Origin of the sequence: Streptosporangium sp. NPDC002524, assembly GCF_040295985.1 — a bacterium.
GTDB lineage: Bacteria > Actinomycetota > Actinomycetes > Streptosporangiales > Streptosporangiaceae > Streptosporangium.
This window is the reverse complement of sequence record NZ_JBEOWK010000024.1, coordinates 1-57,671: the sequence shown is the minus strand read 5'-3', so window position 1 is coordinate 57,671 and position 57,671 is coordinate 1. Positions and strand designations below refer to the sequence as shown.

General features: G+C 71.6%; 47 protein-coding genes (1 of these 47 running past the window's edge). 21 read left to right on the top strand and 26 right to left on the bottom strand.

Annotated features, from left to right (window positions below):
• The 6 genes from ABT053_RS32955 to rfbA all read right to left on the bottom strand — a co-directional run.
• Nucleotides 1-92, bottom strand: the beginning of a protein-coding gene (locus tag ABT053_RS32955; RefSeq protein ID WP_350974406.1) for an amino acid adenylation domain-containing protein. Its footprint begins 1,387 nt before the window's first position; 92 of the gene's 1,479 nt are visible here — the first part of the coding sequence; its start codon is at nt 90-92; its stop codon lies off the left edge, out of view.
• 173 nt (nt 93-265) lie between these two features.
• The gene (locus ABT053_RS32950; RefSeq protein WP_350974405.1) at nt 266-1,408 is read right to left on the bottom strand and encodes an acyl-CoA dehydrogenase family protein; all 1,143 of its coding nucleotides are present in this window, start codon (nt 1,406-1,408) and stop codon (nt 266-268) included.
• Nucleotides 1,409-1,437: 29 nt separating this feature from the next.
• Entirely contained in the window at nt 1,438-2,478 is a 1,041-nt protein-coding gene (locus tag ABT053_RS32945; protein WP_350974403.1) for a ketoacyl-ACP synthase III family protein, read from the bottom strand.
• Between the two features lie 40 nt (nt 2,479-2,518).
• Entirely contained in the window at nt 2,519-3,349 is an 831-nt protein-coding gene (locus tag ABT053_RS32940) for an NAD-dependent epimerase/dehydratase family protein (RefSeq protein ID WP_350974402.1), read from the bottom strand.
• Between the two features lie 323 nt (nt 3,350-3,672).
• A complete protein-coding gene (rfbB, locus tag ABT053_RS32935) occupies nt 3,673-4,677 on the bottom strand; it encodes a dTDP-glucose 4,6-dehydratase (protein ID WP_350974400.1) in 1,005 nt (334 codons plus the stop codon).
• Between the two features lie 22 nt (nt 4,678-4,699).
• Nucleotides 4,700-5,572 carry a glucose-1-phosphate thymidylyltransferase RfbA gene (gene rfbA / locus ABT053_RS32930; protein ID WP_350974399.1) on the bottom strand — a complete coding sequence of 291 codons (873 nt, stop codon included), beginning with the start codon at nt 5,570-5,572 and terminating at the stop codon, nt 4,700-4,702.
• 214 nt (nt 5,573-5,786) lie between these two features.
• Here rfbA and ABT053_RS32925 point away from each other — a divergent pair, with 214 nt between their 5' ends.
• Together ABT053_RS32925 and ABT053_RS32920 are read left to right on the top strand one after the other, a co-directional pair.
• On the top strand, nt 5,787-7,088 hold the full coding sequence (locus ABT053_RS32925) for an activator-dependent family glycosyltransferase (RefSeq protein ID WP_350974397.1): 1,302 nt from the start codon (nt 5,787-5,789) through the stop codon (nt 7,086-7,088).
• Nucleotides 7,089-7,101: 13 nt separating this feature from the next.
• Nucleotides 7,102-7,815, top strand: a complete 714-nt coding sequence (locus ABT053_RS32920) for a class I SAM-dependent DNA methyltransferase (RefSeq protein ID WP_350974396.1) — start codon at nt 7,102-7,104, stop codon at nt 7,813-7,815.
• Here ABT053_RS32920 and ABT053_RS32915 read toward each other — a convergent pair.
• The gene (locus tag ABT053_RS32915) at nt 7,761-9,920 is read right to left on the bottom strand and encodes an AfsR/SARP family transcriptional regulator (RefSeq protein WP_350974531.1); all 2,160 of its coding nucleotides are present in this window, start codon (nt 9,918-9,920) and stop codon (nt 7,761-7,763) included. The two genes, ABT053_RS32920 and ABT053_RS32915, sit on opposite strands and share 55 nt — an antisense overlap.
• A 528-nt stretch (nt 9,921-10,448) precedes the next feature.
• Here ABT053_RS32915 and ABT053_RS32910 point away from each other — a divergent pair.
• The 5 genes from ABT053_RS32910 (at nt 10,449) to ABT053_RS32890 (ending at nt 17,004) form a co-directional block, all read left to right on the top strand.
• Nucleotides 10,449-11,816 (top strand): beta-ketoacyl-[acyl-carrier-protein] synthase family protein, encoded by a 1,368-nt coding sequence (locus ABT053_RS32910; RefSeq protein ID WP_350974395.1) that lies wholly within the window; start codon nt 10,449-10,451, stop codon nt 11,814-11,816.
• A gap of 46 nt (nt 11,817-11,862) precedes the next feature.
• The gene (locus tag ABT053_RS32905; RefSeq protein ID WP_350974393.1) at nt 11,863-12,135 is read left to right on the top strand and encodes an acyl carrier protein; all 273 of its coding nucleotides are present in this window, start codon (nt 11,863-11,865) and stop codon (nt 12,133-12,135) included.
• Entirely contained in the window at nt 12,132-13,346 is a 1,215-nt protein-coding gene (locus tag ABT053_RS32900; RefSeq protein ID WP_350974392.1) for a class I adenylate-forming enzyme family protein, read from the top strand. The genes ABT053_RS32905 and ABT053_RS32900 overlap by 4 nt, the downstream gene beginning before the upstream one ends.
• Entirely contained in the window at nt 13,343-14,848 is a 1,506-nt protein-coding gene (locus ABT053_RS32895) for an aromatic amino acid lyase (protein WP_350974390.1), read from the top strand. The genes ABT053_RS32900 and ABT053_RS32895 overlap by 4 nt, the downstream gene beginning before the upstream one ends.
• A gap of 437 nt (nt 14,849-15,285) precedes the next feature.
• Nucleotides 15,286-17,004 (top strand): FAD-binding oxidoreductase, encoded by a 1,719-nt coding sequence (locus tag ABT053_RS32890; RefSeq protein ID WP_350974389.1) that lies wholly within the window; start codon nt 15,286-15,288, stop codon nt 17,002-17,004.
• 46 nt (nt 17,005-17,050) lie between these two features.
• On the opposite strand, the gene ABT053_RS32885 is transcribed toward ABT053_RS32890, so the two are convergent.
• Both ABT053_RS32885 and ABT053_RS32880 read right to left on the bottom strand, forming a co-directional pair.
• Complete coding sequence (locus tag ABT053_RS32885) at nt 17,051-17,491, bottom strand: nitroreductase/quinone reductase family protein (protein WP_350974530.1); 441 nt, start codon at nt 17,489-17,491, stop codon at nt 17,051-17,053.
• A 142-nt stretch (nt 17,492-17,633) separates the two neighbouring features.
• Complete coding sequence (locus ABT053_RS32880) at nt 17,634-18,752, bottom strand: amidohydrolase family protein (RefSeq protein ID WP_350974388.1); 1,119 nt, start codon at nt 18,750-18,752, stop codon at nt 17,634-17,636.
• Nucleotides 18,753-18,894: 142 nt separating this feature from the next.
• Between ABT053_RS32880 and ABT053_RS32875 the strand changes: the two genes are divergently transcribed.
• Nucleotides 18,895-20,994 (top strand): M6 family metalloprotease domain-containing protein, encoded by a 2,100-nt coding sequence (locus tag ABT053_RS32875; protein WP_350974387.1) that lies wholly within the window; start codon nt 18,895-18,897, stop codon nt 20,992-20,994.
• Nucleotides 20,995-21,324: 330 nt separating this feature from the next.
• A complete protein-coding gene (locus ABT053_RS32870) occupies nt 21,325-23,802 on the top strand; it encodes a tetratricopeptide repeat protein (protein WP_350974386.1) in 2,478 nt (825 codons plus the stop codon).
• 150 nt (nt 23,803-23,952) lie between these two features.
• Here ABT053_RS32870 and ABT053_RS32865 read toward each other — a convergent pair whose 3' ends face one another.
• Nucleotides 23,953-24,825 carry a hypothetical protein gene (locus ABT053_RS32865; protein WP_350974384.1) on the bottom strand — a complete coding sequence of 291 codons (873 nt, stop codon included), beginning with the start codon at nt 24,823-24,825 and terminating at the stop codon, nt 23,953-23,955.
• A 160-nt stretch (nt 24,826-24,985) separates the two neighbouring features.
• Here ABT053_RS32865 and ABT053_RS32860 point away from each other — a divergent pair, with 160 nt between their 5' ends.
• Entirely contained in the window at nt 24,986-25,783 is a 798-nt protein-coding gene (locus ABT053_RS32860; RefSeq protein WP_350974383.1) for a tyrosine-protein phosphatase, read from the top strand.
• Here ABT053_RS32860 and ABT053_RS32855 read toward each other — a convergent pair.
• Nucleotides 25,780-26,838 carry a Gfo/Idh/MocA family oxidoreductase gene (locus tag ABT053_RS32855; RefSeq protein ID WP_350974381.1) on the bottom strand — a complete coding sequence of 353 codons (1,059 nt, stop codon included), beginning with the start codon at nt 26,836-26,838 and terminating at the stop codon, nt 25,780-25,782. The genes ABT053_RS32860 and ABT053_RS32855 overlap by 4 nt on opposite strands.
• Before the next feature lie 42 nt (nt 26,839-26,880).
• Nucleotides 26,881-27,789, bottom strand: a complete 909-nt coding sequence (locus tag ABT053_RS32850; RefSeq protein WP_350974380.1) for a proteasome assembly chaperone family protein — start codon at nt 27,787-27,789, stop codon at nt 26,881-26,883.
• Nucleotides 27,790-27,891: 102 nt separating this feature from the next.
• Here ABT053_RS32850 and ABT053_RS32845 point away from each other — a divergent pair, with 102 nt between their 5' ends.
• Nucleotides 27,892-28,284: an ankyrin repeat domain-containing protein gene (locus tag ABT053_RS32845; RefSeq protein ID WP_350974379.1), complete on the top strand. Its 393-nt coding sequence runs from the start codon at nt 27,892-27,894 to the stop codon at nt 28,282-28,284.
• A gap of 71 nt (nt 28,285-28,355) precedes the next feature.
• The gene (locus tag ABT053_RS32840; RefSeq protein WP_350974377.1) at nt 28,356-29,351 is read left to right on the top strand and encodes a 4-epi-cubebol synthase; all 996 of its coding nucleotides are present in this window, start codon (nt 28,356-28,358) and stop codon (nt 29,349-29,351) included.
• Between the two features lies 1 nt (nt 29,352).
• Here ABT053_RS32840 and ABT053_RS32835 read toward each other — a convergent pair whose 3' ends face one another.
• The gene (locus ABT053_RS32835; RefSeq protein WP_350974375.1) at nt 29,353-31,467 is read right to left on the bottom strand and encodes an ATP-binding protein; all 2,115 of its coding nucleotides are present in this window, start codon (nt 31,465-31,467) and stop codon (nt 29,353-29,355) included.
• Between the two features lie 478 nt (nt 31,468-31,945).
• Here ABT053_RS32835 and ABT053_RS32830 point away from each other — a divergent pair, with 478 nt between their 5' ends.
• On the top strand, nt 31,946-32,113 hold the full coding sequence (locus tag ABT053_RS32830) for a hypothetical protein (protein ID WP_350974537.1): 168 nt from the start codon (nt 31,946-31,948) through the stop codon (nt 32,111-32,113).
• 346 nt (nt 32,114-32,459) lie between these two features.
• Here ABT053_RS32830 and ABT053_RS32825 read toward each other — a convergent pair whose 3' ends face one another.
• Nucleotides 32,460-33,416, bottom strand: coding sequence for an ABC transporter permease (locus tag ABT053_RS32825; protein WP_350974373.1), 957 nt, complete (start codon nt 33,414-33,416; stop codon nt 32,460-32,462).
• Entirely contained in the window at nt 33,413-36,094 is a 2,682-nt protein-coding gene (locus ABT053_RS32820; RefSeq protein WP_350974371.1) for an alpha/beta fold hydrolase, read from the bottom strand. Before ABT053_RS32820 ends, ABT053_RS32825 begins: the two co-directional genes overlap by 4 nt.
• Before the next feature lie 360 nt (nt 36,095-36,454).
• Between ABT053_RS32820 and ABT053_RS32815 the strand changes: the two genes are divergently transcribed.
• Complete coding sequence (locus ABT053_RS32815; RefSeq protein WP_350974370.1) at nt 36,455-37,483, top strand: hypothetical protein; 1,029 nt, start codon at nt 36,455-36,457, stop codon at nt 37,481-37,483.
• Here the strand turns inward: ABT053_RS32815 and ABT053_RS32810 are convergent.
• The 3 genes from ABT053_RS32810 to ABT053_RS32800 all read right to left on the bottom strand — a co-directional run bounded on the left by ABT053_RS32810 (nt 37,441) and on the right by ABT053_RS32800 (nt 40,022).
• Nucleotides 37,441-38,472 (bottom strand): CopD family protein, encoded by a 1,032-nt coding sequence (locus ABT053_RS32810; protein WP_350974367.1) that lies wholly within the window; start codon nt 38,470-38,472, stop codon nt 37,441-37,443. The two genes, ABT053_RS32815 and ABT053_RS32810, sit on opposite strands and share 43 nt — an antisense overlap.
• Entirely contained in the window at nt 38,469-39,047 is a 579-nt protein-coding gene (locus ABT053_RS32805) for a copper resistance CopC family protein (RefSeq protein WP_350974366.1), read from the bottom strand. The genes ABT053_RS32810 and ABT053_RS32805 overlap by 4 nt, the downstream gene beginning before the upstream one ends.
• 102 nt (nt 39,048-39,149) lie before the next feature.
• Nucleotides 39,150-40,022, bottom strand: coding sequence for a carbohydrate kinase family protein (locus ABT053_RS32800; protein ID WP_350974364.1), 873 nt, complete (start codon nt 40,020-40,022; stop codon nt 39,150-39,152).
• Nucleotides 40,023-40,206: 184 nt separating this feature from the next.
• On the opposite strand from ABT053_RS32800, the gene ABT053_RS32795 reads away from it, so the two are divergent.
• Together ABT053_RS32795 and ABT053_RS32790 are read left to right on the top strand one after the other, a co-directional pair.
• Nucleotides 40,207-40,965 (top strand): phosphoribosyltransferase, encoded by a 759-nt coding sequence (locus ABT053_RS32795; RefSeq protein WP_350974362.1) that lies wholly within the window; start codon nt 40,207-40,209, stop codon nt 40,963-40,965.
• A 1-nt stretch (nt 40,966) separates the two neighbouring features.
• Complete coding sequence (locus ABT053_RS32790; protein ID WP_350974360.1) at nt 40,967-42,025, top strand: thiamine-phosphate kinase; 1,059 nt, start codon at nt 40,967-40,969, stop codon at nt 42,023-42,025.
• On the opposite strand, the gene ABT053_RS32785 is transcribed toward ABT053_RS32790, so the two are convergent.
• Entirely contained in the window at nt 42,019-42,894 is an 876-nt protein-coding gene (locus ABT053_RS32785) for a viperin family antiviral radical SAM protein (RefSeq protein WP_350974358.1), read from the bottom strand. The genes ABT053_RS32790 and ABT053_RS32785 overlap by 7 nt on opposite strands.
• A 1,023-nt stretch (nt 42,895-43,917) precedes the next feature.
• Between ABT053_RS32785 and ABT053_RS32780 the strand changes: the two genes are divergently transcribed.
• The 4 genes from ABT053_RS32780 (at nt 43,918) to ABT053_RS32765 (ending at nt 48,429) form a co-directional block, all read left to right on the top strand.
• The gene (locus ABT053_RS32780) at nt 43,918-44,091 is read left to right on the top strand and encodes a hypothetical protein (protein WP_350974357.1); all 174 of its coding nucleotides are present in this window, start codon (nt 43,918-43,920) and stop codon (nt 44,089-44,091) included.
• Complete coding sequence (locus tag ABT053_RS32775) at nt 44,088-45,797, top strand: condensation domain-containing protein (protein WP_350974355.1); 1,710 nt, start codon at nt 44,088-44,090, stop codon at nt 45,795-45,797. Before ABT053_RS32780 ends, ABT053_RS32775 begins: the two co-directional genes overlap by 4 nt.
• Nucleotides 45,784-47,043: an MFS transporter gene (locus ABT053_RS32770; RefSeq protein WP_350974353.1), complete on the top strand. Its 1,260-nt coding sequence runs from the start codon at nt 45,784-45,786 to the stop codon at nt 47,041-47,043. The genes ABT053_RS32775 and ABT053_RS32770 overlap by 14 nt, the downstream gene beginning before the upstream one ends.
• A gap of 456 nt (nt 47,044-47,499) precedes the next feature.
• Nucleotides 47,500-48,429 carry a DMT family transporter gene (locus ABT053_RS32765; RefSeq protein WP_350974351.1) on the top strand — a complete coding sequence of 310 codons (930 nt, stop codon included), beginning with the start codon at nt 47,500-47,502 and terminating at the stop codon, nt 48,427-48,429.
• Here the strand turns inward: ABT053_RS32765 and ABT053_RS32760 are convergent.
• The 5 genes from ABT053_RS32760 to ABT053_RS32740 all read right to left on the bottom strand — a co-directional run bounded on the left by ABT053_RS32760 (nt 48,374) and on the right by ABT053_RS32740 (nt 53,882).
• On the bottom strand, nt 48,374-48,976 hold the full coding sequence (locus tag ABT053_RS32760; RefSeq protein WP_350974349.1) for a TetR/AcrR family transcriptional regulator: 603 nt from the start codon (nt 48,974-48,976) through the stop codon (nt 48,374-48,376). The genes ABT053_RS32765 and ABT053_RS32760 overlap by 56 nt on opposite strands.
• Nucleotides 48,977-48,993: 17 nt before the next feature.
• The gene (locus ABT053_RS32755; protein WP_350974347.1) at nt 48,994-49,944 is read right to left on the bottom strand and encodes a sensor histidine kinase; all 951 of its coding nucleotides are present in this window, start codon (nt 49,942-49,944) and stop codon (nt 48,994-48,996) included.
• 286 nt (nt 49,945-50,230) lie between these two features.
• Nucleotides 50,231-51,331: an o-succinylbenzoate synthase gene (gene menC, locus ABT053_RS32750; RefSeq protein WP_350974345.1), complete on the bottom strand. Its 1,101-nt coding sequence runs from the start codon at nt 51,329-51,331 to the stop codon at nt 50,231-50,233.
• Nucleotides 51,328-52,596, bottom strand: a complete 1,269-nt coding sequence (locus tag ABT053_RS32745; protein ID WP_350974343.1) for a hypothetical protein — start codon at nt 52,594-52,596, stop codon at nt 51,328-51,330. Before ABT053_RS32745 ends, menC begins: the two co-directional genes overlap by 4 nt.
• Nucleotides 52,597-52,850: 254 nt before the next feature.
• Nucleotides 52,851-53,882 (bottom strand): dipeptidase, encoded by a 1,032-nt coding sequence (locus ABT053_RS32740; protein ID WP_350974341.1) that lies wholly within the window; start codon nt 53,880-53,882, stop codon nt 52,851-52,853.
• A 191-nt stretch (nt 53,883-54,073) separates the two neighbouring features.
• Here ABT053_RS32740 and ABT053_RS32735 point away from each other — a divergent pair, with 191 nt between their 5' ends.
• Complete coding sequence (locus ABT053_RS32735; protein ID WP_350974340.1) at nt 54,074-54,652, top strand: pyridoxamine 5'-phosphate oxidase family protein; 579 nt, start codon at nt 54,074-54,076, stop codon at nt 54,650-54,652.
• 206 nt (nt 54,653-54,858) lie between these two features.
• Here ABT053_RS32735 and ABT053_RS32730 read toward each other — a convergent pair whose 3' ends face one another.
• Both ABT053_RS32730 and ABT053_RS32725 read right to left on the bottom strand, forming a co-directional pair.
• Nucleotides 54,859-56,298, bottom strand: coding sequence for a flavin-containing monooxygenase (locus ABT053_RS32730; protein WP_350974338.1), 1,440 nt, complete (start codon nt 56,296-56,298; stop codon nt 54,859-54,861).
• Nucleotides 56,299-56,419: 121 nt separating this feature from the next.
• Complete coding sequence (locus ABT053_RS32725; protein WP_350974335.1) at nt 56,420-57,493, bottom strand: serine/threonine protein phosphatase; 1,074 nt, start codon at nt 57,491-57,493, stop codon at nt 56,420-56,422.
• Nucleotides 57,494-57,671 lie beyond the last annotated feature (178 nt).

Genomic DNA, 57,671 nt, shown 5'->3' with positions numbered 1-57,671 from the left:
TCCCGGTAGGTCAGCTCGCCGGTCGGCCCGGCGAGGGCGAGGTTGTCCGGGAAGCGGGCGGCGGCGTCGATGAGGAGCCGGTGCAGGCTCACCGTTCTGTCTCCCTCGCGACGGGGCCCGGGTGTACGGGCCGGTGCGGGCTCACAGGCTCAGCCCCCTCGCGGCGAGGTCCAGATGGCGAGGAGACGTACCGAGTACCGGGCTCACAGGCCGAGCCCCCTCGCGACGAGGTCCAGATGGCGAGGAGACGTACCGAGTACCGGGCTCACAGGCCGAGCCCCCTCGCGACGAGCTCCCGCTGGATCTCCGTGGTGCCCGAGAAGATCGTGCTCGGCACCGCGTCGCGCAGTTGCCGCTCGACGCCCGCGGCGCCGAGGTAGCCGGTCGCGCCGAAGGTCTGGATCGCGTCCAGGCTGTTGGCGACGGCCGCCTCCGAGACGGCGATCTTCGACAGCGCGGCGTCGGCGGCGGCGTCGGCGTGCCCCTCGTCCAGTGACCAGCACGCGCGGTAGAGCAGCAGCCGCGCGCCCTCCAGCCGCTGCTTCATCGTGACCAGCCGGTGCGAGACCGCCTGGAAGTCGCCCAGGGCGCGGCCGAACTGGCGGCGGCGCCGCGCGTGCTCCACCGCGTGCCGCAGCTGCTCCTCCATCATCCCGAGGTAGACGGCGGGCAGGCAGGCCCGCTCCCACGCCATCGAGCCCTGGAAGACGGCGCTGCCCCGGCCCTCGGCGCCGAGCCTGAACCGGGCGGGGACCCGGCACCCGGAGAACTCCACCCGGCCGGCCGGGCAGCCGTCGAGGCCCATCTTCGCCATCGGCTCGCCCACGCTCACGCCCGGCAGGTCGCGGGGCACCGCGAAGGCGGTGACCCCGAGGAAGCCGAGGCCGGGGTCGGTGGTGGCGTAGGTGACCAGGAGGTCGGCCGCGGGCGCGTTGCTGGCGAACGACTTGACGCCGTCGAGCACGTAGCAGTCGCCGTCGGGCCGTGCGGTGGTGGCGAGCCTGCTCACGTCGGAGCCCGCCTCGTCCTCGGTCATCGCGTTGGCCGCGACCAGCGCCCCGGAGGCGAGGCCGGGCAGCAGCTCCCCGCGCGCGGCGTCGCCCGCGTTGTCGCGGACGGCGACGCAGCACGCCAGCAGGTGCGCCGAGACCGCGAACGCCAGGCCGGTGTCGCCGCAGCCCCGGGAGAACGCCTCCAGGCACAGCGCCGTGTCCAGGGCGCCGAGGCCGCCGCCGCCGTACTCGGCGGGCAGGCACAGGCCGGTGACGCCCAGGTCGGCCGCCGCCCGCCAGCGTTCGCGGGTGAACGGCTCCCGCGGCGGGCCCGGCTCCTCGTGGAGGCGCTTGCGCGCGCCGTCGAACACCGCGTCGCGCCGCTCGCTCCGCACGCCGCCGAGACCGAACTCCATGGGCCCGCGCCCCCTTTCGAAGTGGTGTCCTAGACCCAGGAGGGGGTTTCGAGGATCTTCAGGACCGCGCACGAGATGGTGATGCCGGGACCGATGCCGCCCAGGAGCACGTGGTCGCCGGGACCGAGCTCCCCGGTGGACAGCAGGTGGTCCAGGGAGACCAGGTGGTCGCTGGCGCCGAGGTGGCCGACGGTCCTGGCGTAGTCCCAGCTGGACTTCGACATGGGCATGCGCAGCACCGACATCCACCGGTGCTCGACGGCCTCGGGGGAGAGGCTGGTGAAGACGGTGCGGCTGAGGTCGCCCACCTTGATGTCCGCCTCCGCCAGGGTCCGGCTCAGGACCTGCATCATCCGCTGCTGCACGATGACCCAGGCGAGCGCGAGGTCGCTGTCGGCGGAGCACATCCGGCCGAACTCCTCGGCCCGCGCGGCGAAGTCGACGGCCTCCCCGGTGGTGGCGCTCGGCGGGAAGAGCGGGCTGCCCGCGCGGTGCAGCTCCTCGGCCTCGGGCACGGAGATCGAGCTCACCGAGAGCAGCCGGGCGAAGCCGGGCTCGCGGCTCAGCACCACGGCGCTTCCCGCGTCGCCGAGCACGAAGTCGGGGCCCGAGCACCAGCGGTCCATCCGGGCGGTGCCGAAGTTGTCGGCCGTGACGATCAGCGCGTCGCGGCGGCGCGGATCGCCCGCCATGAACCCGCCGGCCAGCTCCAGGGCGCTCAGCACGCCGTTGCAGCCCTGGCGCATCTCCAGGGCGAGGAGGTCGCCGCCGACGAGATGGTGCTGCAGGTAGTACTGCGGCGACCAGCCGTCGGGGCCCTGGTGCCAGACGTCGGCGTACAGCATCAGCCCCAGGGCGCCGGTGCCGCCCCCGCCGCGCGTGATCGCCTCCCGCGCCGCCCGCAGCGCCATCTCGGGGGCGGGCGTGTCGCCCGCCACCGCCGCCCCGAGCATGTCGTGGACCTTGGCGTGCTCTGCCGAGCACAGCCCCTCCGCGACGGCCGACTCCACGCTCACCGTCGGCGGGACGAACGTGCCGATCCCCCGGACGAAGATCTCTGGTGTGCGCACTGCCCTGCCCTGCCTCTCTGCTCGCCTGTGGCCCGCGCGGTCAGGCCCGGCCGGACGGGGAACCGGAGCGCTGCGCCTCCGGTGACTCCGCCGCCTCCTGCGCCTCCGCCGGCTCCGGTGTCTCGGGCCGCAGCTGTGAGGTCGCCTCCAGATAGCGGTCGATCACGGTCCGGTGGTAGCCGGGGCCGAACCCCATCCCGGTGACCGCGGGCACCAGCCGCCGGAGCTTCTCCACGGAGATGTGGTGGGACGTCCCCTCGTCGACGACCTGCCTGCGGGCCGTGATGCCCAGCCGCGCTTCAAGGTGGTCGACGATCAGCTTGACCGGTACGGACTCGCCGGTGGCCACGTTGACCACCTCCTGGGTGGTGCCGGTGGCCAGCAGCAGGTCGATGACCTTCACCCAGTCGGTGATGTCGATGATGTCCCGGCGCGCGCTGCGGTACATCGTGAGATTGTCGGAGCGGATCTGCTCGATGAGCGAAGGTATCAACCGGTTCGCGGGCACGTGCGGGCCGACGACGTAGCCGAGCCGCAGGACGAGGTGCCGCACCCCGGAGTCCTGGATCCGTCTCTCCAGCGCGAGCTTGTGCCAGCCGTAGGGGGTGACGGGCTCCACCGGCTCGTCCTCGCGGCCCCGGCAGCCGGCGCCGCCGTACATGCTCATCGACGCGGTCGAAAGGAAAACGAGGATCCGGTCCTGACGGAGACTCTTTTCGATCGTCTCGTCGACCAGAGCGGTTTCCCGTTCGTAGTCGGAATCGGAATTCTTCCACAGGGACACACCGGCGGCGAGAATCGTCACCTCCGGATGCGCGTCGTCGATCGACCGCAGGTGCCTCGCGAGAAAGCCATTTCCGATGATCTCCATTCCCAGCACCGCTTTCCAGCTCTGGAGGTTAACGTACCGGTTCCGCTCGTCACCATATAGCGGAGCTCTGAATAAGAAAGCACCCGTCGCCCGCGGCCGGAAGACGGTTTGTCCCGCCAGCGAGACAGGTATGCGTTCCGCGGGCGGACGGCCGTGCGTTCCCGGATGCGGGCGGTATGCCTTCCCGGGCGCTTTCTCCGGGAGGCGCGGTGAATTCCGCCGCCCGCCCCGAGCCCGGTGACGCGTGCCGTGTCCCGCGCCGCGCCCGGTGACGCGTGCCGTGTCCGGGAACGCGTGCCGTACCGGTCCGGGGAGCGCCGGGGTCACGTGCCGGGGAGCGTGGGGGAGGGGGCCTGCCCCTTCTTCAGCGGCTCCCACCAGCTGCGGTTCTCCGCGTACCACCTCGCCGTCGCCGCCAGGCCCTCCGTGAACGGGGTGAGCGGCCGGTAGCCCAGCTCGGCCGTGATCTTGGAGCTGTCAACGGAGTAGCGGCGGTCGTGCCCCGGCCGGTCCTCCACCGGGACGACCATCGACCAGTCGGCCCCGGCGATGTCCAGCAGCGCCCGGGTCAGCTCCCGGTTCGTCAGCTCTGCGTTGCCCCCGATGTTGTAGACCTCGCCCGGCCGGCCCCGCCAGGCGACCAGGGCGATGCCCCGGCAGTGGTCGTCGACGTGCGTCCACTCGCGCACGTGCAGGCCGTCGCCGTACAGCGGCACCCGTTCCCCGTCCAGCAGGTTGGTGACGAACAGCGGGATGACCTTCTCGGGGAACTGGTACGGCCCGTAGTTGTTGGGGCACCGGGTGATCGAGACGGGGAAGCGGTAGGTGCGCGAGAACGCCCGCGCCAGCAGGTCGGCCGCGGCCTTGGAGGCCGAGTACGGGGAGTTGGGTTCGAGCGGGTGGCTCTCCACCCACGAGCCCGTCTCGATGGACCCGTACACCTCGTCCGTGGAGACCAGCACGAACTTCCCGACGCCGCCGCGCAGCGAGGCCTCCAGCAGCGTCTGGGTGCCGACCACGTTGGTCGCGACGAAGTCGGCCCCGCTGTCGATCGACCGGTCGACGTGGGTCTCGGCCGCGAAGTGCACGACCAGGGAGACGCCCCCGGCCAGCTTCGACATCAGCGGGGCGTCGCAGATGTCGCCCTGGACGAACTCCAGCCGCGGGTCGTCGGCGACGGAGGCCAGGCTCTCCATGGTCCCGGCGTACGTCAGCTTGTCCACGACGACGACCCGGGCGTCCTCGAAGCCCTCGTAGGCGCCGGAGAGCACGTGCCGCACGAAGTTCGAGCCGATGAACCCGGCACCGCCGGTGACCAGGATCCGCATGTGGATGCACCTTTGCTGTCAGTTACGCGAGTGATCGAGCGATGTCCATGACGTACTGGCCGTATGCCGACTGCCTCATCTCGGTGCCCCGGTGGTAGCAGGCCTCGGCGTCGATGAACCCCATGCGCAGGGCGATCTCCTCCAGGCAGGCGACCCGCACCCCCTGGCGGCGTTCGAGTATCTGCACGTACTGGCTCGCCTCCAGCAGGGACTGGTGCGTTCCGGCGTCCAGCCAGGTGAAGCCGCGTCCCAGCTGCACCAGGCTCGCCTTGCCCTGCTCCAGGTAGACCCGGTTGACGTCGGTGATCTCCAGCTCGCCGCGGCCGGAGGGCCGCTGCTCCCTGGCGATGTCCACGACCTGCTTGTCGTAGAAGTACAGGCCGGTGATGGCCTGGTCGGAACGGGGCCGGCTCGGCTTCTCCTCGATGGAGACGAGCCGGCCCTCGGCGTCCAGCTCCCCGATGCCGTACCGCTCGGGGTCGCTCACCGGGTAGCCGAACATCACGCACCCCTCCAGCTCGTCCTGGGCCCTGCGGAGCAGGTCGGGGAAGCCCGCGCCGTGGAAGAGGTTGTCGCCCAGCACCAGCGCGCACGGGTCCCCGCCGATGTGCGAGTCACCCAGCAGGAACGCCTCCGCGATCCCGCGCGGCTCCGGCTGCGGCACGTAGCTGAAGTTCACGCCCACCTGGGAGCCGTCGCCCAGAAGCGCGCGCAGCGACGGAAGGGCGCCCGGCGTGGAAATAACGAGGATGTCGCGTATGCCGGCCAGCATCAGCACCGCGATGGGGTAGTAAATCATTGGCTTGTCGTAGATGGGAAGCAACTGCTTGGAGGTCGCGAGGGTCAGCGGATGCAAACGCGTCCCGTTTCCTCCGGCAAGGACGATGCCTTTCATCGGAGCTCCTGCGTTTTTGTCTGCGGGGTGCCTGAGACTACTGTTCCGGCTCATCGGGAAATCAACCCCCGGCGTCCCGCGAAATGGTATTGCCTTTCTGCCGATCAAATGTGATAGGGCTTGAGACGCCTCCCGGCGGTGACCGGGGTACAGCCTTCGCCACATCGCCACATCGCCACTTCACTTCGCGTTCGCGCGCGCCCGGAAGGACGACATGCGTATTCTGTTCGCTACCTATGCGGAGAAGTCACATTTCCTGGTCATGGTTCCGCTGGCGTGGGCGCTGCAGGCCGAGGGGCACGAGGTGCGGGTCGCCAGCCAGCCCAACCTGACCGACGTGATCACCCGGTCGGGGCTGACCGCGGTGCCGGTGGGCCGTGACCACGGCCTCTGGCGGGCCAACAGGGCGTTCGGATTCTTCGACCCTCGCAAGCAGACGCTGCCCTTCTTCGACGTGGTGGGCGACGATCCCGAGCGGCTCACCTGGGACCACCTCAAACAGGGGTACGTCCAGTTCGTCCCCTGGTGGTGCCGCATGGTCAACGAGCCGATGATCGAGGGGCTGACCGAGTTCTGCCAGAAGTGGGAGCCCGACCTGGTCATCTGGGAGCCGGTCACCTACGCCGGGCCGATCGCGGCCAAGGCGTGCGGCGCGGTCCACGCGCGGTTCATGTGGAGCCTGGACCTGTTCGGCCGGATGCGCGGCCACTACCTGCGGGTGAAGGCGGAGCAGCCGCCGGACGACCGCGAGGACATGCTGCAGACGTGGATCACCGCGCACAGCCGCAGGTTCGGCGTGGAGTTCTCCGAGGAGATGACCACCGGCCAGTTCACCATCGACTACACGCCGCCCTCCCTGGAGCTGCCGCCCGACCCGGCGTCGGGCCCGGAGCCGCACCGCGTCCCGCTGCGGTTCATCCCGTACAACGACCGCGCGGTGATCCCGCCCTGGCTGCGCGCCGCCCCCGAGCGGCCGCGCGTCTGCCTGACGCTGGGGACCACCTCGGTGGAGAACCTCGACGGCTACCTGGTGCCCGTCCAGGACATCCTCGACGGGCTCGCCGACCTCGACGTGGAGATCGTCGCCACGCTGCCGGAGAACCACCAGGCGGAGCTGGAACGGGTGCCGGACAACGTACGGCTGGTCAGCTTCGTCCCCCTGCACGCGCTGCTGCCGACCTGCTCGGCGGTGATCGACCACGGCGGGAGCGGCACGTTCTTCACGACGCTGGCGAGCGGCGCGCCCCAGCTCGTGCTGCCCAACCTGTTCGACGAGCCGCTGCGGGCCCGCTACCTCGCCGAGCAGGGGGCGGGCCTGACGATGCACAGCAGCGAGGCCACCGGCGCCGGGGTGAGGCAGGCGCTCCTGCGGCTGCTGGAGGAGCCGTCCTTCGCCGAGGAGTCCCGCAGGATCCGCGACGAGATGAACGCCATGCCGACCCCCGCCGAGGTGGCGGCCCGCATGGGCGACCTCGTCGACACCTACCGCGCCGCCGTCCCGGCCGCCGGCCACTGAGAGGGGCGAGACCATGTACGAGGCCGAGCTGGCGGACGTCTACGACGCGATCTACCGGGGGCGCGGCAAGGACTACGAGGCCGAGGCGGCGACCGTCGCGGAGCTGGTCCGCGAGCGGCTCCCCGGAGCCTCCTCGCTGCTGGACGTGGCGTGCGGGACCGGGTCGCACCTGAGGTTCTTCGCCGGGCTCTTCGACCACGTCGAGGGGCTGGAGCTGTCTGCGGACATGCTGGCCGTGGCGAGGACGCGGATGCCCGGCGTGCCCGCGCACGAGGGCGACATGCGCGACTTCGCGCTGGGCCGCGCCTTCGACGCGGTCACCTGCATGTTCAGCTCCATCGCCTACATGCGCGACGAGCGGGAGCTGGCCGCGGCGATCGGGCGGATGGCCGCCCACCTCGTCCCCGGAGGGGTCCTCGTCGTCGAGCCGTGGTGGTTCCCCGAGACGTTCCTCCCCGGCTACGTGGCCGGGGACGTGGTCACCGTGGAGGGCCGTACGCTCGCCAGGGTCTCGCGCTCGGTGCGGGAGGGCGGCGCGAGCGTGATGGAGGTCCACTACGTGGTGGCCGACGCGGCCACCCCCGTCAGGCACTTCACCGTCACCCACGTGAACACCCTGTTCACCCGGGAGCAGTACGAGGACGCCTTCACCGAGGCGAAACTGCGGGTGGACTATCTCGAGGGCGGCCCCTCGGGGCGCGGGCTGTTCACCGGGACGCTCGGGTGACTCTCGGGCCGGGCGTGCAGGAAGCTCTGGATGATGGGCGGGAGCCGCTCCCTGACCTGGGGCACGCCGTAGACCTGCGCCTGCCGCACGGCGACGGTCAGGTTGGGCAGCTCCGTCTCCAGCCAGGTCCTCGCCTGCTCGGGGCACTCGAAGCGCAGCAGCGGCACCCCCTCGGGCGCGGGCAGCGGCGGGATGATCGGGCACTGCCTCGGGTGCAGCAGGCGCAGCGCGGTGTCCGCGGTCCGCACGTAGTGGCCGAGGACCCGTGAGACGGCCGCCCGCCTCGTCTGGTACGGCATCTCGGCCACCGCGCGGTCCTTGGCGTACGCGCGCAGCATGCCGTCGTGGAACCGGAGCCGGTTGCCCGGCGTGACCCTCAGCAGATGCCCGCTCAGCAGGTAGTCGACGGTCTGCCTCGCCCGCTCGCACCCGACGTCCGCCATGATCGCGGCCGTCGTCAGGTCGAAGGCCGAGCCCTCGTGCAGGCTCATGACGCGGAACATCTCCGCGGCGTCGTTGGGCAGCGCCCGGTAGGAGGAGGAGAACACCGACCGCATGGAGGACTGCTCGTCGGACTCGGTGTCGGGGCTCTCCAGCAGGTCGTCCCGCCCCGGCGGCGTCCGGCCCGCGCTGCTGAGCCCCACGTGGAAACGGCTCGTCATCCGCTCGGCCGCGATCCGCAACGCGATCGGCAGGTAGTCGCCGACCTGGCAGAGCCCGTCGACGAGATGGTGCTCCGCGTACCCGTTCGCCTGCCTGATGACGTGCTTGACCAGGGTGGCCGCGTCGTCCTTGGGCATGAGGTCCAGCGTCATCCGCAGGGCGCCGTCGCGGGTGGTCAGTCCCGAGAGCCTGTTCCTGCTCGTGACCAGCACCAGGCACGACGGGTCGCCGGGGAGCAGCGGGCGCACCTGCTCCGCCGACCTGGCGTTGTCGAGCACGATGAGGATCCGCTTGCCCGCCACCAGGCTCCGGTAGTGGCTGGAGCGGACCTGGAGGTCCTCCGAGGGCTTGGGGGAGCTCCCCAGCCCGGCCAGCAGGTGGTCGAGCGCCTCGGCCGGTTTCATCGGCTGGCCCGTGTTGGAGAACCCCCGCAGGTCCAGGTGGAGCTGACCCCCGTCGAAGCGCTCGGCGAGCCCGCGGGCGAAGCGCAGGGCGAGTGCCGACTTGCCCACCCCGGGAGCCCCGCTGATCAGGATGACCCCGGCCTCGTCCAGGATGTCGGCCGCGGAGACGAATCCCTCCAGCCGCTTCAGCTCCCGGAGCCGCCCGGTGAATCCCGGGACGTCGCGGGGGAGCTGGGCGGGGGGCGGCGCGACCGGCTGCGAGACGGTGGCGCCGCTGGAGGTCAGCGTCAGCGGGGAGCCGGAGACCGGCATGGGCGAGCGGAGGGTGCCGTTCAGGATCTGGTCGTGGCACCGGCGCAGGTCCTCTCCCGGCTCGATGCCCAGTTCCTTGATGAGCAGGCGCCGCACGCTGTGGAACTGTTTCAGCGCGTCGGCCCGGCGCCCGCAGCGGTAGTGGGCCACCATGAGCAGGTAGTGGAGCCGTTCCCGCAGGGGATGGGTCCGGACGAGGCTGGACAGGTCACTGATGATCTCGTTGGCGCGGTCGGCCTCCAGCAGGAGCTGCGCGCGGTCCTCGATGGCGGTGAAGCGCAGCTCGTCCAGGCGGATCCGCTCGGCGTCGGCCAGCGGGCCGACCGCGCCGCCGAACGCCGGCCCGCGCCACAGGGCCAGCGCCGTGTCCAGCTTCCGCACCGCCTCGGACCAGGTGCCCGAGCGCTGCAGCTCTCGTACGCTCTCCAGGTGCCGCTCGAAGACCTGGGCGTCGATCTTGCGAGGGTCGAGCTTGAGCAGGTAGCCGTTGCCGTCGGCCACCAGGAGCTCGGAGGGCGCCCTTCGTGGTCGTTTCGGCTCGAAACTACGCCTTAACCGCGCTATGTATGTATAAATACTACTTTCAACTGTTATTGGTGGATTCGGGCCCCAGACGGCGTTGATTAATTCCTGTCTGCTGAGGGCGGTCCTGGGGCGTGTGGCCAGTGCGGCGAACAGGGTGCGCTGTGTCGGTGAGCCCAGGTCGAGCTCATGGTCGCCCCGCATCGCCCGCACCGGCCCGAGTAGATGCACCTGTACCAGGTCGTTCAACGACGCTCTCCCAATCTCAGCCCCCGGAGATGCGATGGAAGGACTCCTGAGCACACACTCAGGACCAAACGCTCGGACCTACGCATATAGCCATATCTGGGGGAACGAAGCGTCGGCAAGGGAGGTTCCTTGGGTGACGCTATTGTTACCTGAGTCCCAGAAGTCACTCCAGAATCTTCGGTCACTCCCGTAACGGGTGTCTCGCTGGCGGGACACCGCGTCATGCCCTGACGCTGGGGCGGGGCTTTCGGCACCGGCGCGACGGCCGTGCGGGGCACGTACCGGGACACGGACATGCCGGTCGGGACGCTCCTGGGACGGCCCCCGCCGCCGGGGACCGCTCGTGCGCGGGCGCGGGCGAGACGGTCGGGAAAGGCCGGGTGACGGCCCCGCACCCGCCGGCCGGGAAAGCGGCCGGGAAAAAGCGCCCGGCCCTTGTGGAACCCGGCCCCATGTAATAGAAGATTTGTTCCCGGCTCGTACGTGAAAAGCGTATCCGAGGCGGTGACGAATCCACTGGCTCTCGGTTACCGTCGAGCCCGGCATCGGATTCCCGAACTTCCCGGTGAGGCGCTGGTGGTCATCGACGACATTCATTCTCCGCGAGGTGCTCCGCTCAAGAGGGTGGTCGTCACCGGTTACGGAGTCATTTCCCCGTTCGGGGTGGGCTGGGAAACCGCGTGGTCGAATCTGATTCAGGGCGCGAGCGGTATTCGCGAGCTTTCCGGAATCGACACCTCCGGCCTCCCCGTGAACATCGGCGGCCAGGTCGCGGGCTTCGACCCCGGCGCGTGGCTGCCCGCCTCGCTGGTGCGCCGCACCACGAGACCGGCGCACCTCGCCCTGGTGGCCGCCACGCTCGCGCTGCGCGACGCCAAGCTCGACGTCGACGCCGAACTCGCGCCGAGGCTCGGCGTGACGGTCGGCACGGCCTGCGGCGCGAGCAGCGCCCTCGTCGACGCCGGCACCGCCTTCGCCGAGCGCGGCTTCATGGCGCTGAGCCCGTACACCTTCACCTCCACGGGCGTCGTCACGGTCGCCTCCGAGGTGGCCCTGCACGTCGGCGCGCAGGGCCCCGCGGCCTGCACGGCGACCGCCTGCGCGACCGGGGCGACCTGCGTCGGCGAGGCGATGCGGCTGATCCAGCTCGGCAAGGCGGACGTCGTCCTGGCCGGCGGCGCGGACGACACCATCACCCCCTTCGACATCGCCGCCGCGGCGAGGGCGAGGGCGCTGTCCCGCCGCCAGGGCGATCCGAGCGCCGCCAGCAGGCCGTTCGACACCGGCCGCGACGGGTTCGTGATGAGCGCGGGCGCCGGGATCCTGGTCCTGGAGAGCGAGGAGCACGCCCTCGCGCGCCAGGCCCACGTGTACGGGGAGGTGGCGGGCTACGCGGCCACCACGGACGCCCACAACCTGACCAGCCCGCACCCGGAGGGGACGGCCGTCGAGAGGGCGGTGCGCCTCGCCCTGGAGGACGCGGGAGTCACCCCCGACGAGGTCGGCTACGTCAACGCGCACGGCACCGGGACCCGGATGAACGACACCGCCGAGCTCAAGGTGATCCGCCGGGTGTTCGGCGAGCGGGCCACGTCCGTGCCGGTGAGCTCGACCAAGAGCATGACGGGCCACATGCTGGGGGCGGCCGGCGCCGTCGAGGCGATGATCGCGATGGAGGCCCTGCGCACCGGGATCGTCCCGCCCACCGTCAACTGCGACGACCCGGAAGACCCGGAGATGAACTTCGTCGCGCACCGGGCCCAGGAGCACGCGGCCGACGTGGCCGTCAGCAACTCCTTCGGATTCGGCGGCCACAACGCGGTTCTGGTCCTGCGCCGCCGGCGGGACTGATCACTCTGACCGGCACGGAAAGTCGGAAAAGCCGTCCAGTGTGACCGTGAAGGGATTGCAGAAAATGTCTACGAAGCAACAGGAAATGCTCTCGACTTTGTCCGGGATCGTGGAGAGGGTGGCCGGCGTGCCCGCGGAGAAGGTGCTGCCGGACAAGTCTTTCACCGACGACCTCGCGCTCGATTCCCTGGCCGTCGTGGAGGTCGCCTTCTCCATGCAGGAAGAGACCGGGGTGGAAATTCCGGAAGAGGATCTGGCGCGCATAAGAACGGTCCAGGACTTCCTCGACTTCGTCGAACTCTCCGCGGAGCCGAATTGACCGCCCAGCGAGTTCCCGAACGCGGCGGCGTCGCGCCCGCCGGCGCCCTCGCCTACGAAGAGGTGACCCCCGCGGAGCTGCTCGGCTCCGGCTTCGCGGCGCCGCGGATCAACGAGAGCCCCTGGCTGGTCCGCTGGGACCTGCTCGGCGACGGCCCGGACACCGACAGGTTCGTCCTGGACGCGCTGGCGGAGACCGTGGACCTGGAGACCTCGGGCACCACCGGCCCGAGCCGGTGCTGGCGGCGGACGCGCGAGCAGATGTGGTCGGAGGCGGGCCTGCTGGCCGGCCTGATCGAGCGCGACCGCCCGAGCGCCATCCTCTCCTTCGCGCCGCCCAGGCACGTGTACGGCGCGCTCGCGAGCGTGCTCGTCCCGGCCAGGCTGCGCCTGCCCGCGTGGTACCGGCCGCAGTACTTCGGCGCCATGCCGCCCCCGGAGTCCCTGCGCTGGGCCGTGGTGGCCGTCCCCTGGACCTTCTCCATCCTCCGCAGGCACGTGGCCTGGGTACGGCGGACGGAGCACCTCACCGTGCTGCACAGCACGGCGACGCTCCCGGCGGCGGCGGAGTCCGTCGTCAAGGAGGCCGGGCGGCGGCGGATGCGCGTCGTGGAGGTCTTCGGCTCGACGGAGGCGGGCGGCATCGCCTCGCGCACCTGGAACCCGGACGGGCCGCCGTGGGAGCTCTTCGACGACGTGGAGTTCGCCCTCCCCGACGGCGAGGCCGACGACGCCCCGTCCCGGGAGCGGCCCGGCGACCCGTACGGGGAGGAGACGCCGCTGGTGGTCCGGAGCCCCCGGCTGGCCTTCCGCCCGGGCGAGGCGCCCGCGGACGTCTGGCGGACCGACGACTACGTGCGGCGGCTCGACGGGCGCAGGTTCCGCTTCGACGGCCGGCGCGACCGGCTCGTGAAGATCAACGGCCGCAGGATCGACCTCGACAGGCTGGAGGAGTCGGTGAGATCAGTGCTCCGCTGCGCCGACCTGGCCTTCCTCCCCGTGGCCGACGCCCTCACCGGCGAGAACTTCGACCTGCTCGTGGTGCCGGACGGCGGGGCACCGCTGTCCGTCACGGAGGTGCGCGCGGCGGCGGGGCGGTTCGACGCCCGGCCGCGCCAGGTGCGCCTGGTCGATCGGATCGACCGCTCCGACACGGGCAAGCTCCGGCGACTACAGCGACCTTCCCTTTCCGACGCGGGAGCAGACACGTGACAGCATTGATCGACGGACGTTCCACCGAGAGCCTGGCCTCGATCGTCCGGAGCACGCACTGGGACGCCCGGGTGGAGCCGTGCGATCACGAGGACGCCCACCGCATGCGCGCCAGCGTGGACCTGCTGGCCGAGCGGCTCTCCGGCTCCGACTCCGTGTACGGGGTCACCCACGGCTTCGGCCCCCTCGTGGCGTTCTCCGCGGCCGACTCCCCGATGGAGCAGGGCGCGGGCCTCATCGCCCACCTGGGCTCGGCGCAGGGCAGGCCGCTGGACCCCGAGGTGTGCCGCCTCGTCGTCTGGCTCCGCCTCAGCAGCATGCGCAAGGGCCACTCGGCCGTGTCGCCCGACTTCTGGCAGACCCTGGCCGGCCTGTGGAACGAGGGCTTCACCCCGTCGATCCCGCGTGACGGCACGGTGAGCGCCAGCGGGGACCTGCAGCCGCTCGCCCACGCGGCGATGGCCCACGCGGGCACCGGGGAGGCGTGGGTGCGCGGCGACGGCGGCTGGTCGGTCGTGCCCGCCGCGCAGGCCCTCGCCGACATGGACGCCAAGCCGGTCGAGTGGTCGGCCCGCGAGGCGCTGGCCTTCGTCAACGGGACCAGCGTCAGCCTGGCGGTGTGCATCGTGAACCACCAGGCGGTGCTGAAGCTGGTCAGGGCCGTCGGGGTGCTGACCGCGAGGATCGCCGACATCCTGGGCTCCAACCCGGAGGCCTACCACGCCGGCATCGGCCGGGTGCGGGGCCAGACGGGGCAGCTGACCGTGGCCCGGTGGATCCGCGAGGACCTCCCCCCCGGGATGGAGCGCAACCCGCTCCGGCCGCTGCAGGAGCCCTACAGCCTCAGGTGCGCCCCCCAGGTCCTCGGCGCGGTGCTCGACCAGCTGTACGGGGCCGAGGAGATCCTCGTCCGCGAGGCCATGGGCTGCACGGACAACCCGATCTTCTACGAGGGCGAGCTGCTGCACGGCGGCAACTTCCACGCCATGCCGATCGGCCTGTGCTCCGACCAGATCGGCCTCTGCCTGCAGCAGGTGGCCTTCCTCGCCGAACGGCAGCTCGCCCTGCTGTGCGACCCGGCCTACAACGGCGGGGCGCCGCCGATGCTCACCCCCCGTCCCGGGGCGGGCAGCGGACTGGCCGGGGTGCAGCTGAGCGCCACCTCCTTCGTCTCCAGGATCAGGCAGCTCGCCTACCCCGCCTCCCTCACCGCGCTGCCGACGAACGGCGGCAACCAGGACCACGTGCCGATGGCGCTCAACGGGGCCAACTCGGTGGCCGAGGCCGTGGAGCTGGCGTGGCTGGTCGTCGGCTCCCTCGCGCTCGGCGTGGCCCAGCGGGGCGCGCTCGCCGGGCGGAACGAGACGGCGACCGGGCTGTGGGCCGACCTGGCCCGGCTGTCCCCGCCGCTGCAGGCCGACCGGCCGCTCGCGGCCGAGGTGCGCGCCGCGAGCCGCCTGCTGCGGGAGGCCGCGGAGGGACTGCTCGCCCGCGAGGACTGAGACTCCGGAGGCCGGGGTCCGGGTGGGACCGCGACTCCCCGGGGCTCGCGAGAACCCGGGGCTCGCGATTTCCCGGGACTCGCGACTTCCCGGGACTCGCGACTCCGCGAGGACCGGGGGCCCGCGAGGGCCTCGAAACCTGCGGGACCGCCAATCCGTGAGGACCGCGATTCCGTGAAAACCACGAATCCACGAGGGCCGCGATTCCACCAGCGCCGCGATTCCCGCGGATTCCTGCGGATTCCGCGGACTCCTCCGGATCCCGTGGATCCCGCGGATCCCGCGGATCCCGCGAGAGATGAAAAGCCGGGGGCGACGCCCCCGGAGGCGGAAAAGCGTTCCTCCCCCGGAGGAGCGCTCAAATGAATGTGAATGTGAATGCGAAAGGTCTGGTAACGACGGTGGCCAAAGCAACACGCCGTGGATTTCTGGGAGCGATGGCCGTCGCGGGAGGGGCGGCCGCGGGGCTGGCCACCGGTGAATCGGCGGCGAGCGCGACGACCACCGGCCGGGCGCGTTCCGAGTGCGCCCCGCTGCCGGGCGCGGCGACGATAACGCCGGACGACCCGAGATACGCGGAACTCGTCACCAGGGGCTACAACTCCCGGTTCCTCGCGCAGCCGGAGTCGGTCCGTCTCGTCCACTCCGCCGAGCAGATCGTGCAGGTGGTCAACGAGGCCGTACGCGCCGGGAAGAAGATCGTCGTGCGCAGCGGCGGCCACTGCTTCGAGAACTTCGTGGACGACCCCGCGACGTCGATCGTCATCGACATCTCGGAGATGAACGACGTCTACTTCGACCCCGCACACAAGGCGTTCGCGATCGAGGCCGGTGCCACGCTCGGCAAGGCCTACCGCTCGCTCTACCTCGGCTGGGGCGTCACGATCCCGGCCGGCGGCTGCCCGAGCGTGGGGGCCGGCGGGCACATCGCCGGCGGCGGGTACGGCCCCCAGTCGCGCAGGCACGGGCTCGTGATCGACCACCTCCACGGCGTGGAGGTGGTCGTCGTCGACCGTTCGGGCCGGGCGAAGATCGTCGTCGCCACCCGTGACGCCCGCGACCCCAACCGGGACCTGTGGTGGGCGCACGCGGGCGGCGGCGGAGGGAACTTCGGGATCGTCACCCGCTACCTGATGCGCTCCCCGAACGCCCGCGGCAACGACCCCGCGACCCTGCTGCCCAGGCCGCCCGCGCAGCAGCTGGTGGTCTCGGCGAGCTGGAGCTGGGAGGGCATGACCGAGGAGGGGCTCTCCCGGCTGGCCGACAACTACGCGCGCTGGCAGCAGCAGAACCACGCCGAGCCCGCCTTCGAGAGCATCGACAGCTCGCTCACCATGTACCACCGCTCCAACGGGCGGATCGAGCTGTTCGCGGCGATGGACGGCGACGTGCCCGGCGCGGACGGCATCCTGTGGACCCTGGTGCAGACCGTCGGCGAGGGCGTCGGCGTCGAGCCCGTCTTCGACTACTTCAGCACGGCGCCGTGGCTGCGGGTCACCCTCTCCTACGACTCCGGGGCCGGCGCCTACGCGCTCAGGTTCAAGTCGAAGGCCGGATACCTGAAGAAGCCCTGGACGCCGGCGCAGCTCAAGGTCGTCTACCGGTTCCTGACGGAGGGCGAGGCGGACACCGGGGCGTCGGTCTATCTGATGTCGCTCGGCGGGAAGATCAACGCGGTGGACCCCGCGGCCACGGCCAACCCGCACCGGACCGCGCCGCTCATCGGCTTCTTCGACATCGGCTGGTGGGACCCGGCCGAGGACGAGAGGTGGCTGACGGCGATCCGCGACGCCTACCGGGAGATGCACGCGGACACGGGCGGGGTGCCCGTCCCGGGCGAGGCCTACGACGGCGCGTACATCAACTATCCCGACAACGACCTCGCCGATCCCGCGCTGAACACCTCGGGAGTGCCCTGGCACAAGCTGTACTACAAGGACAACTATCCGAGGTTGCAGCAGGTCAAGGCGAAGTGGGATCCCCGGAACGTGTTCAACCACGCGCTGTCGGTCCGGTTGCCGGGGGCCTCGGACGCGCTGCCCCCGCAGGCCCGTCCCGGGACCGCGCGCAAGGCCGGGCCCGAGTCCAAGAAATACCCCCCGAGGGTGTCCCCGAGGCACGCGAACAACCTGCGCTCGCTCGGCCAGCCCGGCTGAGCGAAGGTGCCCCCGCCGGCCCGGCGGGGGCACCTTCGCCGCACCTCTAGAGCGGCGTCAGGAAGATGATCCCGAGGTTGCGCCGCCGGATCGCCTCCGCGAGCTCCTCGCGGGTCGGCGGGCGGTCGACGTGGACGACGATGCCGAGCCGCTGCCGCGCCTCCTTGAGCCCGATCCTCTTGATCAGGTCTCCCATCTCGCCGGCCATGGTGTCGGGATCGTCCATCAGCTCGGCGCGCATGGGGGTGCGCACCCCCATGTCCGTCACCTCGACGTCGGCGCCGCCGCGCATGTTCGCCTTCCACCCGGCCTCGGTGTAGACGCACAGCCTGCCGTTCTCGCTCTGCTTCATGACGGGAATCTCGTACCTTTTACCGGTCTTTCTCCCGGTGAAGTGGAGAAGTATCACCCCGGCCACGGAGCGTGCCTTTCCCCTGCGCACCTGCTTGCGCATCAGAGGGTTGAAGAGGCGCATCATGAATTTCATCACGATGGGCGTTTCCTTGATGGTCACCGCATGAGATGTGTTTTCCGCCATGACTCATTGTTTCAGCTTCGCGGGGATTTAAAGAGGGGTCGCGGCCGATTCTTCGAACGGCGCCGGACGGCGACCGGACGGCCACGGGCGGTCAGGCCGGACGCCTGCTCCCCGCGTCACCGGCGTTCACGGCGTTCACGGCGTTCACGGGGGTCACGCCGTTCGCGGCGGCGTCGGCGGCGTCGGCGTCCGCGGTCTCGTCGAGGCGCCAGCGCGCCCGCCCGCCCACGAAGGTGGCCACGCACCGGCCGGGCCCCTCGTGCAGCAGGAGGGTGTAGGCGTCCCGCTCGTCGCCCTCCACGGCGAAGACGGCGAAGTCCGCCCGGCCGCCCCGTTCCAGGGAGCCCAGGCGGCCGGGACCCTCGGCCATGTCCAGCGCCCGCGCGCCGCCCAGCGTCAGCGCCTCGACCAGGAGCCGGTCGTGACCCGGCGCGTGGGAGAGCGCGCGGGCGACCGACAGCGGGTCGCCGCCCGTACGGGTGCCGACGGCGATCGCGCTCCCGCCGTCGAGGAGACCCTCGGCGGCGAACGGCGACGAGATGGCGATCACCGTGCCGCGGACCCCGAGGAGCTTGCGGTCGGCCTCGTCCAGCGGGCCGGAGATCGCGACGTGGCAGCCCGCGCCGAGCACGCCCACCTCGTCGAGGAACCCGACCGGGTGGCGGCCGGGCTCGGCGTGCAGCCGGAGCCCGAACGTGCGCGACAGGACGGCGAGGTCCTCCATGACGTGGGGGTCGGGGGAGTGGGCGGCGATGCCGATGACGCCCGGGTGGTCGACCTCGCGGATCGCGGTGATCAGCCGGTCGCGGCCCTCGTCCTCCCAGAGCTCCTCGCTCTCGCAGCGGGTCTCCAGGTAGGTCACGCCGTCCAGCCCGGCCTCGCCGAGGACGGAGGCGGCGTCGAGGTCCGCGGCGACGCCTCCCACCGCGGTGACGCCGTGCGCGGACGGCGCGGCGGACACCCTGTCGAGCCGGAGGTGCGCGTCGATCAGCCCAGGAACGATCATGCCCGGCCACCGGACCGGGGAGAGGAGGGGGTGGGCGGCCTCGATCTCGGCGCGCGGCCCGACCCGGACGATCCGGTCGCCCCTGACGACGACGGCCCCGTCCCTGATGGGAGGGCTCGTGACGGGCAGGATCAGGGGGGCGCAGTGGACGGAGACGGTCCCCCGGGCGCGCGTGCCGATGATCCGCCCGGCACGCGTCGACATAGGCACTCCTGTAAGTTCGTCCCCTTTGGAGAGGTTAAGGGGAGCGACGTTAGATCTCAAATGCATCTCCGGTAAACGTCTGCCCACCTTCCTGACAGAAGATTGTTGATCTATCTGAAAACGGTCTATACCGTCTTTTAGCGTGATACGACCCCCCAGGTTGCTGAAAGTGCTGCTCGCCGCGATCGTGCTGATCCCCGTCGGCCTCACCTCCGTCCCCGCCTCCGCCGACCCCGTTCCCGAGCCCGAACACCCCTGGCGCCTGGACCACTGGCCCCGGACCCAGCCCTGGCAGCAGGACGCCCCCGACGCCGCGACCGCGCGCCGCGCCGACCCCGCGAGCCCTGCGGCGATCGACCCGCAGAACTGGAAGAACCCGGACCACATGACGTGGGCCGACTACCGCAAGCCCCCCGGCACCAACTGGGCCGACCCCGCGGTCAAGGGCTCCAAGCGGACCTTCCGCGGCGCGCTCGTCCTGGCCGACTACCCCAACCAGCCGTTCGTGGTCACCCAGCCCCAGGGTTCCACCGTCTTCAGGAACCCCAGCGCCGAGGCCCACGACATCCCCCGCGACCAGGTCGCCACGTTCTACCGGGACTTCCTCAACACCCCCAACGCGCTCAACCGGGGCCACACCATCCACGAGTACTGGATGGAGGACTCGGGAGGCCGCTACGGCGTGGAGCTGACCTCGTTCGGCCCGTACCAGATGCCGGGCAAGTCGCACGAGTACGCCATGGAGTTCCAGGGCGGCACTGCCTGCCCGGCCGGTGACACCTGCAACCGCAACATCAGGACCGACGCGCGGGCGGCGTGGGTCGGCTCCGTCGGCCAGGAGATCCCGGCCGGCTTCGACTTCGTCTTCTACCTGAGCGCGGGCCAGGACGAGTCGGCCACCTGGCAGGAGTTCGGCCCGATCAAGTTCCCGACCAAGGAGGCGGTGACCGACGACTTCGGCCCGCCCGACCCGGCCCTGCCCAACTGGGCCAGGACCCGCTACGTGGAGTGGACGTCCTGGGCCTCGGCCTCGTCCATCTGGCCCAACGCCGGGGGTGGCTCCTCCACCCAGGCCGAGAGCTCAGGGCAGGGCGTCTACGCCCACGAGCTCAGCCACATCCTCGGCATCGGCGACAACTACAACAACCCGTTCGGGGTGCCGCCGCGCCGGGCGTACACCGGCATCTGGGAGATGCTCAGCCGGGGCAGCTTCAACGGCCCCGGCGGCCCGCACAGCCGCTGGCTGATCCCGCCCACCTCGGGCGGCTCGATGGGCGCCCAGCACATGCTCCGCAACAAGATCAAGCTGGAGATGGTGGACGAGGCGAACGTGCTGCGCCTGTCCAGGGAGGCGCTGGCCGAGTCGGGGCTCGTCGTGGCCAAGGTGACGGCCCGGGTGGCCCAGCCGGGGCCCACCGGCCTGTCGGGGGTCAACATCGCCTTCGGCGACGGCGACCGCAGCCCGGCCTGTGACGTGAGCACCGACCCGTTCTGCGACGGCGGCGGCTACGACAACTACACCGTCGAGGTCGTGGACAGGATGGGCGCCGACTCCTTCACCCCCGACTCCGGCGTGCTGCTGGCCAAGACCAAGAACGAGGACCGGGCGCCGTTCGAGTGGGTCGTCGACGCCAACCCGCAGGACATCGGCATGACCGACTACGTGCTGCCGGACGGCACCGCCGTGCCCATCACGGTCGGCGACTACCGCCAGCTGTCGGACGCGCTGTTCCACGCGGGCACCGGCTCGGGCTCGGAGTTCGAGTACGTGGACCAGGCCAACCGGCTCCACTTCTACGTCCTCGACCTCAAGCGCGACCGCAAGGGCATCCTGTCGTACACGGTGGCGATCCGCTCCCTGGACGGCGCGGGGCCGAACAGGCGCGGCGTGAAGCTGCTCCCGTCCGTCGGCGTCCCGTCGGGCAAGGACCTGACGTCCTGCCGCTTCCCGCTGTTCAACACCGGCAGGACCGTCCAGGCGCAGGGGCAGCACCCCGAGGACGTGAGCGCCTACCTCAAGGGCGACGTCTACCGGCTGTCGGCGACCGTCGACGGACGCGGCTGGACGGCCTCGCTGCCCAACGAGCTCGCGACCGCCGACTCGGGCAAGAACACCGTGGTCTCCGTCGACGCCCGGCGCGGGGCGGGAGGCGCCCGCCTCGCCAAGGTGACCCTGACCGCCACCTCCGAGAGCGACCCGTCCAAGACCGCCAAGGCGACCTGCCTCGCGCTCGGCCGGTAGCGCGGCGGAGAGCCGGACGCGTCACCCGGGCACCGTGAAGGGGCCCGGGTGACGCGAAGGGCACCCGCGCGAGGCCGGGGTGGACGAGTTCACCCGCCGGTGGCCGCGAAGACACGCGGCCACCGGCATTGCGTCTGCTTGAATCAATCATGAGAGAACGCGCCGTCCGGTACGGGGACCGCGGCGTGCCGTGGTCTTCGCCGAGGGGTGTGGATGGCCGGGCCGTCGAACGTACCTGACCAGCATGGTCCGAAACCGCCGAAGCCGCCGAAGCCGCGGCGACGCAGGATCCCGCTCGCCGCGCCCGCCGCGGCCGGGCTCACCGCGGCCGTGGCCAGCATCCTGGCGACCTCGCTGGACGTGTGGGACCTGCCCACCGAGGCGAAGGTCGGCGTCACCGCGGTCGCCGGTCTCCTGGTCGGCCTGCTCACCTGGGCGACGGCCGGATCGCGGCCCGGGGAGCGCGACACCGGTGCCGCCGGGACGTCGTGGCGCCCGCCCGACCAGTGGCCGCCGGTCTCCGCGCACTTCACCGGCCGTACCGAGTCGCTGGCCGAGCTGCGCGAGGTCTTCGCCGAACGCCGCCGCGCCCGCGACCCCGCGGGGAGCGCCTCGCCGCTCGTCGTCTCGGTGTACGGCAGGGGCGGGGTGGGCAAGTCCATGCTCATCGCCCGGTTCGGGCACGAGATCGCCGGAAGCTTCCCCGACGGCCGCCTCTACGCCGACCTGCGCGGCGAGGTGGAGGCCCCGGTCGGTCCCGAGGAGGTGCTGATCGGCTTCCTGCGCGCGCTCGGCGTGCGGCTCACCACCGACCCGGGCGGCCTGGCCGAGCTGCGCACGCTCTGGCTGACCTGGACCAAGGGCAGGCGCATCCTGATCTGCCTGGACAACGCCCACGACGGCGACCAGGTCAAGGACCTGATCCCGGCCGAGGCCGGCTGCGCGGTCATGGTCACGTCGCGGCAGCCGCTGTTCCTGCTCAACACCTACGACAAGCGGCTGTCGGTGTTCAGCGAGGCGCAGGGCGTCGAGCTGCTGGCACGGCTGGCCGGGGACGACAGGGTCGCCGCCGACCTGGAGTCGGCCCAGGAGATCGTACGGATGTGCGACCACCTGCCGCTCGCCATCAGCATCTGCGGCGGGCGCCTCGCCACCCGGGAGAACTGGACGCTGCGCCGCCTCGCCGACCGGCTGAGGGACGAGCGCCGCCGCCTCGACCAGCTGGAGATCGGCCGCAGGCTCGACAAGAGCGTGCGCGCCTCCCTGCAGCTGAGCTACGACGACTGCACCGGGCTCCAGCGCCGCCTGCTGCGGCTGCTCAGCATGGTCAGCGCCCCCGACGTGCCCGGCTGGGTGGCCGGGGAGCTGCTCGCCACCTCCGAGCCCGAGGGCGCCGACCAGCTGGAGGCGCTCATCGACGCCCAGCTCGCCGAGTGCTCGGGCATCGACCTGTCCGGGGTGATGCGCTACCGGCTGCACGACCTCGTCAAGATCTTCGCCCGCGAGCTGGCGCTCTCCGACGACGACGAGAGCCACCGCAGGGCGGCCGTCGAGCGGGTCCTGTCCGGCTACCGCCGCCGCGCGGAGGCCGCGGCCGTGGCCCGCTGGCCCCAGGACTGGGGGCGCAGGGCCAGGCCCACCGGCGCGGAGCCCACCCCGGCGGTGACGCCGGAGCAGACCTCGGCGGCCGACTGGCTCAACGCCGAGCGGCTCACCCTGGTCGCCGCGATCGGCCAGGCCAGGAGCATGGAGATGTGGGAGCTGACCTGGGGTCTCGGCCGGGCCTTCTGCTCCCTCTGCCACTCCCTGCGGGCCTACTGGTCCGACTGGCGGACGGTCGCCGAGATCCTGTGCGAGGCCGCCGACCACATGGGCGACCCCCGGGCGGTGGGCATCGCGCTGCTGGACCGGTCGGCGGTGGCGGGCGGGCAGGGCGGTCACCGCAGCGCCATGACGGACGCCGAACGGGCACTGGACATCTTCACCGACCTCGGCGAGACCTGGTGGGCGGCACGGGCGATGCGCGCGATCGGCATGGCCCTGTTCAACGACGGCCACCTCGACCGCGGGCAGGGCCACCTGATCGGCGCCATCACCGCCTTCAAGGGCGAGGACGACCGCTGGTGGGTGGCGAGGACCCAGCGCAACCTCGCCGAGCTACGGCTCGCCCAGCGCAGGCCGGAGGAGGCGCGGGAGCTGCTGGAGGACGCCCTGGCGGTGTTCGAGCGCGACCGCAACCGCTACTCCGAGGCGCAGACGCTGCGCGCGTACGGCGAGGTGCTCGGCGCGACGGCGCGGGGACTGCACGCCGCCGGGGACACCCGCGCCGCGGCCGAGGACTTCACGAGGGCCGGGTTCAGCCTGGACCGGGCCGCCGAGATGTTCCGGCTGCGCGGGGAGCTGTGGGAGGAGGCCAGGTGCCTGCGCGCGGCCGGGGAGGTCGGCAACCCGGCGAACGCGCTGCGCGAGCTCACCTACGTGCGCCGGGCCACCGAGATGCTCACCGCGCTCGGCGACTCGTGGGGCGTCGCCAGGTCCGAGCTGTCGGCGGGACGCGCCCACGGGCGGCTCGGCCGCACGCGCGAGGCGCAGGAGTCGCTCCTGCGGGCGGTGCACGACTTCGGGGAGCTGGGCGACCGCTGGTGGATGGCGAGGAGCCTGCGCTACCTGGGGGAGGCCCACCTGGAGGCGGGCGACCGGCAGGCCTCGGTCTCCGTCCTGCGACAGGCCCGGAGCATCTACCGCAGCCTCGGCAACCAGGCGGGCATGGACCGCACCCTGGAACTCCTGCGCCGCGCGGACGGTTGAGGGCGTGCGGGCCGTCCTCCGGAACCTTCGTGCCACGCGGACGGTGGAGAACGTACGGGCCGTCCTCTGGAACCTTCGTGCCACGCGGACGGCTGAGGGCGTGCGCCGCGAACCGGGATGCCTAGGGCGTACGCCGCGAACCGGGGTGTCTCAGGAGTCGGCGGACGTCAGCAGGTGCCGGGCGGCGTCGCGGGCCTCGTCGATGCTCTCGTGGAACAGCTTCCTGACCTGCTGGGCCTGCTCGGTGAGGTGCTCCAGCCCGGGGAGGGTGAGCGCGTCCTCCGCGGTCTCGGCGACCAGCGCCTCGTACTGCGGGGTCCGCTCGGCGAGCACCTGGAGCTGCTGGTAGGCGCGGTAGACGCCGTCGGCCCTGCGGACCTGCCTGGCGTACTCCTCCAGCGCGCGGACCCGCCTGGTCAGCGAGAGCTCGGCGGTCTCCAGGGCCTTGACGTAGGGGGTGAAGGCCTCGGCCACCTCGGGCGGGGGCGCGCCCGGTACGAGCCGGTTGTGCTCGGCTCTCATCTCCGACAGCCGCACCAGCTTCTTCGCGATCTGCCAGGCCTGGTCGGGCAGGGTCACCGCGTTGTCGATCGTGTCGAGCAGGCGCACCCGGTTGATCTCGGAGGCGAGGACCGACTCCGTGGCGTCCTGCGTGCGGCGCAGCAGGTCGCCGCAGTCGCCGTCGAGGTCCTCCGGCAGGATGAACCGGTCCCTGTGCTCCATGGCCACCCGGACGCGCCGCCGCTCCCGCCGGTTCTCGGGATCGTCGCTCAGGCCGCGCAGCGCGGAGAAGGAGAGCAGCACGAGGACGGCGATGAAGCCCCCGGTGGCGCTCAGGCTCGCCATGAGCAGCAGGAGCCCGGCGATCGCGATGAGCTTGACGGGGTCGGGCCCGCGGCGGCCGGGGATCCGTCCCTGACGGGCCGCGCGCAGCGCCTGCGGGCTGGCGCGTAAGACCGAGGAGATCGGCTCGGGCAGGGCCGGATCGATCAGCAGGTGCGGGGGGCGTCTCCTCGGATCCACGCGACCTCCTCGTGACGGGGTACAGGCGGGTCCTTCCACTGTCCCCCATGGATAGAGGTATGGCGCATTTACGGATGGCATATGGGGACATCGGTAATTACGGAAACCGGCACCGGACGTTAACTGCCCGCGCGTAAAGCGACGTATAAACTCGAAGGTGATGAACGACTTCACGCGTTGGATCGATCTCGAGGGTGCCGCCAACGTCCGCGACCTCGGCGGGCTCGCCACGGTCGACGGCGGGACCACACGCTTCGGCCGGGTCTACCGGTCCGACAACCTGCAGGGACTGACCGGACGGGACGTCCGGCAACTCGTCGGCGACCTGAAGCTCCGCAACGTCGTCGACCTGCGCTCGGGGGCCGAGGTGCGCCTGGAGGGGCCGGGGCCGCTCACCGAGGTGCCGGAGGTGAGCATCCACCACCACACCCTGTTCGCCGAGGGCGGCGTGTACACCGACGTGGAGGCCGACACCATCGACGGCGACAGGGTGCTGCCCTGGACCGAGCGGGTCGAGGAGGATCTCGCCGAGCTCAGGGTGACCGGGTTCTACTACGCCTACCTCCGCGACCGCCCCGACTCGGTGCTGGCCGCGCTGCGCGCCATGGCCCTCGACGACGGGGCCGCCATCGTCCACTGCGCGGCGGGCAAGGACCGCACCGGTGTCCTCTGCGCCCTCGCGCTGGAGGTCGCCGGGGCCACCCGCGAGGCGATCGTCGCCGACTACGTCGCCACGGCCGACCGCATCGACGACATCCTGGCGCGGCTGCGCGCCAGCGACACCTACCGCGACGACCTCGACACCCGCCCGCCCGACGACCACCGCCCGAGGGCCGAGTACATCGAGCAGTTCCTGCGCGTCCTCGACGAGCGGTTCGGCGGCCCGCTGGAGTGGCTCGCCTCGCACGGCTGGAGCGAGGCCGACTCGCGGACCCTCCGCGCCCGCCTGCGCGACTAGCGGTCGTCGCCCAGGGTGACGACCCGGCGCTCGGCGGCCGAGCGGCGGGCGGCCTCCAGCACGGTGAGGGCCTCGACGACCTCCTCCGGGGCGACCGGCGGCGGGGCGCCCTCACGCAGGCACGCCAGCACCGCCCGGTAGAAGCCGGAGTAGGCGCCCGGCTCCGTGGGGACGGCGCGGACGTCGTCGGGACCGCCGTCCGCGCCGAGGGTGCCCCAGCGCTCGGACGGCTCCTCGCCGAAGCCGGGGGAGGCCGGGGTCAGACCGGCGCGCAGCTGCTCCTCCTGCACGTCCAGGCCGTACTTCAGGTAACCCGCCCGCGAGCCGAGCACCCGGAAGCGGGGACCCGGCCGGGGGGTGACCGCGCTGACCCACAGGTGCGAGCGGGCCCCGCCCGCGTGGGAGAGGGCGATGAAGGTGTCGTCGTCGGCGTTCACCCCGGAGCGGCGCACGTCCGACTCGGCGTACACGTCGACGGCCGGGCCGAGCAGCCGCAGGGCCTGGTCGACCAGGTGGCTGCCGAGGTCGTACAGCAGCCCGGCGACCTCCTCGGCCCCGCCCGTCTCGCGCCAGCCGCCCTTCGGCACCGGACGCCAGCGCTCGAACCGCGACTCGAACCGGGTGACCTCGCCCAGCTCGCCCGCCGCGACCAGGCGCCCGAGCGTGAGGAAGTCGCCGTCCCAGCGCCGGTTCTGGAACACGGTCAGCATCAGGCCCAGGTCGCGCGCGAGCCCCGCCAGGCCGCGCGCCTCGGCGGCGGTCGCGGCGAGCGGCTTGTCCACCACGACCGGCAGGCCCGCCCTCAGCGCGGCCTCCGCCAGGGGGACGTGCGTGCGGTTGGGGGAGGCGATCACGACCAGGTCGACGGAGTCCCACAACTCGGCGGCGTCACGGACCGCCCGCGCGCCGTACTTCCCCGACACCTCGGCGGCCCGCTCCGGATCGCCGGTGACGACCGCCGACAGTGTCAGGCCGGGCGTCGCGGAGATCAGCGGGGCGTGGAAGAACGCCCCCGCCACGCCGTACCCGACGAGGCCCACGCGCAGGTCGGTCATCGCGCGCCCGGCACGTCGTACGGGCGCCCGGTCCGGCGGAGATCAGTCACCGCGCTGCTCGTCGCGCTCGGCGAGGAACGCCTCGAACTGGGCGGCGAGCTCGTCGCCGGTCGGCATCTCCGAGGGCTCGGCCATCAGGCTCTCGCGCTCGGAGCCCGCCGCGAACGCGTCGTACTGCTGCTCCAGGCCGGTGATCGCGGTGGACAGCTCCTGGGAGGCCTGGATCTGCTCGGCGATCTCGGCGTCGGTCTTCTCGGCGGCCTCGCGCAGGCCCTCCAGCGGGAAGACCAGCCCGGTGCTCCTGGTCACCGCCTCCAGCGCGGTCACCGCGGCCGACGGGTATTCGGCCTGGGCCAGGTAGTGCGGGACGTGCACGGCGTAGCCGAGGGCGTCGTGGCCCTCGCCGCCGAGCCTGAACTCGATCAGCGAGGCCACGCTGCCGGGCACCTGGACCTTGCCGAAGGCGCTGGTCTGGCCGGTGACCAGCTCGGGGCGGCTGGCGTGGCCGGTGACGCCCAGCGGGCGGGTGTGCGGGACGGCCATCGGGATGCCGTGGATGGTCACCAGCCTGCCCACGTTCAGCCGGGTGACGAGCGTGCCGAGGGCGGCGGTGAACAGCTCCCACTCCCGGTCGGGCTCGGGGCCGCTGAGCAGCAGGAACGGGGTCCCGGTGGTGTCGTGGACCAGGTGCAGCGAGAGCTCGGGGCTCTCCAGGTCCGCCCAGTGGTCGGTGTCGAAGGTCATGGTGGGCCGCCGGGAGCGGTAGTCCAGCAGACGGTCGACGTCAAAGGTCGCCACGACCCGGTGCTCCAGCTCGTCGAGCAGGTGGGCGATGGCGAGCCGTCCGGCGCCGCCCGCGTCCACGAACCCGTCGAAGTGGTAGAGCAGCACCGGATCGGTCAGCTCAGGGACGTCTCCGCCGAGCCGGTAGAGATCCGTCGGGTCGAACACCGTTTTCCAGCCTTTCGTCGGTCGTCTCTTCAGCTCAACCCGTGGGGGGTCCGCTGAATTCCGCCTACCCTCGGCGATCACACGGCACCCTACCGGGGCACAATGGGTCACATGCAGTCTGACCCTGAGCTCGAGGAGTTCGCGACCCGTCTCTTCGGCCTGGCGAGGACCGGCGAGACGGAGCGGCTCCGAGCCTACGTCGGAGCGGGGGTCCCGGTCGATCTCAGCAACGACAGGGGCGACACCCTTCTGATGCTCGCCGCCTACCACGGCCATGCGGACACGGTCCGGGCTCTGGCGGAGCTGGGCGCCGACCCCGGCAGGGCCAACGACCGGGGGCAGACGCCGCTGGCGGGCGCGGTGTTCAAGAAGGAACCCGCTGTGATCAGGGCACTTCTGGAGGCCGGGGCCGATCCGCGCGCCGGGACCCCCTCCGCGGCGGACACGGCCCGGATGTTCGGCCAGGACGAATACCTGGAATGGTTCGGGCAGTAAGTCAGAAACCACGATATCCAGGTGTTTCCTGACGTATAGGAAAACGGGCGTCCTTCGGCCATCCTTGGGGAGTGGGAACTACTACTAAGCGTAGGTCAGGCCTGTCTCTCCGCATCCCCCCGTTACCCTGTCCCTTCCCCAGCGAGGTCAACCCCCATGTCGAGAGGGTCAACACCGAGACCCTCGACTGGCTCGTGGACACGGGCATCCTGGAGGACCCGGAGACCGTCGAGCGCTACCGCCAGGCCAAGTACGGCTGGCTGGGAGCCCGCACGTACCCCTATGCCGAACACCACACGCTGCGCCTGGCGACCGACTGGTGCGTGTGGCTGTTCGCCTTCGACGACGCCTTCTGCGAGTCGGGCCGCGGCGCCGGTGAGATGACCCGCGCCCTGCCCCGGCTCTTCACCGTCCTGGACGACCTGGAGGCCGGTCAGGAGGTCGACGACGTCTTCGCCAGGACGCTCCTGGAGATCAAGACCAGGATCTCCACGTACGGCGGCGACGACCAGCTCGACCGCTGGCGCACCGTCACGAAGGACTACCTCTTCGCCCAGGTGTGGGAGGCCGCCAACCGCGAGGCCGACGTCGTGCCGAAGGTGGACGACTACATCTTCATGCGGCGGCGCACCGGCGCCATGCTCACCGTCTTCGCCCTCATCGACGTCGCCAGCGGATACAGCCTCACCCCCGAGGAGTGGCGCCACCCCGACGTCAAGGCGATCACCGAGAGCGCCAACGACGTCGTCGTCTGGGACAACGACCTCATCTCGTACGCCAAGGAGAGCGACGGCGCCAACTCCCGCAACAACCTGGTGAACGTGCTCGCCAGGCACCGGGGCTACTCGCGGCAGCAGGCGATGGAGGCGATCGGCGCCATGCGCAACCGGGCCATCGCCGACATGGTGGCGCTGCGCCCCTCACTGGAGGCGCTCGGCTCCGAGGCGGTGCTCGCCTACGTGCGCGGCCTGGAGTTCTGGATCAGCGGCAGCGTCGACTACTCGCTGACCAGCTCCCGCTACACGGGCGCCTGGCAGCGGGAGGCGCCGCAGCCCCCCGCGGGATGACTCACCCCTGGACGACCTGACCGTCCTCGTGGTCTCCGAGCGCGAGGACGATCAGCTCCTCCAGGTTCAGCTTCCTGCCCTGGGCGAAGGCCTTCTCGTGGGCCTCCTCGCCGAGGACGCGCTTGCACTCCTTGACGCAGCGGTCGTGCTCGGAGTTGAAGAACGGGGAGCCCAGCTGCGGCATCCCGAAGGTCCGCCAGTTGGCCTGGCCGCCGCCCATCAGCCGGGCGGCGAGCGCCGCCTGGCCGTCCTCCAGCGCCTGCTTGGCCACCACCTCGATCGCGAGGCCGATCCCGAGCACGTCGTGGAAGTAACGCTTGAGCCGGAGCGCCTCGCGCGCGTTGGACATGGCCTCGGGGGAGCGGCCCATCGCCTGGTAGACGCTGGCGAGCGCGTAGATGGCGTACGAGCGCAGCCACAGCTCGCCGCGCTGGGTGCAGACCGCGATGCAGTCGCGCAGCAGCACCTCGGCCTCGGCCGGTTCGTTCTGGATGAGCAGGACCATGGACAGCTCGACGATCGAGGGCAGCAGGCCCGGGTTGAGCTCGCGGCCGCTCTTGTGGAACTCGATCGCCACGCCCAGCAGCGCGCTCGCCTTCTGCAGGTCGTTCTGCAGGAACGCGGCCGTGCCGAGCATCTTGGTGGCCAGGATGACCGCGCCCGAGTCGCCGACCCTGACGGCGTCGGAGCTGCACTGCTCCGCGGCCTCGATGGCGCCGGCGATGTTTCCCTGCGCGCTGTTGATGTAGGACAGCACCCACAGCGCCTTGCACCGGTCGGGGCTCGGCTGGCGCGCGAGCTCCAGCGTCTTCTCCAGGTAGAGCCTGCCCTCGCGGGCCAGCCCGCAGGCCACCCACATGAACCACAGGGAGGAGAGCAGCTTCAGCCCCGCCTGCACCTCGCCGGGGGTGCGCAGGCAGTGGTCGAGCGCGACGCGGATGTTGTCGTGCTCGTGGCGCATCCTGACGTACCAGTAGACCTGGCGGGCACCCGACCAGGCGTCCTCGCTCCGCTTGGCCAGCTGCAGGTAGTAGTCGCGGTGCTTCCGCCTGATCCCCGCGGTCTCGCCGAGCTTGTCCAGCCACTCCTCGCCGTACTGCCGCAGGGTGTCGATCAGCCGGTAGCGGTGCCCCGAGGGCGTGCCGTCGCTCAGCAGGATCGACTTCTCCACCAGGCTGGAGATGAGCTCCATGATGTCCTCGGACGGGAGGTTGTCGCCCGAGCAGACGTAGCGGGCGGCGTCGAGCTCGAAGTCCCCGGCGAAGACCGACAGCCGCGCCCACAGCAGCCGCTCGGCCGGCTCGCACAGCTCGTGGCTCCAGCCGATCGCGGCCCGCAGCGTCTGGTGCCTGGGCAGCGCCGTGCGGCTCGCCCCCGCGAGCAGGCTGAACCGGTCGGCGAGCAGGCCGAGGATCTGCTCCACCGACAGGGCGCGCATCCGGACCGCGGCCAGCTCGATGGCGAGCGGGATGCCGTCGAGACGGCGGCAGAGCTCGGCCACCGGGCCGATGTTGTGCTCGTCCAGCATGAAGTTGGGCACCACCGCGCTCGCCCGCGCGACGAAGAGCTGCACCGCCTCGTTGCTGAAGACGTCCTCGCCCGGGGAGTCGCCGGGGACCGCGAGCGGCGGGATGGTGACCGTGTGCTCGCCCCTGGCGTTCAGCGACTGGCGGCTGGTCGCCAGGATGGTGAGCCCCCCGGCGTTGCCGAGCAGGTCCTCGAAGAGGGCGCCGCACGCGTCGACCAGGTGCTCGCACGTGTCGATGATCAGGAGGATCTCGCGGTCGCCCAGCCACTCGACCAGCGTCTCGTCCGCCGAGCGGGCGGACTGGTCGGCGATCCCGAGGGCCGAGGTGATCGTGTGACGGACCATCCCCGAGTCCTGGAGGCGGGCCAGGTCGGCGAACCAGACGCCGTCCTTGAAGTCGGCCCGCATCTGGTGCGCGATCCGCAGGGCGGTGCGGGACTTGCCGACCCCCCCGATGCCGGTCACCGTGACCAGGCGGTGCTCGCCCAGCCGCTGCCGGAGTGTGGTGAGCAACCTGGTGCGCCCCACGAAGCTGGTCAGCTCGTTGGGCAGATTGCCGTCTCGCCGCCATCCTGCTGGCGTTGTCATGGCGCCTCACGGGGGGATAGCCGGAACCTGCCACCGCATCGTACCGTCTGGGCCCCCGCCTGTCCCCGGCGTCACAGGGAGCGGGGGACGGCTTTCCACGCGGAAAACGGGCTTTTCTCCCGAGGGGTGGGGGAGGGCTCTCCCGGGTCCTCGGAGGAGCGGAAAGGGCTTTTTCTCCGGGCCGGGGACGACCTCCGCCCGGGGCTTCGATCCGGGGCTTCGATCATCCGGGGCTTCGACCACAGGGCTTCGCCCGGAAGGCGTCGGCCGGGCGGCCGGAAGGTGTCGTCTGGGTGGCGTCGCCCGGAAGGCCGACGGCCTCTGTCCGGGAGGTCGGGGAGGTCGGGGAGGTCGGGGAGGCCCGGGGGAGGCATCGCCGGGAGCTCCAGGAGGTCCGGGAGGCATCGCCGGGAGGCCGGGGGAGGCCTTTGGCCGGGATGGGGAGGCGCGGGCCGCGAGGGTGGCTAGCATGGGGCGCGTGACAGTGCCCGAACCCGATGACCTGCGTCCCGTCGACCTCGCCGACGACGGGCTGCCGATCCTGCCCGACCAGACCGCCGACGACACCGATCTCGGCTGGAGCGAGTGGCGCGAGGCCGACGACGACGCCCGCCTGATCGAGGATCGCCCTCCCCACTGGGGGTGACCCACAAGCCCGCCGGAGGTGATCCGTCGATCCACCGGGGGTAGCCCACAAGCAAGCCCGCCAGGGGTGACCCGTCGATTCACCGGGGGGAACCACCGGAGGTAACCCATGGACCCGTCGGGGGTGACCGATGGGCCCGCTGCGGGTGACCCGGGCGGAGCCCCGCCGCGAGACCCCGCACACGACCTCCCGAGCCGTGGGATCTCCCGAGCCGTGGGACCTCCCCATGGGGACGTCCCGCGCCGTGGGATCGCGCCATAGGACACCCCTGCCGTACGGCAGGGCCGTACGTAGGACAGCCCCGCCGAAGGGCGCCCCTCCAGGGGCCCCGCCGGCAGGGGGTCCGCTAGGAGACCACGTCCTTGACGCGGAAGCGGCGGAAGGCGAACGCGATCAGGATCGCCGAGTAGGTGACCGAGACGGCCACCCCCTTGAGCATGCCGTCGTACTCCGGTTGCGGGGCCAGGGCGTCCAGCCACGCGGTGTTCCAGAAGGTCGGCAGGAACTCCCTGAGCCAGCCGAGCGCCTCGACCGCCTGCAGGATGTTGCTGACGATCACCAGGCCGACCGCCCCGCCGACCGCCCCCAGCGGGGAGTCGGTGCTGACGGAGAGCAGGAAGGCGAGGGCCGCGACCACGAACTGGCTGACCAGGGCGTAGCCGATCACCACCCCGAACCGGGGCAGCACGTCCAGGGCGGCGATCGTCTCACCGGTCCCCGGCACCCTGACGTCGTTCCACCCGAACGCGAGGGTCCCGGCCAGCAGGGCCATCACCGGCAGGCAGATCACCGCCGCCGCCGAGTAGCCCATCGCGACGACGAGCTTCTGCCGCAGCAGGCGGTCGCGCGGGATCGGGGCGGCCAGCAGGTAGCGCAGCGACGACCAGCTGGCCTCGCTGGCCACGGTGTCGCCGCAGAACAGCGCCACCGCGACGACCAGCAGGAAGCTCGCCGACACCGACAGGGCGAACGCCGCGAAGTTCAGCCCGCCCTCGGTGGCCAGGTCGGAGATGCGCAGCGTGGTGGTGGGCTGCCCGGACCCGGCGCCGACCTTGAAGGCGATCACCAGGATCCACGGCAGCGCGAGCAGCAGCCCGAACATCACCAGCGTGCGGCGCCGCTTGAACTGCCGGACGATCTCCACGGCGAGCGGCAGCGTGCGCCCCGGCGCGTACCCGCGCGCCGAGCCGTTCGCCGCGGCCCCGTTCTCCGGGGCTCCGCTCTCCGGGGTCCGGCCGCTTCGCGCGGGGCCGTCGCCCGTCGCGCCGGTCATGGTGCCACGGGCACCGTCGGTGTCGCTCACGCCTTCTCTCCGATCAGGTCCAGGAAGACGTCTTCCAGGCGGGTGCCGGAGCCGTTCACCGGGGTGCGGCTGCTCAGCAGCTCGGCCACGGTCCCGGCCGTGACGAGGCGCCCGCGGTGCATGACCACCACGTGACTGCAGGTCTGTTCCACCTCGGCGAGCAGGTGGCTGGAGACGATGACCGTACGGCCTCCCCTGGCGTAGCGGATCAGGACCTCGCGCATCTCGCGGATCTGGGGCGGGTCGAGACCGTTGGTGGGTTCGTCCAGGACGAGCAGGTCGGGCAGGCCGAGCATGGCCTGCGCGATGGCGAGGCGCTGGCGCATGCCCTGCGAGTAGGTGCGGACGGCGCGGTCCAGGGCCTTGCCGAGGCCGGCGATCTCCAGGGCCTCGGCGAACCGGGCGTCCTCGGCGGGCCGGCCGGTCGCCTTCCAGTACAGCTCCAGGTTGTCGCGGCCGTTGAGGTGCGGCAGGAAACCGGGACCCTCGACGAACGAGCCGAGCCTGGACAGGACCGGGGCGCCGGGCGTCACCCGGTGCCCGAAGATCCGCACCTCGCCGCCGTCGGGCTTGATCAGGCCCATCAGCATGCGCAGGGTGGTCGTCTTGCCCGCCCCGTTGGGGCCGAGCAGGCCGAGCACCTGGCCGTGCTCGACGGTGAACGACAGGTCGTTCACCGCGAGCTCCCCGTTCCGGTACGCCTTGGTCAGGCCCCGGATCCGCAGCGGTACGGCGTCCAGCTCGGGGTCGTGCTCGTCGGCGGCGCGGCGGCGTCCCGCGAGCAGCAGGACCGTCGCGACGACGAGGGAGAGCAGCGGCAGCGCCCAGATCCACCAGGCGGGGCCGGTCGAGGGGGTGCGCAGGGTGGCGTAGGTGGGGACGCTCACGGCCGGCGCGGCCAGGGCGACCTTGTAGACGGCCGGGGTCGCGGGGGTGCTGTAACCCAGGTCGGTGGTGGTGAACGCGACGCGCAGCCGGTGCCCGACCTCGAACCTGTGGTCGACGGCCGGCAGGGTCACGGTGGCCTCGCCGGTGCCGCCCTCGGGGATCGCGATCCTGACCGGGGCGACGAGCCCCTCGGGCAGGATCGGCGCCTGCGTCGCGCCCGCGACGTCGTAGAGCTTGGCGAACAGTGTCACCTCACCCGCCGCCGACTCCGCCTCGCCGCTGCCCGTAACGTCACCCGATGCGGTGTCGCCCGCCGCGGGGGACCCGGACGGTTCGGGCGTCACCCGTACCCGCACGGTCGAGCTGCCGGTGACCTGGAGCGGGGCGGTGAGCGGAGGGGAGTCGAAGGTGGCGCTCTGGCCCGCCATGTCGATCGAGAGGTTCGCGGTGGCGTTCCCGCCGAGGCCGCCGAAGCCGGGGACCGCGGAGATCGAGGAGGGCGACCCGCCGGGCGGGTTGGCCACCTGCTGGTCGGGCCCGCTGAGCGGCACGGAGGTCTGGCCGGTGCCGGACAGCCCCGGATAGCCGCCGGCGACGGCGTGCAGCTGGACCGGGCGCCGGGTGCCGGGGTCGCGCCCGCCGTCGCGGGTGACGGTGAAGGCGCCGCCTCCCTGGCCGGCCCCCGCGTCCTCCTTCAGGTGGCGGTCGAACCAGCCGAGCGTCCTGTCGTGCAGCCAGTCGACCTCGCCGTTGCCGCCGTCGTGGCCGCCGTCGAACCAGGCGACCTCCACCGGGGCGCCGGTGGCGGCGATCGCCTTCGCGTTGGCGTCCGCCTGGCCCAGGGTGAACAGCGAGTCGCGCTGTCCCTGGAGCAGCAGCGTCGGCACCTTGATCCTGCCGGGCACCGAGATCGGGCTGGACCTGCGCAGCGTCTCCACCGCGTCCGCGGTCGCCCGGCCGCTCTCGGCCACCTTCTGGTACATGTCACAGATCTCCGGCAGGAACCGGCCGCACCGGACCTCCTCCGCGGTGAGCGGCCGGGGCGGGGCGGGCGGCGGCCCGTCCGCGCCTTCCTCGCCCTCTGGGCTCTCCGCGCCCTCCGCGCCCTCCGCGCCCCTCCCGAGGGCGGCGAGACCGGCCGCGCCCGGCGTGGGACCGCCGCGGCTGAAGAACAGCCCGGCCCACATGCGCTTGAACACCCCGCTCTCCGGGCCCTGCCCGGTGGCGTTCGGGAACAGCGCGTCGGCCAGGTCGTACCAGGTGATCTGCGGGACGATCGCGTCGATCCTGGGGTCGTGGGCGGCGGCCATCAGCGCGATGGCCCCGCCGTAGGAGCCGCCCGCGACGCCCACCCGCGGGTCGCCCGCCGCGTCGAGCCGGACCTCGGGCCGCCTGGCGACCCAGTCGACCAGCTGGCGCACGTCCTTGACCTCGTAGTCGGGGGAGTTCAGCGCGATCTGCCCCGAGGAGCGGCCGAAGCCGCGCGCGGACCAGGTCAGCACGGCGTAACCGTCCCGCGCCAGCCGTACGGCGGCGTCCCGCACGCTCTGCTTGCTGCCGCCGAAGCCGTGCGCGAGCAGCACCGCGGGGGCCCTGCCGCCTCCGGCCGGGGGGAAGAAGCTCGTGTCCAGCGTGACCCGCTGGTCGTCACCCGGCCCGTCGACCACCGTGATCATCTGGTTCTGGGCCCGTACGTCCGCCTCGGACGGCCACACCAGCCAGGCCGCGACGCCGACGACCAGCACGGCGACCAGCGCGACCAGGACGGTCCGTTTTCCCCCACGTTGCATGACGAGAGCCTACTGATCGGAGCTGAGAGCCTCCTGAGACCGTTCTCAGGAGCGTTCCCGCCGGTCAACCACCGGTCGGCCATCGGTCGGCTGCCGGTCAGTCACTGGGGCCGGTGGCGCGGCCGGACGCGGGTGATCGTCCATGCGGAGGAAAGGAGGCGGCGGCCCCGGTGCTCAGGGTTATCCCCGATTGCGGAGCGAGGTAAAGGAGCGGCATCATTTCGACGCGTGAAGCCAGTAGAGAGCCTTCGAAGAAGAGCCACTCCCGTCATCGAGTGGGCTCTGCCGTATTGGACGCGCGGGAAGGCCGGCAGGGAGACCCCGGAGGATCTGTTCAGGCTCCTTTACCTCGGGTGGCTGGTGGCTTTCTCGTTCAAGGTGCTCGGGGCGTCCTGGGACGTCTCCTGGCACTTCAAGTGGCTCCGCGACGACCTCGCCCCGCCGCATCTCCTCAACAGCGTCGGCACCGCCATCGCCCTCGCGCTCACGATCATCCACATCTACACCGGCTACGGGGTGGACAAGCTCGCGCAGCGCCTCATCACCTGGGGCACGGGCGTCTTCCTGGTCGCGGTCCCGCTGGACCTGATCAACCACCGGATCAACGGGCTCGACATCACTTCGTGGAGCCCGTCGCACCTGATGCTCTACGTCGGCACGCTCTTCATGGTCTGCGGCGTGATCCGGGGCTGGTTCGTCCGGGCGGTCCCGGGGCGGACGCGCACGCTGGTCCTGGGCGGGCTCTTCGTGTTCCTCATCGAGAACGTCTGGTTCCCGGCCCAGCACCAGGAGTACGGCGTGTACAGCATCGCCGCCTGGGACCGGGGCCAGCCGGAGGCCGAGCCGATCCTGATCAAGTTCGCCGCCGACCAGATCGGCCTGCCGGTGGACGACAGGGCCGTGGCGCTCCACTTCGCGCTTCCCGTGCCCGACCAGCTCTACCCGCTCTACGCGGTGATGGCCGGGATCATGGTGGCCGTCTACGCCCGCGCGATGATCGGCCGGATGTTCTCCGCCACCGCCGTGGTCGGCGTCTACATCGTCTTCCGCGCCCTGATCTGGCCGCTCCTCGCCGTGGCCGACTTCCCGCGCTCGGCGATCCCGGTCTTCCTGATCGCCGGGGCGCTCGCCGTCGACCTGGCGTTCCTGATCAGGATGCCCGTGGTCAGGGCGCTGGCCGGCTCCGCCGCCGCGACCCTCCTCGTCGACCAGGCGCTGCGCCTGCAGCACTCGGCGTTCATGGCGCCCCCGCTGGTGCCCCCCACGACCATGCTGGTCGGGGGGGCCGGGCTCGCCGTCCTGTGGCTCGCCGCCGAATGGTCGTTCAGCCGTCACACACTGCGGGCTCAGGAGAGGGAGGCGCTGGTCAGCGCGACCGCGACCCCGTAGGCCAGTCCCATCACGGCGATCTCGGCCGCCGCCCACCCGACGACCGCCGTCACCCGCCGCTCGGCGATGTGCGGCAGCAGGCGGAAGCGGATGTGGGCGGCGAACGGGACGAGCAGCGCCACGCACGCGGCCTTGGCCACCACCAGCAGGCCGTACTCGTTGGTCAGCAGGGCCCCGGGCAGCTCCACCCCCGGGGTGAGGGCCATCGTGGCCAGGCCGTTCACCAGGCCGGAGAGGCCGACCACGAGCAGCGCCAGGGTCGCGAGCCTGGAGAACGCAGGAAGCACCCGGGCCAGCAGTTCCCGGTCCCCGGCGACCAGCAGGACGATCGTGAGCAGGCCGCCGGTCCACGCCGCCGCGCCCATCACGTGCAGCTCCATCGAGATCATGATGGGGTCGTGCCAGACCGAGTCGACCGCGTGGCCGGTGACCGGGATCGGCAGCAGCCCGAAGAGGGCGACCACGATCCGCAGCTCGGCCGGGACCTTCTCGCCGTACCGCACGGCGAGCAGCCCGATCCCCGCGTAGGACAGCGCGCAGGCGGCGCTGAAGAGCATGCCCTGCCCGGCGCCGACGCTGTCGACGTACGCGGCGATCATCCCGGGGGTGGGGACCAGCCCGGGGTTCAGCTCGGCCGTCTGGAACACGATGACGACCAGCGCCAGCAGCGCCCACGCCCAGGCGAAGGTCACGGCCATCGGCCGGGCCCGGCGCATCACCGGCTCGGTGCGCTCCGGGTCGTCGAACCCGAGCAGCTTCGGCAGCAGGCTGAGCCCGACCACCGCCACCGCCGCCAGGTCGAGCAGCACCCGCAGCACCGGCAGCCCGTACTCCACCAGCGGCCCCGGGATGGCGATCCCCGGCACCGCCTCCTGGCGGGAGAGCGCCGTCGCGACCAGCACGGCCACCAGGGCCGCGGACACGAACCCGCCGATCACCAGCCTCCTGGCGGTGCCGGCCTCGGCGGCCCGCTCGACGGTCACGGTCATCCCGCCCCCCCCTGCTCCCTCGTACGGCGCATCGCCACGACGGTCGCCCCGCCCAGCAGGACGATGGAGCCCGCGATCCACAGCACGGCCATCCCGGCCCCGCCGTTCTGCGCGGCCTCGGCGGCCTGGGCGCCCAGATCGGGCTCCTGCGGCGCGGCGGCGGAGACCGCGGGGGCGGAGGTGGCGGGCGCCTGGGCGGAGGTGCCCTGGCCGGGGGAGGTGAGGGTGAAGGTGATCTTCTTGGAGACCGGGTGGCCGTCGGAGGAGAGGATCCGGTAGCCCACCGCGTACACCCCGGCGGGGCCGAGGGGCTTCACCCCGACGCTGACCTCCGACCTGTCGACGGTGGTCTTCCCGTCCTCCCAGCGCGTGCCGTCCGGGCCGATCACGCTGATCTGCGCGAAGCCCTGCCGGACGGGCTGGTCGAAGGTGAGTGTGATCTTCTCGGGGCCGGTGGCCAGCTCCGTACCGTCCTTGGGGTCGCTGCTGATCAGCACGTTGTGGGCCTGCGCCGGGGCGGCCGCGCCGAGCAGCGCGGCGGACGCGAGCAACAGGACCGTGAGTAGCCGCCTCACCGGTCGTGGCCTTCCTTTGGGATCGTCATGACGAATGACATGCTCCCACCACCGTCTTTCGCCCGGAACCTGGAAGGGCGGAGCCCCCTGCCCGCGGGGCCTTCAGCACCGGGCGGCGGAGGCCCGGTCGCGGGGGTCCAGGACGTCCGACCTGATCTCGGACAGGACGCGGAGGAGCCGGTCGCCGTCGACGCCGAACTGGGTGACCTTGGCGGTCGCCGCGCGGACCGCCTGGCGCAGAGCGGTCACGCGGTCGACCGAGGCCAGGCGCAGGGCGAGGAAGACGCCGGCCAGGATCTCTCCCGCGTGGGTGCTGTCCACCGGGACGACCGCCTCGGTGGCGGCGTGCCAGGTCCGCCCGGCCTCCGAATAGGAGGCGCCGCGCCCGCCGTGTTTCGTGACGACCGGCGTCCGCGGCAGGGTCTCGCCGGGGAAGAGGAGCCGGCGCTCCTCGTCGTTCAGGAAACACAGGTCGCAGCCGAGGAGGGCGGCGCGGGACCGCCCGGGATCGGTCTCGGCGTAGTGCTCGAACGCGTCGCCCGAGACGGTACGACGCCCCGGGAGCGCCCGCAGGAACCCGAGCCACTCCAGTTGCTGGGCCGGCGGCGCGGTGCAGATGTGCACGTGCCCGGCGCTTTCGTACTCCCTGGGAAAACAGGAGAGGGCGGTCCGGGACGCGACCCCGAGGTCGGCGTCGAACGACCGCTGCCCGTCGGCGTGCTGGACTATTCGGAAATGGGCCGAGGGGCCATTCAGAATCCCCACCCCGCGGGTGTCGACACCCAGCCGCCGGAGAGGCTCCGGATCATAATCGGTGCCGACGGCGGAAACGAGCCCGATGCGTTCCGGAGTGAGAAGGGAGGCGCCCCGTACGCCTCCGTACCCGGCGCCGCCTGGACCTCGTGTTTCGCCATGTGGGGAGCGTTCGTCATTAATACCGACATGTCCTATGATCACGAGGTCGACCACTGACATCTCTTTCATCCGGCTACGGCGGTATTCGGCTATCCCAGCGTACCGCCGACCGGACTTTCGGGCCAGCCTGAATTAATTTGTGGCCTCATATCCCAATGATTAGGGACTTTACGGGGTGGCGGCCGTCATCCGGGCCGATTATTCTTGACTCCCCCTTTGGGAAGAGTCCGATATGGATATCGCTTTGTTCGTGCTGGCGGTAATAGCATCCATAGTTGGCGTGCTGACGTTGTGGGTCAATCTCAACCAGTATCGGCTCCAGGTGTCGCGGGAGTCCGGCCTCCCGGGGGAAAGGCTGGACCCGGCGGAGGCCGGCAGGATTCTCGGTGACGTCGTCCCCGATTCCGTGCGCGCCGTCGCCGCGAATCACATCTTCATAGAGTCGGAGAAGAAGGGTGTCGGTTACATCGACAAGCAGGAAATCGGCGTCTATCTCGACCTGCACACCGCCTCCTGCGACCCGCGGAAACGCGAGACCCTGGCGACGGCCATGGAGGAGTTCGTCAGGAAGACGATGGGACACGGTTATCTCAGGGGGGCCTCGATCGCGTCCCCGCGTGAGGGAAACCTTCTCGTGGGAGCCGCGGCGGCGCAGCGTCTCGGGCTGAACTTCCTGATGATCAGGACCGGAAGGGCCCCGAGATTCGGTTATCCCATCGAAGGGATCTTCTCTCCGGGATCGACCGTGATCCTGGTGGACGACCTCTGCATGGAGGCGACGTTCCTCACCCGGTGCGTCAGGCTGCTCCGGCGATACGGCCTGAACGTCTCCCACTGCGTCTGCCTGTTCGAGAGGCTCGACGGAAACGCCAGGGAGGGGCTCAGCGGGGTCTCCGTCGAGCTCCACTCGAAGTACCAGATCGACGACGACGAGCTGGCCCGGTTCCAGCGGTACGGCGAGAGCGCCGCGGGCACCGACGAGCGGAAGAAGGGACAGAGCTGAGATGACCGGCGATCTGACGTCCTTGGGGGAGAAGGGTTTCCTGGCCGGCCTGCTTCCCGGGCTGTACTCCGATCCCCTGCTGGTGGGGGGGTTCGGGCACGACGCGTCGGTGATCGAGCTGCCGGACGCCCCCTTCAACCTCATCCAGAAGATCGACCGTGCCTCGTACCCGGTGGCGCTCAAGGAGGGCTGGTCCGGATACCGGAGCTGGGGAAGGATGGCGATCACCGCGAACTGCAGCGACATCCTGGCGTCGGGCGGGCGGCCGGTGGCCTGCATGATGGCGATCATGGTGCCCGGCACGGAAAGGGCCTCGGACGTGCGGGACATCGTGCTCGGTGCCGCGGACGAGTGCCGTTCCCACGGTGTGGTCTACGCCGGCGGCGACACCAAGGAGGCCCGCGACCCCCATGTGGTGGGCACCGCCGTCGGCGTCATCGAGAAGGACGCCTTCCTGCCCAGAAACACGGCCAGGCCCGGTGACCAGCTGTTCTGCGCCGGACTCGTCGGCGGTTTCGCCGGGGCGTACTTCATGCTCAAGAACGTTCCCCGGGAGGACCGGGACCACGGGGCGGAGAGGTACGTCGAGTATCTCGCCTCCCCCGTCGCGCAGTGGCGCGCGGCGGAGGAGGTGAACAGGAGGAGGGCGGCGCGCTGCGGCATGGACGCCAGCGACGGGATACTGGACGTGCTGCAGACCTTCTCCTCCCCGGGCGTCCGGGTGAGTATCGACCTCGACCGGATTCCCTATCACGAATTCGCCGTCGAGTGCGCCCGCAAGACCGGCATCCCGCTCACGCAGCTCATCTTCGGCGGCGGAGACTGGAACATCCTGTACAGCGTCCCTCCCGGCCGGGCGGAGGAGCTGCGCGGCCTGCGCGGCGGCCCGGTTCCCCTCTACCACATCGGTGAGATCACCGAGGGAGGCGGCGTGGCCGCGCGCGACGGCGACGGGACCGAACACGCCATCCGCGGAGTGGTGAACGAACACTTCAAGAGCAGGATCGAGGATGCCTCCGGCTTCATGGACAGCATCGAGAAAGGAAGGTTCGTTCAGTAGAGCCCGCCGCGGGCCAGGAATTTCCGACGGCTCACGGTGACCTGGGAGACGGCCTGCCGGACACCGACCCTGAGAATGGGCTCGCTGTAGGTGTAGCCGTTCCCGATCGCGTCGAAGAAGCGGCCGGCGGGATCGACCATCGCGTAACTGCCGATCATCGCGTCGTTGTCCTCGGGGACGACCCGTATGCCGTACGCCTCCACGGAGCGGCTCCGTGCGACGAACCGCGCGAACTGGCCGGGGGTGACCAGCAGGGGTTCGACCTTTCCCGAGTTCTGGCCCTGGACGGGGAGCACTTCGAATATCTTCCACCGTTCGGGGCGGGCGGCGACGATGAATCCGGTCAGGTCCTCCAGGTGGTTGGCGGCGGTGACCACGGTATTGATCTTCAACCGGAGGCCCGCGTCCTTCAGCCGGTCGCACAGATCGAGATAGTGGCGCTCGTCGGCGGCCCTCGCCGCGGTCATCCGGCCGATCAGGGCCAGGGTGCCGCTCCGCACGCTGTCGACGCTGACCGTCACCCAGTCGAGGATTCCGCGCAGATCCCGGATGGTCCCCGAATCGATCAGGCTGCCGTTGGTGACGAGCGCGGTGGTGAGACCGAGGCCCTTCGCGAGCCGGATCAAATCGATTATCCAGGGGCAGAGCAGGGGCTCACCGCCGGCGAAGGTGATTTTCGTGAATCCCGCGTCCGCGAGCAAGGTCACCACGCGTTCGGCGTCCCGCCGGGGCAGATGGCCTTCGGGAAGAACCGTGCCGCGAACGTCGCGGAAGGTGGCGAAGCAGAAACGGCACTTCATGTTGCAGGGCTGCCACAGGTGGAAATTGACCGTCTCAACCGGCATCCGGGCGTTAGTCAAGATCGCCATTCAGCTCCATATCGGCCAAGGCATCTTCGCTGCCAAAATGTTAGTTCACCCTGTCGTCGTTAGCCAGTCCGGTGACAAAGCGGGCCCGGCCGATAATCGATTCCCGGGTGACCGGTGAACCGTGAGCGCGACTCCACGCCATTTCCGGCCATGGCGGGAATCTTTTTAAGGACTTACGTCTCGTGAAGTGCCGGGACGATTGATACACCGGTGGTGTTCCCCTCCTCAGCACGGCGGGGAAAGACACCGCCGGGAAAGGCGCGGCCTGGGAAGGCACGACAGGGGAAGACATGGCGGGGAAAGGCGTGGCCGGGGAAAGGTGCGGCCGGGGAAAGGGGGCGCGGTCGGCCGGGGCCGGGGAGCCGTGCCGCGGGACGGCTCGCGGCGGACGGTCCCGTCCGGCGGCCGGTCGATGGCGGAGCCGCGGTCCGGTCGGCTCGGTCGGGCGGCTCGGTCGGGCGGGTCGGACGGGCGGGTCGGTCGGACGGGACCGCCGGGGCCGGTGCTCCGTGACCGGGGCTCCGTGACCGGGCCCCAGGATCGATGCTCCGGGTGACGCGGGGCGCGGGGACCGGAAGGGGGAGTCGATGACTAAGAGGATGACAAATGTTCAAAAGTTAAGAATAGGCTGATTTGTCTGGTAAAAGCCTTTAAATGATAGTTTGCTTGGGTTTATCGCGCTGGAAAACAAGCGTGAAACCTTGACGAATTCGGCGCGTGATCCTTAGCCTCGCTTCAAGCAGCGTCACCGATTCTCCGTGCTCACGCGCGGTGGAGAGGCCGCCGTGCCTCCGCGCGGTGTGAAGGCGGGCGTGTGGCCGGGGCGCGTCGCGCCGGGGCGTTCGCCCGTCCCGGCACCGGAGCCGTTCCATGCCGCGCACGTTCTCGACGTCGTCGGGTCTCCGCGTCCCCCAGGGGCCGGCCGGCCCGGCAGGTCGTCGTGGAATCGCCCGTCCGGGTGGTTCCGTTCCTCGCCGCAAGGGAGCGCGTCCGGGTTCCCCGTCCCGCCGGTACGGAGGCGCCGTGACGCGAACCGGGCTCTCGCCGCTCAGGAAGGCCCTCGAAATGTCGCTGGTACACGGATGGGAACGGGCGTCCCGCGAGGGCGTCGCCGAGGAGAGCGGCGGAGAAGGCGCCGGAGAGAGCGCCGAGGAAAGCGCCGGGGAGAGCGGCGAAGAGATCGGCCGGGTCCGATGACGGCCGGTCCCGCGCGGCTCGGCGAGAGGTCCGTGGAGTTCGCCGGAGCGCGGGGCGGCGAGTCGCCGCTCAGCTGGGGCCAGCTGGCCATCTGGCGGCTCACCCGGTGGCTGGACGACGACGACCCGTACTTCAACATGCCCTGGGTGCTGCCCGTCTACGGCAGGCGCGACCTCGACACCGTCCTGGGGGCGCTGCGCGTGCTCGTCGAGCGGCACGAGACGCTGCGGACGACGTACGAGGAGACGCCGGGCGGGCTCGTCCAGCGCGTGGCGCGCGAGGGCCGGTTCACCGTCGAGGTGCACGACGCCGGGGAGGCCAGGCCGGTCGCCGCCGCCAGGGAGCTCTCCGTCCGGCTCGCCGCCACCGCGTTCGACTACGCGGTCGACCTGCCGTTCCGCTGCGCCGTCGTGACCGTCGACGGCCGTCCCAGGACGGTGGCCCTCACCCTGTCCCACCTGGCCGTGGACGGCGGGAGCCTGGAGGTGCTGGCGCGCGACTGGCGGGACCTGCTCGCCGGTGCCGCGATGGCCGCCCCCGCCTGGCAGCCGATGGACCAGGCCGCCTTCGAGCGCGAGGGGCCGGGCGCCGCCCGCGGCGAGCGGACGCTGCGCCACTGGCGCGCGATCCTGGAACGGGCGCCGCTGAGCATGTTCGACTTCCCGCGTACGACGCCGGAGGAGCCGAGGTTCGTCAAGGTCGGCATGGAGTCGGCCGCGACCGCGGCGGCGGCCGAGGTGCTGGCGGCGCGCTGGTCGGTCAGCACGGCGAGCGTGCTGACCGCGGCGAGCGCGGTGCTGCTGAGCGCGCTCACCGGCCACCGCGAGGTGGTCATGCAGCTCATCGTGGCCAACCGGCACGACCCCCGGGTCGCCGCCATGGCGGGCAGCGCCGTACAGGACGGGATCTTCGTCCTCGGGCTGCCGGGCGGGACGTTCGCCGACGCCGCCCGCGCCGGGCACCGGCAGGCGCTGACCGCCTACCGGAACGCGCACTACGACCCGTACCGGATGATGGCGCTACGCGAGGAGATCGGGCGCGAGCGCGGGCGGCCCGTGGACCTGTCGGCCTACTTCAACGACACGAGGACCGTCGGCCACTGGCCCCACCTGCCCGCGGTCGAGCCGCCGGGCGACCCCGCCGCGATCGCCGCGCTCACCGAGAGGACCAGGACCTTCCACGCCGGGTCCTGGCCCGAGGTGGACGCCACGGCCCTGTTCGCCACCGGTACGGCCACCGGCACCTGCGAGCTGTACCTGATGGCCGACACCGCCTGCCTGCCGCGCCCCACGGCCTACGCGCTGCTGCGCGGGCTGGAGACCCTGCTGGTCGCCTCCGTGGCCGGGGACGTCCCGCTCGGCGAGGTCGCCGGGCTGTGCGGCATCGTCCCGGTCGAGCGCCCCGCCGGTGCGCCGGGCACCGGTATGGCGAGGGCCGAGGGGGAGGCCGGTGTGCCGGGGCCGAGGGAGCCGGACTCCCGGCCTGCCGGTGGCGCTGCGGGGATCGAGGGGGAGCCCGGTGTGCCGGGGCCGAGAGAGCCGGACCCGCGGCCCGCTGCCGCGCCCGGCGTCGGCGCGGCGAGGGCCGAGGGGGAGCCCGGTGTGCCGGGGCCGAGGGAGCCGGACCCCCGGCCCACCGGCGCGGCGGGGACCGGGGGAGACCACGGCGTGCCGGGACCGAGAGAGGTGGCCGGTGACCACGTCTGACCCTCGGGCGGCGCTCGCCGAGCCGACGCGCAGGGTGGGGCCCTGGTGGGTGACGAGCATCTCGCTGGCCAACCTGGCGCTCTGGATGGCCTACTTCGGGCCGCTCCAGGTGCTGCTGCCCTCGCAGGTGGCGTCGATCGACCCGGTGGGCAAGGAGGGGTCGCTGGCGCTGGTGACCGGGCTGGGAGCCGCCGTCGCGATGCTGTTCAACCCCGTCGCCGGGGCGCTGTCCGACCGTACGGCCGGACGGTTCGGGCGCAGGCACCCGTGGTCGCTGGGCGGGGCGCTGGCCGGTGCCGGGGCGCTGGTCCTGCTGGCCGGTCAGGGCTCGATCCTCGGCGTGGCGGCCGGGTGGTGTCTCGCGCAGGCCGGGCTCAACGCGATGCAGGCCGCGCTCAGCGCGGGGGTGCCCGACCACGTCCCGGTCGGCCAGCGGGGTGAGGTCTCGGGCTGGATCGGGATTCCCCAGTCGCTCGGGGTGGTGCTCGCCGTGGTCCTGGTCACCATGGTCGCCACCACCACCCAATCCGGATATTTCCTGATAGCGGCGCTGATTCCGCTCTGCGTGCTCCCTTTCGTCCTCACCACCCACGACCCCCGCCTGGTGACCAGGCCGCCCTTCGAGCTCCGGGCCTTTTTGAAGGGGTTCTGGATCAGCCCCCGCAGCCACCCCGACTTCTTCTGGGCCTGGCTGACCCGCTTCCTGATGCAGCTGGGCAACGCCGTCGCCACGCTCTACCTGCTGTACTTCCTCACCGACGCGGTCGGCTACGAGCGGGTCTTCCCCGGAGAGAAGGCCGAGGACGGCCTGCTCGTGCTGATCCTGATCTACACCGCGACCGTCGTGCTCACCACCGTCGTCGCGGGTGTCGTCTCCGACAGGATCGGCCGCCGCAGGGCGCTCGTCACGGTCTCCGGCCTGATCAGCGTGATCCCCGCGGTGATGCTCGCGTTCTGGCCGCAGTGGCCGGTGGCGCTGGTGGGTGCCGCGATCATGGGCGTCGGCTTCGGCATCTACCTCTCGGTCGACAACGCCCTGGTCACCCAGGTCCTGCCCGCCGCCGAGGGACGCGCCAAGGACCTCGGCGTCATCAACATCGCCAACTCCGGCCCCCAGGTGCTCGGCCCCGTCATCGCCGGTCCCATCGTGGCCGGTCTCGGCGGCTACCCCGTCCTCTACCTGACCTCGGCCGTCCTCGCCCTCCTGGGCGCCGTCCTCGTCTGGCGGATCCGCTCGGTGCCCTGAGCGTCCGGCGCCCGGCTCGCACCACACGGACGCGGGAGTGACAGCCGGTCTTCCCGTGGCGGCGGTGACTCTGAGCGTCCGGCTCCCGCGCTCAGGGGCACGGTGACTCCGAGCGTCCGGCTCCCGCGCTCAGGGGCGTGGTGACTCCGAGCGTCCGGCTCGCGCGCTCAGGGTCGTGGTGGCTCTGAGCGTCCGGCTCCCGCGCTCAGGGTCGTGGTGACTCCGAGCGTCCGGCTCCCGCACGGACCCGGGGAGTGGTAACCGCTCTCCCGGGGCGGCGGTAGCCCTGAGTGCCCGGCTTCCGGCCCTCACACCACGGAAGTGCCGGAGGAAAGGCCGGTGAAGGTATGAGGTCCCTCGTGCCGGTGTGGCGTCCTTCACTCAGCGTTGTATCCATGCCACTCCCGATCCGATCGGTGACCCTCCGGTCGCTGCGAGTGATGGAACCCTTCGGGTATGGCAGTGGTAGCTCCCCGGCCCGTCCTGGGAATCGTGCTCCTGATCTTCGTCAGCGCCGCATGGGGATCGGCTTTCCCGCTGATGAAGGACCTCATCGTCCGCATGCCCGTGGCGGACCTTCTCACCGAGCGGTACGGCATCGCCACCCTCGTACTGCTCGCTCTCCGCCCGAAAAGCCTGCGGGGGCTGTCGGAGAGCACCTGGCTGACCGGCATCCTGCTCGGCCTGCTGTTCGGTGTGGGCCAGACGGCCCAGGCGGTCTCGCTGCACGATCTGCCCTCGTCGGTCTCGGGGTTCACGGTCGGCTCGTACGTGGTGATCACCCCGGTCCTCGGGCTGTTCCTGCTCGGGGCCAGGACCCCGCGCCGTGTCTGGGCCGCGGTGGCGCTGGCCATGGCCGCGATGACCGCGTTCACCCTGCTGAGAGGCTCGGAGGGGGATATCGCCATGCCCGCGCTGGCCGCCACCCTGTTGTCGGCGGTCCTGTACGCGGCCCACACGCTGGTGCTCGGCAACTCCGCCGAGGCGCGGCAGAACGCCTACGCGGTCACGGTGATCCAGCTCGGCACCATCGCCGTCATGACGGGGGTCCTCGCCGCGCCGGACGGCCTCACCCTGCCCTCCGCGCCGGGTGACTGGGCGATCCTCGGCCACCTGTCGATCGTGGCCTGCGCCCTGGGCTTCCTGGCCCGCTCCTGGGGGCAGGTCCACGTCCCGCCGGTGCCCGCCGCGGTGATCCTGTCGGCCCAGCCGCTCTGGGTGACCGCCCTCGCCGTGGCGCTGTACGGGGAGCCGCTCACCACGGGCGTGTACCTGGGCGGGGGACTGATCGCCCTCGCCATGCTCCTGGTCGTGCTGCCCAAAGGGCTGTTCAGCTCAGCTCGGCGGAAGAGAGACCCAGTTCCGCCGCCGCGGCCGTCCGGATGAACTCGGTCATCCGCGCCCGCGAGAGCACCCGCCGGTGCACCGTCACCTGCGTGGACAGGCCGTCGATGAGGGACATGATCCGCCAGGTCGCGCCCTCGGTGTCCGCGCAGGTGAAGATCCCCGCCGTCACGCCGTCGTCGATGATCGCGCGGAGGGCGTCCTTCCAGCGCAGGTCGATCCTGCGGGACATCTCCTCGAGCTCGGTGTTGCGCATCGACTCCGCCCAGGCGTCGATCCACAGGGCCCACGACTTGGACTTCCCGCTGGGCGGATAGAACCTGAGCAGGGCGCGCAGCCGGTCGAGGGGGGAGCCGCCCGACTCCTCGACCTTGACGAGCGCGTCCAGGTCGAGCTGGGCGGCGTAGGAGAAGGCCTGGGCGAAGAGCTTCTCCTTGGTCTCGAAATGGTAGAAGAGCAGCGCCTGGCTGACCCCCGCCGCCTGGGCGATGTCCGCGGTCCGTGTGTGACCGAACCCCTGGGCCGCGATGACGTCGCACGCGGTCCGGAGCAGATCTTCACGACGTAATCGCCCAAATCCCCTTGCCACAAGGGAACACTAGCGGGTCACGGTCCACGGTCAGGGGCAGGGGGCGGGGCTCGGCGACCGCGCTCCGGGCCCACGTCCGGAGGGAGGCGCAGTACGAACCGGGCGCCCCGCACGCTGTCCTCCAGCCTCAGGAGACCGCCGTGCGTGTGGGCGATCTCCCTGGCGATGGGAAGTCCCAGTCCCGTGCCTCCCGCGTCCCGGTGGCGGGAGGCGTCCAGCCGGGTGAACCGCTGGAAGACCAGCTCCCGCTGCGCGGGTGCGATCCCGGCGCCGTCGTCGGACACCTCCATGACGGCCGTTCCGCCGTCCAGGTGCACGCGTACCGAGATCCGGGAGACGGCGTGCCGCTCGGCGTTGTCCATCAGGTTCGTGAGCAGCCTGGCCAGCCGGAGCCGGTTGCCGACGACCGCCACCCCGGGTGTCAGGTCCCTGTCGACCGGGACGCGGCGCTCGCGCCTGATCGCCCTCACCGGTACGAGCGCGCTGGTCACCGTCCGGTAGGTTCCGGCCGCGGTCACCGCCACGATCGCCAGGGAGCCGCCGACGATGAGGGTGAACAGCTCGGGGCGGACGTACCAGGGAACCTGGCCGGCCGCGGCGTAGAGGACCCAGTCCCCCTCGTCCCGGTGGATCCGGAAGGCCACGACGTCCATGCACCTGCCGGGGTATCGAGGGATGTCGCAGACCTCCCTGTCCTGCCTGACGCTCGTCGCGGGAGGGGCGAAGTCCGCCATCCGGGGGGCGCCGACCAGGTTGGGGGTCGACGCCATGATCTCGCCCTTCGCGTTCAGCAACTGCATGCCGTCGGTCTTGCCCAGCGGTACCACCGGGGGCAGTCGCCCCCGTTTGGCCAGATGTACGCTCTGCAGCGCGGCGCCCGCCGCCTCCTCGGTCTTGAAACTGCCCGCCAGGCCGTGGACGGAGAACGCCGCGATCGCGACGAGGGCGATTCCCGACACGATGGTCATGGAGACGGCGATCAGCGTCAGTCGGAGCCGTACAGACCACCCGCTCCCCGTGAACACGTCGCTCTCCAGCCATTCGACAAGGGCATTGGGCAGATTAATTACCGTTTAAAGGGGATTAATCGCCAAGGGGTTGCAAACATCATTATACCTATGTGAGTAGCTATTGATTTGGATGAATTCAGCCTTTTACGGGTACCGGCCGGGACCCACCGTGCCGGTACGGAGGAAGGCGAGCGGCGCCTCGCGACCCGCTCCCGCCCGCCGCGTCTCCGCCGCCGTCCGAGGGCTAGAGGGTGATCCACTCGGTGGAGGTGGTGACCTCGTCGAGGACGGCGGGGATGGGGTCGACGCCGATGCCGGGGGCGGTGGGGACGGCGAGGTGGCCGTCGTGGAGTTCGAAGGGCGGGGTGAGGTCGGTGCCGTAGTAGCGGCGGGAGGCGGAGGTGTCGCCGGGCAGGGTGAAACCGGGCAGCGCGGCGAGGGCGAGGTTGGCGGCGCGGCCGATGCCGGTCTCCAGCATGCCGCCGCACCAGACGGCGAGGCCGTGGGCGCGGGCGAGGTCGTGGATGCGCCGGGCTTCGAGATAGCCGCCGACGCGGCCGGGCTTGATGTTGATGACGGAGCAGGAGCCCAGGGTGATGGCGGCGGCGGCGTGGGCGGCCGATTCGATGGACTCGTCCAGGCAGATGGGGGTGGTGATCCTGGTGGCGAGGCGGGCGTGCTGGAGGAGGTCGTCGTGGGCGAGGGGCTGCTCGATGAGCAGCAGATCCAGGGGGTCGAGTTTGGCCAGGTGGGGGGCGTCGTTGAGGGTGTAGGCGGCGTTGGCGTCGACCTGCAGGAGCAGGTCGGGGCCGAAGTGCTCGCGCACGGCGCGGGTGGGGGCGAGGTCCCAGCCGGGGGCGATCTTGAGCTTGACGCGCCGGTAGCCCTCGTGGAGATACCCGGCGACGGCCTCGACGAGCTCGGGGACGGAGCCCATGATGCCGACCGAGACCCCGGCGGGGACGCGGTCGGCGGCGGCGCCGAGGTAGGCGGCGAGGGACTGGCCGCCGGCGCGCAGCTGGGCGTCCAGGACGGCGGTCTCCAGGGCGGCCTTGGCCATGCGGTGGCCCTTGAAGGGCTGCAGTGCGCGGCCCACGCCGTGGGCGTCGGTGGAGGTGGGCAGGGCGGGGACGAGGAAGCGGCGCAGCACGTCGGCGGCGGCGTCGACGTACTCGGGGGAGTAGAGGGGGTCGGACATGGCGACGCACTCGCCCCAGCCCTCGGCCTCGGGGGTGACGACACGCACCAGCAGCACGTCGCGTTCGGTCTCGGTGCCGAAGGAGGTGCGGAAGGGGGTGACCAGGGGCATGGCCACCCGCCGCAACTCGATACCAGTGATCCTCACGCGTCTCTCTTTCCTCCGCCGTACGAGCTCCCGTCACGCCGGGCTCCGTCACGCCGGCCGCCGTGGTCGTGGGGGATGTCGCCGTTGTACTGGGTGGTGCTTTTGTATGAAATTTCGGTCTTATATGGATTTTCGGGGTTGCGACGGAGGACGTCACCGCCGCGCGGCGTTTCCGGGCCGTGCGAGGTGCCGTCGCCGCGTGGAGTGCCGATGTTGTGCGGGGTGTCGTTGTCGTGTGGAGTGCCGATGTCGTGTGGGGTGCTGTCGGCGTGCGGGGTGCCGGTGTTGTGCGGGGTGCTGTGGGCGTACGGAGTTCCGGGGGCGCGCCGGGGGGCGTCGTCGTACGGGGTTTCGGTGTCCCGCCGTCGTGGCTCTCCCTCCGGCCGGGGCCCGTCCTCGGGCCGCCGCCGCACGACGTAGCCCGTCTCGCGGTCGAATCCGGTCACCCGGCCGCCCTCCTCCAGCAGGCCGCCCAGCACCTCGCGTACGGCGAGCCGCCACGCCCCGGCCGCCCGGGGGTCGGCGCGGCGCAGCGCCTCGACGTCCCGGGGGACGGCGACCAGCACCGTTCCCGGCCCGGCCGCGCCGGCAGCGTCGACCGGCCCCCGCACCGGCCCGCCGTCCCGCTCGCCCAGCCAGGCCACCGCGTCCGCCGGGATCACCGGTCGGTGCGGCTCCCCCCGGACGGCGGCCAGGACGTGCGGCGCGGTCAGCCGCCAGACGGCGAGCACCCGGTCCGACTCGTCCCCGGCGTTGATCGCGTCGCTCATCGCGCCGTAGAAGGACGGCAGGTACTCCTCCGGGCGGGCCCCCAGCTTGGCCAGGTTGAAGTGGGCGTTGCGCCGCACCAGCGGATCGTAGGTCCAGGTGATCCGCTCCAGGCCGCGCTCCAGTGCCCAGTCCCGCTGGTGCAGCTTCAGCGCGAACCCGATCCCGCGCCCGGCCAGGGCGCCGGTGACGTGCGAGTGCAGCACCTTCCCGGCCGGGGCGCCCAGGAAGCCGACCGACGCCCCCACCAGCGTGCCGCCGTCGTACGCTCCGGCCACGTAGTTGCCCGCGTGCGACAGCGCCCGCATCATCTCCACCGTGATCGGCGGGTTGGCGGGGTCGGGGTTCCAGATCCCGTCGAACAGCCGCTGGACGTCCTCGAACTCGCCGATCTCGGTCAGTTCCGTGACGAGCACCCGGCCGTCGCGGGAATCACCCGCCATCCGCCCGCCGTCCCCCCTCGGGACGCACTGCCCGGCGCCCGGATCGCGGGTCATCCGTCGTGCTCCCTCGGAGGTCCTGCCTGGCGCTCGGATCGTCCGTCATGTGTTGTTCCGTTCCCGTCCGGGATGTGCCGCCCGACGTTTGGGCCGCTGGTCATCCGTTGTTCCGTTCCACTGCTCGATGCCCGGATCGCCGGTCGTCCGTCGGTCCGTCCCCCTCCGGGACGCGCCGCTCGACACCCGGGCCACCTGTATCGGCCGACATCGTCGTCCGGTCCCCCTCCGGTGGTGCCCCCCGCCGGGCTCGCTCAAGCGGGTCTGCCCAGCTGGTCGCGGAACAGCCGGTGCACGTTCCCTCCGATGATCTTCACGATCTCCTCGTCGGCGAAGCCGTGCTTGAGCAGGGCGTCGGTGACCAGGGGCAGCCCGCTCGGGCCCGACAGCCCCGGCAGGGCCGCGAAGGGGTCGACGCCGTAGTCCGTCTCGCAGCACGGGGGAGTCACGTCGTGCATGACCTCGCGGACGAAGTCGGGGCCGAGTCCCACGTGGTCGATGCCGCCGACGCTCGCGACGTGCTCGATGTGGTCCACCAGCCGGTCCACGGTGTACTCGGCCGGATCCTCCGAGAGGAAGGCCGCCAGGAAGTTGACGCACACCACGCCGCCGGTCGCGGTGACCGCGCGGATCTGCTCGTCGGTGAGGTTGCGGTGGTGGTCGCGCAGCGCGCGGGCCGAGGAGTGGGTGGCCATCACCGGCCGGGTCGCGAGCTCCAGCACGTGCTCCACCCCGGAGGCGCCCAGGTGGGAGATGTCGAAGATCATCCCGAGCCGTTCCATCTCCCGTACCGTCTCCACCCCCGCCGCGGTGAGCCTGCTGCCGGTGGCGTCCTCGCCGCTGCCGTCGGCCAGCGCCGTACGCCCCCAGTGCGCGATCGAGGCGACCCGGACGCCGAGCCGGTGCAGCGTCGGCACCAGCTCGACGGCGGCGTCCAGGCCCGGCATGCTCTCCAGCGCCAGGACCAGGGCGATCCTGCCCTCGGCGAGCGCCTCGTCGATCTGTGCCCCGTCCAGGCAGAGGCGTACGGCGTCGGCGTTGCCCTCGGCCAGCACGTGCGCGCACTCGATCATGCGCAGGGTCTGCCGGAGCGCGCCCTCGGGACGGTACTGGTCGTCGATGAAGACCGGCAGCACCTGGAGGTTCACCCCTCCCTCGCGCAGCTGCGGCAGCCAGCGGTCGCGGAAGAAGGAGGCCCACCGGTGAGGGGGCCTGGCGGTGACGGCCATCAGCAGGTCGTTGTGGGTATCGGCGACCACGGAGTCGCTGTGGAGGTCGGCGGACACGGCGGGCCCTTCTGCGCGGACGGCTCTCGTTCGCCACGACGGTATCGGCACCCGGCCCGTCCTGTACTTCCACGCCCCCGCGATCGCTCGCCTCCGTGCGAAGCACGGGGCGCGGGTACAGGTTCCGTGATTGATGAGACCCGTGGCGAACGCGAGGATGTGGCGGCACACCGGCGATCACAGGAGGAACGATGACGGACACGAGCGCGGAGGACAGGCGGGCACCCGCGGACGGGCACGGGACCGCGCCGGTCGACGACCTCACCGCAGGGCACCTCGCCCACCGAGGCCCGCACCCGGTGGCCGGCATGTGGGAGATGGTTCCCCGGCTGCTCGGCGACAGCCGCTACCTCGTGCTCGCCACCGCCGATCGGCAGGGGCGGCCGTGGGCCACACCTGTCTTCTTCGCCGCCCGCGACGAGGACCGGCTCTTCTGGGTGTCGGCACCGGACAGCAGGCATTCCCGCAACATCGCCGAACGCCCGGACGTGGCCGTCACGGTCTTCGACTCCCACGCGCCCGTGGGCGGCGCCGAGGCGCTCTACCTAGAGGTGACCGCCGGGCCCGCCGACGATCCCGTCGCGGCCGTGGCGACGCTCAACGCCCGCCTCCCCGAGGGCAAGGAGCTCACCGGCGACGACCTCGCGCCGTCCGGCCCCCTGGTGGCCTACAGCGCCGACGTGCGAAGGCACTTCGTTCTGGTCCGGGGCGGGGATTCGCGCTTCGAGAACGTCACCGACGCCCGGCTCCGCGTCACACGCCCCCGATAGGAGGGCCCGTCCTCGCCCGCGAGAGGCGGGCCGCCGACAGGATCGTCCACTTCACGGCGCCGCGGCGCCGCGCGACATCGTGGAACGGGCCGCGAGTGAGGGGGCTCGTCGAGGGCGGCGGGTCGGCGCGCGATTTCACGGCGTCGCGGCGCAGCGCGACATCGTGGAACGGGCCGTGAGTGAGAGGGTTCGTCGAGGGCGGCGGGTCAGCGCGCGAAGTGGAAGGCCTCCGGGCGCGGGGCCCTGGTGATGCGGCGGTAGGTGGTCGTGGTGCCCGGCCAGTTGTTGGTGATCCGGCCGGCCGCGTTCTTGTACCAGCTCGTGCAGCCCGCCTGCCAGACCATGTCCTCCATGGCCCGGCCGAGGCTCCGCCGCCAGGTGGCCATCGCCTCCGGCCGGACCTCCATCGGCCCGCGCGAGGCCAGGTGCGGCAGGCAGCCCATGACGTACCGGACCTGGCACTCGATCATGAAGACGATCGAGTTGTGGCCGAGGTTGGTGTTGGGCCCGTACAGCAGGAAGAGGTTGGGGAAGCGCGGCACGGCGATGCCCAGGTACGCCTCCGCGCCGTCCTTCCACTCCTTGGCCAGCTGCCGTCCACCGCGCCCGGTGACCTGGATGGGGGCGAGGAAGTCGGAGGTCTCGAACCCGGTCGCGTAGACGATGACGTCGGCCTCGCGGAGCCCGGCGGTGGTCTCCACGCCGCCCGGGACGATCCCGGTGATCCCGTCGGTGACGACGTCCACGTCGGGGCGGGTCAGCGCGGGATAGAAGCCGCTGTCGATCACGACCCGCTTGCAGCCGACCGGGTAGCCGGGGGTCAGCTTGGCCCGCAGCACCGGGTCGGGGACCTGCTCGCGCAGGTGTCCCAGGGCTCGCCTGCGCAGCAGGTCCGCGCTCCAGCCCCGGGCCAGGGCCGGGTAGAGGGCGTTCTCCGCGTACCGGTAGACCCACTCGCGGTAGGCGCGCTGCAGGAACGGCACGTGACGGAAGGCCGCCCGCGCGCGGGGGCCGAAGACGGCGTCCGCCTTGGGGATCACCCAGTTGGGGGTCCGCTGGAAGACGTCCAGGTGCCCGGCCACCTCGGCCACCTTCGGGATGAGCTGCGCCGCCGACGACCCGTTCCCGATCACGGCCACCCGCTTGCCGGTCAGGTCGACGGAGTGGTCCCAGCGCGCGGAGTGGAAGGCCGCCCCATCGAATGACGACATTCCAGGAATGTCGGGTAGGTAGGGACGGTTGAGCTGCCCCACGGCCGACACGACCACGTCGAACAGCTCGTCCCCGGCCGTGGTGCGGACCCGCCACCTGCCCAGCGACTCGTCGAAGGCGGCGGCGACGACCATGGTGTTCAGCCGGATGCGGGAACGCAGGCCGTACTTGTCGGCGCACCCCTCCAGATAGCGCAGGATCTCCGGCTGCCCGGGATAGCGGCGCGTCCAGCTGGAGTATCTCTCGAAGGAGAAGGAGTAGAGATGCGAGGGGATGTCGCAGCCCGCCCCCGGATAGGTGTTGTCGCGCCAGGTCCCCCCGACGTCGGCCCCCTTCTCGAAGACCGTGTACGAGCGGATGCCGGCCTTCTCCAGCTGGATGGCCATGCACAGCCCGCCGAACCCGGCACCGATGATCGCGACATTGGGCCTCATGCGCACGCCTCCGGAGGTCAGTGTCCACTTACGCTAGGCGATCCCTCCGCGCCGGGGAAGTAGCCGTGTCCGGCGGATTCGGGTACGGGCAGGCAGGGGGTGGACAGGCGGGGACGGACGATCAGCGCAGCGCGCTCACGGCGCGTTCGATCTCCTCGCTGGGGTACGGGGTCGTCCTGCTGGTGCCGTACACGTCCCAGTAGAAGTCGTTCATGGCCGCCGCGACGGGGGCGTACCGGCGGATCATCGCGGCCACGGACGGCGGAGCGCCTGCGGGATCCGCCCCGGCCGCGCACGCGCGGACGTACGCGTTGCGTCGCGCCGGGCCGCCGTCCGGCGGGACCTTCTCCCCGCAGAAGCCGGTGACGAGCCAGTTGACCAGCCCCATCAGCGCGTACCCGAGGTCGTGGGTCCGGTTGCGCTCCACGAACTCGGCCTCCCGCTCGGACAGGTCGAACCGGGGGGAGGTCGCCAGCCCGAGGTCGGCGATGTACAGGCGTTCGCCGTCGGTGAGGATGTTGCCGAAGTGGCCGTCGAAGTGCGTCAGCTCCCGGTCGTTCATGAAGGCCAGGTCGTTGAGCAGGCACGACTCGACCATGGCGCTCGCCGCCGTCGCGGCGTCCCGTCCGGCCGCGAGCCGGGCGGCGAGCCAGCCGTCGAGGGTGTGGGGGATGAACTCCTGGAACAGCACGATGCCGGCCGAGGCGCGGGCGAGGGCGTGGAGGCGATCCCGTACCGCCGGTGATCCGTCCCAGTACCGTACGACCGCCTCGACGTCGGTGTGCTCGTCGCCGGGCGGCGGCGCCCCCGGCAGCACCCGCCAGTGGTACAGCAGCGGGAAGGCCGCGCTGTGCCCGGCCAGGACCCAGTTGGTCGTCATGACGTTGGCCGCGAGTTCGCGCCACGCGCCGAAGCCCGGCCCGGGGAGTTCGACGAGCCCGTACTGGCAGAACAGGGGCACCCCGAACAGGTTCGCGGTGGACATCACGTTGTCCGCGCGGCGCTCCAGGTCGGTCAGCGGGATTCGCTTGGCGAAGACCGGCACGCCGTCGACGGCCAGCAGCACCGAGGTACCGCCGACCCCCGAGCCCAGGACCCGCGCCCGCTCCAGTGCCTCGCCGAGCCGCCGGTCACTGTGCAGCGCCAGCGCGCTCGCGACCTCGCCGTATCTGCCGACACGCTCAGCGTGGGACATGTCCAGCCGCGTGTCCCGCGTGTCCCGCAGGCTTTGCCGGTCTCGCGCGTCTTGCCGGTTTTGTCGGTCTCGCAGGCCCAATATCCGGCTGCTGCGCGAGTGGAAGTCCGCCCAGTACCAGCGGATGGGCCGCCCCGACCGCTTCGGCAAGGCGTGGGTCGTGGAGCTGGCCGAGCGG

Bases quoted from the DNA above. Each gene is read 5' to 3' on its own strand.
- ABT053_RS32950 (WP_350974405.1), bottom strand. From the start codon at position 1,408: ATGGAGTTCGGTCTCGGCGGCGTGCGGAGCGAGCGGCGCGACGCGGTG.
- ABT053_RS32940 (WP_350974402.1), bottom strand. From the start codon at position 3,349: ATGGAGATCATCGGAAATGGCTTTCTCGCGAGGCACCTGCGGTCGATC.
- rfbB (WP_350974400.1), bottom strand. From the start codon at position 4,677: ATGCGGATCCTGGTCACCGGCGGTGCCGGGTTCATCGGCTCGAACTTC.
- rfbA (WP_350974399.1), bottom strand. From the start codon at position 5,572: ATGAAAGGCATCGTCCTTGCCGGAGGAAACGGGACGCGTTTGCATCCG.
- ABT053_RS32925 (WP_350974397.1), top strand. From the start codon at position 5,787: ATGCGTATTCTGTTCGCTACCTATGCGGAGAAGTCACATTTCCTGGTC.
- ABT053_RS32920 (WP_350974396.1), top strand. From the start codon at position 7,102: ATGTACGAGGCCGAGCTGGCGGACGTCTACGACGCGATCTACCGGGGG.
- ABT053_RS32915 (WP_350974531.1), bottom strand. From the start codon at position 9,920: ATGCGGGGCGACCATGAGCTCGACCTGGGCTCACCGACACAGCGCACC.
- ABT053_RS32890 (WP_350974389.1), top strand. From the start codon at position 15,286: ATGGCCGTCGCGGGAGGGGCGGCCGCGGGGCTGGCCACCGGTGAATCG.
- ABT053_RS32885 (WP_350974530.1), bottom strand. From the start codon at position 17,491: ATGAAATTCATGATGCGCCTCTTCAACCCTCTGATGCGCAAGCAGGTG.
- ABT053_RS32880 (WP_350974388.1), bottom strand. From the start codon at position 18,752: ATGTCGACGCGTGCCGGGCGGATCATCGGCACGCGCGCCCGGGGGACC.
- ABT053_RS32860 (WP_350974383.1), top strand. From the start codon at position 24,986: ATGAACGACTTCACGCGTTGGATCGATCTCGAGGGTGCCGCCAACGTC.
- ABT053_RS32855 (WP_350974381.1), bottom strand. From the start codon at position 26,838: ATGACCGACCTGCGCGTGGGCCTCGTCGGGTACGGCGTGGCGGGGGCG.
- ABT053_RS32845 (WP_350974379.1), top strand. From the start codon at position 27,892: ATGGGTCACATGCAGTCTGACCCTGAGCTCGAGGAGTTCGCGACCCGT.
- ABT053_RS32835 (WP_350974375.1), bottom strand. From the start codon at position 31,467: ATGACAACGCCAGCAGGATGGCGGCGAGACGGCAATCTGCCCAACGAG.
- ABT053_RS32820 (WP_350974371.1), bottom strand. From the start codon at position 36,094: ATGCAACGTGGGGGAAAACGGACCGTCCTGGTCGCGCTGGTCGCCGTG.
- ABT053_RS32810 (WP_350974367.1), bottom strand. From the start codon at position 38,472: ATGACCGTGACCGTCGAGCGGGCCGCCGAGGCCGGCACCGCCAGGAGG.
- ABT053_RS32800 (WP_350974364.1), bottom strand. From the start codon at position 40,022: ATGTCAGTGGTCGACCTCGTGATCATAGGACATGTCGGTATTAATGAC.
- ABT053_RS32790 (WP_350974360.1), top strand. From the start codon at position 40,967: ATGACCGGCGATCTGACGTCCTTGGGGGAGAAGGGTTTCCTGGCCGGC.
- ABT053_RS32785 (WP_350974358.1), bottom strand. From the start codon at position 42,894: ATGGCGATCTTGACTAACGCCCGGATGCCGGTTGAGACGGTCAATTTC.
- ABT053_RS32775 (WP_350974355.1), top strand. From the start codon at position 44,088: ATGACGGCCGGTCCCGCGCGGCTCGGCGAGAGGTCCGTGGAGTTCGCC.
- ABT053_RS32765 (WP_350974351.1), top strand. From the start codon at position 47,500: ATGGCAGTGGTAGCTCCCCGGCCCGTCCTGGGAATCGTGCTCCTGATC.
- ABT053_RS32755 (WP_350974347.1), bottom strand. From the start codon at position 49,944: ATGACCATCGTGTCGGGAATCGCCCTCGTCGCGATCGCGGCGTTCTCC.
- ABT053_RS32745 (WP_350974343.1), bottom strand. From the start codon at position 52,596: ATGACCCGCGATCCGGGCGCCGGGCAGTGCGTCCCGAGGGGGGACGGC.
- ABT053_RS32735 (WP_350974340.1), top strand. From the start codon at position 54,074: ATGACGGACACGAGCGCGGAGGACAGGCGGGCACCCGCGGACGGGCAC.
- ABT053_RS32730 (WP_350974338.1), bottom strand. From the start codon at position 56,298: ATGAGGCCCAATGTCGCGATCATCGGTGCCGGGTTCGGCGGGCTGTGC.
- ABT053_RS32725 (WP_350974335.1), bottom strand. From the start codon at position 57,493: ATGTCCCACGCTGAGCGTGTCGGCAGATACGGCGAGGTCGCGAGCGCG.